We start from the raw sequence: 55,206 nt of genomic DNA on the forward strand, positions 1-55,206 counted from the left end.
CGCGAGCGTTATGGCTACAAGGGCGAGATCCGCGCGATCGGCGACGTGCTGCGCGACCAGCTGCGCTTCTATGAGCGCTGCGGCTTCGACGCCTACGCGCTGCGCGCCGACAAGGACATCCACGACGCGCTGAAGGCGTTCACGGAATTCACGGTGCAGTACCAGGGCGCGTTCGACGAACCGTCGCCGCTGTTCCGCCGCCGTGCGGCACAAGCGGCACAAGCGGCACAAACGGGTTCGGCAGCATGAGCACCGCCTCTACCGCAGCCAGCGAAGTCACGGCTGACCTGCAGGCGAAGATCGAGCGGCTCGATGCGCTGCTCGACTCGATCGCCGCGCGTCACGCCGACGTCAAGCTAGCCAGCAGCCTCGCCGCCGAAGACATGCTGCTCACCCACGCGATCCTGTCGCGCGGCGTGAAGATCGGCATCTTCTCGCTGAACACGGGCCGCCTGCACGCCGAAACGCTCGGCATGCTCGACACGGTGCGCGAGCGCTACGGCTACGCGATCGAACAGTTCCTTCCGCAGCAGGACGCGGTGGACGAATACGTCGCGCAGCACGGCCTGAACGCGTTCTACGAGAGCGTCAATCTGCGCAAGCGCTGCTGCGAGATCCGCAAGGTCGAGCCGCTCAACCGCGCGCTGTCGGGCGTGTCGGCGTGGGTCACGGGCCAGCGCCGCGAGCAGTCGGTCACGCGCGCGGAGCTGCACGAGGAAGAACGCGACGAAGCGCGCAACATCGACAAGTTCAATCCGCTCGCGGACTGGACCGAAGCCGATGTGTGGAACTATCTGCGCGCCTTCGACGTGCCGGTGAACCCGCTGCATGCGCGCGGCTATCCGAGCATCGGCTGCGAACCCTGCACGCGTGCGATCCGTCCCGGCGAAGACAGCCGCGCGGGCCGCTGGTGGTGGGAGTCGCGCGACACGAAGGAATGCGGACTGCACATCACGTCGGTGTCCGCGATTCCGGTGGTGGCGGTGTCGCCGATCGGCCAGGCGAGCTAAGATTGAAGTTTTCGCGCCGCTTTCGATGTTTTAACGAACGTCGAACGGCAGCGAAGTCGAATACAGAGTAACGCGCCCGACGCAAAGGGCGCGATCAGACGAAGGATTCCGAACATGAGCACGACGCTCGATTCCGCAGTGAACGCCCCGCTTCAGGTGACGGCGAACCGCATGGACCATCTCGACTGGCTCGAAGCCGAGTCGATCCACATCCTGCGCGAACTGGTCGCCGAATGCAGCAAGCCGGCGCTGCTGTTCTCGGGCGGCAAGGACTCGGTCGTCGTGCTGGCGCTCGCCCTCAAGGCGTTCGGTCTCGGCGCGAACCGCAAGACCTCGCTGCCGTTCCCGCTCGTTCACATCGACACGGGCCACAACTACGAGGAAGTGATCGACTTCCGCGATCGCCGCGCGGCTGAAATCGGCGCGGAACTCGTGGTCGGTCACGTCGAAGATTCGATCAAGAAGGGCACGGTGCGCCTGCGCCGCGAAACCGATTCGCGCAACGCCGCGCAAGCGGTCACGCTGCTCGAAACCATCGAGCAATACGGCTACACCGCGATGATCGGCGGCGCGCGCCGCGACGAAGAGAAGGCCCGCGCGAAGGAGCGCATCTTCTCGTTCCGCGACGAATTCGGCCAGTGGGACCCGAAGGCGCAGCGCCCGGAACTCTGGAGCCTGTACAACGCGCGTCTGCACAACGGCGAACACCTGCGCGTGTTCCCGATCTCGAACTGGACCGAACTCGACGTGTGGCAATACATCGAGCGCGAAAAGCTCGAACTGCCGTCGATCTACTACGCGCACCAGCGCGAGATCGTGCGCCGCAACGGCCTGCTCGTGCCGGTCACGCCGCTCACGCCGATGAAGGAAGGCGAAGTCAGCGAAATGGCGCAGGTGCGTTTCCGCACCGTGGGCGACATCAGCTGCACCTGCCCGGTGGCGAGCGATGCCGACAACGTCGAGAAGATCATCGCCGAAACGGCCGTGACCGAAATCACGGAACGCGGTGCCACGCGCATGGACGACCAGGCGTCGGAAGCCGCGATGGAACAGCGCAAGAAGCAAGGTTATTTCTAAAGAGCACGCAGAGGAAGAATTGAACATGGTTACGACGCATCAACCTGAAGACCTCGGCGTGCTGCGCTTCATCACGGCCGGCAGCGTGGACGACGGCAAGAGCACGCTGATCGGCCGCCTGCTGTACGACAGCAAGGCAGTCCTTTCGGATCAACTTTCGGCGCTTTCGCGCGCGAAGAACAAGCGCACGGTCGGCGACGAAATCGACCTGTCGCTGCTCACGGACGGCCTCGAAGCCGAGCGCGAGCAAGGCATCACGATCGACGTGGCGTATCGCTACTTCGCCACGGCCAAGCGCAAGTTCATCATCGCCGACACGCCGGGCCACGAGCAGTACACGCGCAACATGGTCACGGGCGCCTCGACGGCGCACGCCGCGATCATCCTGATCGACCCCACGCGCGTGACGGTCGAGAACGGCGTGACGCAACTGCTGCCGCAAACGAAGCGCCATAGCGCGATCGTCAAGCTGCTCGGTCTGCAGCACGTGATCGTCGCGATCAACAAGATGGATCTGGTCGATTACAGCGAAGCGACCTTCAACCTGATCCGCGAAGCCTACGTCGAACTCGCGCGCCAGCTCGGTCTGGAAAACGTGCGCTTCGTGCCGGTGTCGGCGCTCAAGGGCGACAACATCGTCGGCCTGAGCGAGCGTATGCCGTGGTACGCGGGTGAGCCGCTGCTCGATCTGCTGGAGCAACTGCCGGTCGCCCAGGCGACGGGCGACGCGCTGCGCTTCCCGGTGCAGTGGGTTGCGCGCCAGGACGGTTCGAGCGCCGACGACTTCCGCGGCTACATGGGCCGTGTCGAAGCGGGCGAAGTGAAGGTCGGTGACGCCATCACGGTGCTGCCGGCGGGCCGCGCAGCAACGGTCGCGGAAATCATCGCGCCGGTGCCGGGCGGCACGGCGCAGGTCGATCGCGCGTTCGCGGGCCAGACCGTCACGATCCGTCTCGCGGAAGACGTCGACGTCTCGCGCGGCGACACCTTCGTGCCGGCCGGCGACGACACGCAACCGGCCAAAAAGCTCGAAGCGGACCTCTGCTGGTTCGACGAGGAGCCGCTCTCGCCGCAGCGCAAGTACCTGCTCAAGCAGACCACGAGCACGGTGTTCGCGAAGATCGGTGCGATCAAGGAAGTGCTCGACGTGCATACGCTCTCGCACGCCGTCGACCGCCACAACCTGGCGATGAACGACATCGGCCGCGTCTCGCTCACGCTGCAAAAGCCGCTCGTCGCGGACCTGTATGATGTGCATCCGGGCACCGGCGCGTTCGTCCTCATCGACGAAGCCACGCACCACACGGTGGCCGCGGGCATGATCCGCGCGGTCGCCGCCTGACGCCGCTGCGCGTCGCGCCCGCGCCGGTTCACGATACGTGGCGGCGCGCGGCGCAGCGCGTGGCTTGCGCGTCCAGCGCGTGCGGTTTTGGAGTCTTCTAGCAAATGGGCAAGGTCTATCTGATCGGCGCCGGACCGGGCGCCGCGGATCTCATCACGGTGCGCGGCGCGCGTCTGCTCGGGCAGGCGCAGGTCGTCCTGCACGACGCGCTCGTCGAGCCGGCGATGCTCGAGTACGCGCCGCGCGACGCGAAGTTCATCGCGGTCGGCAAGCGCTGCGGGCAACGCTCGACGGCGCAGCACTTCATCAACAAGCAACTCGTCGATGCCGCGCTGGAGCACGACGTGGTCGTGCGCCTGAAGGGCGGCGACCCGATGCTGTTCGGCCGCGCCGACGAAGAAATGCGCGCGCTCGAAGCGGCGGGCATCGAGTATGAAATCGTGCCGGGCATCACGGCGGCGCTTGCGAGCGCGGCGACGCTGCAACGCTCGCTGACGCTGCGTGGCGTGTCGCGCAGCGTGGCGCTCGCCACGTATTCGCGCGCGGCGGGCAGCGAGGAAATCCGCGAGCACGTGAACGCCGATTCGCTGGTGTTCTACATGGGCCGCGACAGCGCGCCCGAGATCGCGCGCCAGCTGATCGAAGCGGGCCGCGCGGGCGAGACGCCGGTGGCGATCGTCGAGGCGTGCAGCACCGCGCGCGAGCGCTCGCTCACGCTGACGCTGGCGGGCCTGCAGGCGGGCGAGGCGCAGGATTGGCTCGACGCGGCGCAGCCGAGCCTGCTGATGATCGGCGAGGCGTTTCGCGCGCGCGCCGCGCAGCAGGAAGGCGAGGCCGCTGGTTCGCACGACACGATGCAGGACGAACAGGATCCGCGCCGCGCAGCCGCGTAAAGCATAAAAAACGGGGGTTGTGCGTAGGGCTAGCACGAAAGCAGAAGGGAACAGGGCCGCTCAAAGCGGCCCTTTTCTTTTGCGCTGTTAGACGCAGACGCGCCGTAGCGCGACGGACTCAGTCGTCGCCGGGCGACGCGTGCGTGAGGCAATAGCCGACGATCGCGTCGAGCACGCCATCGTCCTCGCCAACGGCGGTGGCGCAGCGGATCTGCACGCCCGGATGCGCGACCTGGCATTGCGCGACGAGCGCGGGCAGATCGCGGCGGATATGGCCGCCCTGGCCGAAGAACACCGGCACCACGGTGATGACCGTGCAGCCTTGTGCGGCCTGCGCGGCGATGGCGTCGGGCAGGCTGGGTTCCATGAGTTCGAGGAAGGCGAGGGCGACGGGGCCGCTCTCGTGATCGGCGCCGTCAGCGCCGCGCGCCGCCGCGAGCTTCGCGGCGAGGCGCGTGAACGGCTCTTTCCAGCGCGCGTCGCGCGCGCCGTGGCCGAAGAGAATCATGCCGTGCGTGCCCATCGTCGATTCTCCCTGATCTACGTGCACCGCTAGTGCCGGTCGACCCACTTCAGCCCGATCAGGCCGAGCGCGAGATAGATCAGCGCGGGCGTGGCCGCCGTGAGCGGCGCGGGCCAACTGCTCAGGTTGCCGATGTGCGAGAACAGCGTGTTGACGAGCTGGAAGCTCATGCCGAGCATGATGCCGCCGAACACCTTCATGCCGACCACGCCCGCGCGCGTATGCAGATACGCGAACGGCAGCGAGAGCACCAGCATCACGAACACCGCGAACGGGTAGAGCAGCTTGCGCCACAGCGCGATTTCATAGCGCTGCGTGTCCTGATGGTTTTCCTGCAAATGCTGGATGTAGCGGAACAGGTTGAACATCGACATGCGGTCCGGCGACACCAGCAGCACCGAGAGAATCTGCGGTGTCAGTTCCGAGCGCAGCGAGTATTCGGGCAGCGCCGTCTGACTCGCGCGATAGACGGGCGCGAGCGCGTCGGTCGGCGTGTTCGGCGGCGGCGGCACGCTCGTCAGTTCGGTGTCGGTCACGTCCTTGAGCAGCCAGTGGCCCGGCGGCTGATAGGTGCCGGTCTTCGCGATGCGCACGTTCGAGAGCTTGAACTGCTTGTCGAATTCGTAGATGCGCACGTCGGTGATGGTCGCGTCCGGCTGCAGCTTGCCGACGTTCACGAAACGCGTGACCTGCTCGCCGTCGACGCGCGCCGTGAGCGTGTCCTTCACCCACACGCCCGACTGGAAGTTGCTCGACACGGCCGAGCCCAGCGCTTCGAGACGCACGCGCTCCGAAAGCTGGTCGGTGTACGGACCCACGACTTCGCCGATCAGATAGGTGAGCAGCACGAGCGGCACGCCAATCTTGAGCAGCGAGCGCAGCGCCTGGCCGGTCGCGAGACCCGAGACGCGGAAAATCGTGAATTCCGAGCTGGCCGCCATCTGCGCGAACACGTAGATCGCGCTGATCAGCGCCGCGACGGGAATGATTTCATAGAGCCGCGACGGCGCCTGCAAGCCCACGCGCAGCACCGCGTAGGCGAACTTGTAATTGCCGTGGCCGACCGAGTTCAGTTCGTTGATCAGGTCGAAGAAGAAGAACAGACCCGAGAAGGCGAACAGGATGAACACGAACGTCAGGTACACCTGACGCGCGAAGTATTTCTCGTAAATGCGCATCGGTCAGTTCCCCTGCGACGCGCGGCTGAACATCGCGCGTGTAAAGAGCGGCCGGTTGCGCACACGCAGCCAGAAAATGAAGACCACGAGCGCGAGCACGATCACATGCAGCACCGCGATCCCGAGGCCGAACGACATCTTGCCTTGCTCGATCTGCGACTGGACGACGTTAAGCAGATTCGAGTACGTGAGGTAGATCAACACGGCCATCACGAGGTTGATCGTGCGGCTGCGGCGCGGATTCTGATAGGCAAGCGGGATCGCCAGCAGCATCAGATTGATCGCGATCAGCGGCAGGCCCGCGCGCCAGGCGAATTCGCCGAGATTGTCTTCGGTGGGGTGGCGCAGCAGATCGGGCGTGGAGGTCGAACTGGCCGACGGCGTGTTCACGACCGGCTGGCTCTGGACCTTGACGCCGTAGCGCTGGAATTCGGAAATGCGGAAGTCGGGATGACCCGGCTCGCCGTCGTAGCGGCGGCCGTTTTCGAGCACCACGAAGCGGTCGCCGTTTTTCGTGGTTTCCGTGTGGCCCGTCTTCGAGACGATGACGTTGACCTTGCCGTTCTCCGTGCTCGTGACGAACACGTTTTCCACGCGTCCCTGGTCGGGGCTCATGGACTCGATGAAGAACACGCGGTGCGTGGTGGGCGATTCGCGGAACTGACCCGGCGCAAGCAGCGACACCTCGTCGCGCTGCTGGAAGCGCGCGCGAATGAGCTTGCTCTGCGCGTTCGACCACGGCCAGCCGATGAACGCGAAAAAGACGATCGCCAGGATGATCGGCGTGGAAAACACGGCGATCGGCTTGATCAGGCGCGTGAGGCTCACCCCGGAGGCGAGCCAGACGACCATTTCGGAATCCTTGTACCAGCGCGTGAGGACGAACAGGATCGACACGAAGAGCGTGACGATGAGCATCACGGCGAGATAGCCGATCACGGTCAGGCCGATCAGGACCAGCACGTCGCGCGGGTCGATCTGGCCCGAAGCGGCGAAACCGACGATGCGGATCATCATCGTCGTCAGCATGATCGTGAGCAGAACCATGAACACAGCGCCAGCCGTGTACGCGAGTTCGCGCTGCAGGGAACGTTCGAAGATCATTCTAGATGGGCAGGGCGGGCGGCTCGGACCAGGCGCCGCGCCTTTCGCGCAACCGCCGAGGAGCCGCCGCGGGAAAAATAGCGGATAATTGCGGCTTTCATCCTAAGCCCTGATTTTATCCGAGGACAAGCGCGATGGACTTTAGCATAAAAGCCTGTGATTGGAGCAAAGGCGGGGAAGGCCCCTTCCTGACCGGCAAGTCGGATTGCGTCGTGGTGGGCGTCTTCGAGGCGCAAACCCTCTCGGGCGCGGCATTCGCGCTCAATGCGGCGCTCGGCGGCATGATCGCCCGCGTCGTGAAGGCCGGCGATATCGACGGTAAAGCCGGCTCCACGCTGTTCCTGCCCGAAGTGACGGGCATCGGCGCGTCGCGGGTTCTGCTGGTCGGTCTCGGCAAGCAGGATGCATTCGGCCAGAAAGCCTATAACGATGCCGCCCGTGCGGCATGGCGCGCGATCCTCGGCACGCGCATCGCCCAGGTGACCTTCACGCTCGCGCAGCTGCCTATCAAGGAGCGCACCAGCGAATGGGGCGTGCGCGCCGCCATTCAGGTCCTGCGCACCGAGACCTACCGCTTCACGCAGATGAAGAGCAAGCCCGACGTCACGCAGCGCGCGCTCAAGCGCACGGTGTTCAGCGTCGACGCGGCCGACGAGAAGGTGGCGAAGGTCGCCGCCAAGCAGGCCGTGGCGCTCGCCAACGGCATGGACCTCACGCGCGACCTCGGCAACCTGCCGGGCAACGTCTGCACGCCGACCTATCTGGCCGCCACCGCGAAGAAGCTCGCGCGCGACTGGAAGCTCAAGGTCGAGGTGCTGGGCCAGCGTCAGATCGAAGCGCTCAAGATGGGTTCGTTTCTTTCTGTAACAAAGGGCTCGGTCGAACCGCCGCAATTCATCGTGCTGCATTACCAGGGCGCCAGCGCGAAGTCGGCGCCGGTCGTGCTGGTCGGCAAGGGCGTCACGTTCGACACCGGCGGCATTTCGCTCAAGCCCGGCGAGGGCATGGACGAGATGAAGTACGACATGTGCGGCGCGGGCTCGGTGCTCGGCACGATCCGCGCGGTCGCCGAAATGGGCCTGAAGCTCAATGTGATCGGCATCATCCCGGCGTGCGAAAACATGCCCGCGGGCAACGCCACCAAGCCGGGCGACATCGTCACGACGATGGCGGGCCTCACGGTCGAAGTGCTCAACACCGACGCCGAAGGCCGCCTGATCCTGTGCGACGCGCTCACTTACGCCGAACGCTTCAAGCCGGCCGCCGTGATCGACATCGCCACGCTGACGGGCGCCTGCATCATCGCGCTCGGTCATCACAACAGCGGCCTGTTCTCGAAGGACGACGCGCTCGCGGGCGAGCTGCTCGACGCCTCGCGCGAAGCGAGCGATCCGGCCTGGCGTCTGCCGCTCGACGACGAGTATCAGGATCAGCTGAAGTCGAATTTCGCCGATCTCGCCAATATCGGCGGGCGTCCGGCGGGCAGCGTGACGGCGGCGTGCTTCCTCTCGCGCTTCACCGAAGCGTATCCGTGGGCGCACCTCGACATCGCGGGCACCGCATGGAAGAGTGGCGCGGCGAAGGGCGCGACGGGCCGTCCGGTGCCGCTGCTGGCGCAATTCCTGATCGATCGCGCTTCGCAATGATGCAGGCAGTGCAACGCGGGGCAGGCATGAAAATAGCGGCGGGGCGGGCATGACGCGCATCGACTTTCATACGAATGTCGGCGACTCGCTGCTGTACGCGTGCCGTCTCGTGCGCAAGGCGTATCAGGCGGGCCAGCAGGCAGTGGTGCTGGCCGAGCCTGGACGCCTGCGCGCGTTCGACGAGATGCTGTGGACGTTTTCGCCGCTCGACTTCGTGCCGCATTGCATGGCCGACAGTGCGCACGCGGCCGAGACGCCCATCGTGCTCGCCACGGACCTCGAGCGCGCGCCGCATCATCGCGTGCTGCTCAATCTCGGCGCTGAGGTGCCGCCGCAGTTCGCCCGCTTCGAGCGCCTGCTCGAAGTGATCGGCGACGCGCCCGAGGAACTCGCGTCCGGGCGCGAGCGCTACCGCTTCTATCGCGATCGCGGCTATGCGCTGAACAACTACAAGCAAGGCAGTTGACGCGCCTCGCCTTGCTTGACCGACTTTCGAAGGAGGCGATCATGCCCGATCTCCACGACGTCGAAGAGGCGCCGATTCCCATGCTGGACGAGGTGCTGGTCAACGGCAACCTGCTGCGCGCGCGCTCGCCGTTCGAGCACGTTGCGGCGCCGCAGGCCGATGCGCCCCATGCGGCCGTTCATGCGGACGAAGCCGCCCATGCCGATCATCGGGTTGCCCCCGGCCCTGTCGAGCACGACGATCTGCCCGAACTGGTCGACCGCTTCGAGCCGCACATGTCGTTCGTGCCGCCCGAGCCGGCGTTGCCCGCGGGCGTCGCGGCGTTCGCGGCGGCGCATGCGGCACATGCGGCATCAGAGCCGCAGTTCTCCGCGCCGCCTTCTGCTCAACCTGCCGCGCCATCGTCGGCGGCTTACGAACCCGAAGGTCTTTTCGCTCACGACGCCGACGCGCTCGTCGAGCGTCTGCGCGGACGCGCCTTGAGCTGGCTCACCGGCGAAGGGCGCGGCGTGATCGAGGCGCGTTGCAGCGCCGCGATGCAGGAGCACGCGCACTGGATCGTCGGGCAGGTTTCACGCGAGATCGGTCTCGCGCTCGAAACGGAATTGAAGGGCTGGGTGAAGGCCGCCGTGCGCGAGGAGCTGGCCGCGCGCGCCGGACATACCGGTTCTCACGAAGTCTGAGCGGCGTGATGTGCAGCGCGTCTGCACGCTTCCTGATCTTGCTTCGCTGATCGCTTTCGCTGCGGCGCGTCACGATGTGCGCGCGCCGCACGCGTCTTGATTGCGCGTGCTGTCTTGCGCGTTCCTTTGTACGCGCTTCTTCGTGCGCTGTTCTGCGTGCGCTGTTCTGCGTGTCTTCGTTCGTTATTTCAGCGTGAGAATCCAGCTCGCGAGCGTCGCGGCCTGGCCAGGGCTCAACTGCGTGTTGGCGGGCATGGGCACCATCCCCCAGACGCCGCTGCTGCCTTCCGCGATCTTGTGCGCGAGATAGTTCTGCGCGTCGGGCTTGCCTGCGTATTTCGCGGCCACGTCGCGCAGCGCGGGCCCCATGAACGTGCGCGTGACCGAATGGCAGCTCATGCAGTTCTGCTGCTGGGCCAGGGCGAGTCCGCCGGGCCCGTTCTGCGCCTGCGCGTCCGACGCGGCGAGGCCGAACGTGAGCGTGAGCGCGGCGGCGAGCGTCGCTGTCTTGTTCTTCGCTTGCGACTTCTGTTTCATGCTGGTCTCCGCCAGCGTAGGCGCCGGCTGTGTCGACGCATTATAAGAGCAAAGGGCGCGCGGATTTTCCGTGCGCCCTTTGCGTTGTCACAGCCGCTGTGCCGGGACCGCGTGCCTAGCCCGTGACGGCGCCCTTGTTGGCAGGCCGCGCGAGCGCCGCGAACTTCGCGAGCACGCCGCGCGTGTAACGCGGCGCGGGTTGTTTCCACGCGGCGCGGCGGCGCGCGAGTTCGGCGTCATCGATATTCAGCTGCAGCAGCAGCTTGTGCGCGTCGATGGTGATCGAATCGCCCTCCTGCACGAGCGCGATCGTGCCGCCTTCGAACGCCTCGGGCGCGACGTGCCCGACCACCATGCCCCACGTGCCGCCCGAAAAGCGCCCGTCGGTGATGAGCCCGACCGTTTCGCCGAGCCCCTTGCCGATGATCGCCGAAGTGGGCGCGAGCATCTCCGGCATGCCCGGTCCGCCCTTCGGCCCGAGGTAGCGCAGCACGACCACGTCACCGGCCTGGATCTTGTCGGCGAGGATCGCGTCCATCGCGCTCTGCTCGTCGTCGAACACGCGCGCCGGGCCGGTGATCACCGGATTCTTCAGCCCCGTGATCTTGGCGACCGCGCCGTCGGTCGCGAGGTTGCCCTTGAGAATCGCGAGGTGGCCTTCCTTGTAGAGCGCCTGGTCGATCGGATAGATCACCTTCTGGTCGGCGCGCGGCTTCGACGGCACGTCCTTGAGTTCTTCGGCGATCGTCTTGCCCGTGATGGTCATGCAGTCGCCGTTGAGCAGGCCCGCGTCGAGCAGCAGCTTGAGCACCTGCGGAATGCCGCCCGCCGCGTGCAGATCGGTGGCGACGTACTGGCCCGAGGGCTTCAGGTCGCAAATCACCGGCACCTTCTTGCGCATGCGCTCGAAGTCGTCGATGGTCCAGTCGATTTCGGCGGCGTGCGCGATGGCCAGATAGTGCAGCACCGCATTGGTCGAGCCGCCCGTCGCCATGATCAGCGCCACGGCGTTTTCGATCGACGCCTTCGTGATGATGTCGCGCGGCTTGAGATCCTTCTTCACCGCTTCGACGAGCACGCGCGCCGACTCCGCCGCCGAGTCCACTTTTTCCTGATCGGGGTTCGCCATCGTCGACGAATAGAGCAGCGACATGCCGAGCGCCTCGAACGACGAACTCATCGTGTTGGCCGTGTACATGCCGCCGCACGAGCCCGTCGACGGACACGCGTTCTGCTCGACGCCCTCGAAATCCTCCTCGCTCATGCGGCCCGCCGTGAACTCGCCGACCGCCTCGAACGCCGAGACGATGGTCAGGTCCTTGCCCTTCCAGTGGCCCGGCCGGATCGTGCCGCCGTAGACGTAGATGCCCGGCACGTTGATGCGCGCGAGCGCGATCATGCCGCCCGGCATGTTCTTGTCGCAGCCGCCGATCACGACCGCGCCGTCCATCCACTGGCCCTGCACGCAGGTCTCGATGCAGTCGGCGATCACTTCGCGCGAGACGAGCGAGTACTTCATGCCTTCGGTGCCCATCGACATGCCGTCGGAGATGGTCGGCGTGCCGAAGGTCTGGGCGTTGGCGTCGGCGCGCTTGATTGCGTCCACGGCGGCGTCGGCGAGCCGTTGCAGGCCCGCGTTGCAGGGCGTGATGGTCGAGTGGCCGTTGGCGACGCCGATCATCGGCTTGTCGAAGTCGGCCTTCTCGTAGCCGAGCGCGTAAAACATCGATCGGTTCGGCGAGCGCGCGACGCCTTGCGTGATGTGCTTCGAACGACGGTTGTATGCCATGGGGACGCTCCGTGTCTCGATTGCGATTGTTGTGGGGACGTGCGTGTCAGGATGGTGTGTCGCGAGCGCAATGTCCAATATATTATTCGTGGCTTATTGAGTCGGAAAACATATCAATGGAGCGCGCACGATGAGTCTCGCGAGTCCCGATCTGCGCCAGTTGCGCTACTTCGTGGCGGTGGCCGAGGAGCAGCATTTCGGCCGCGCCGCCGCGCGACTGTCGATGACGCAGCCGCCGCTCTCGCAGGCGATCCGCGCGCTCGAAGACGCGCTGGGCGTGGAACTGTTCGCGCGCACGCGCCGCTCGGTCGAACTGACGGCCGTGGGCGCCGACCTGCTGCCCGAGGTGCGGCGCCTTCTGGCGTCGGCGGAGGCGCTGCGGCCGCTCGCGCAGAGCCTCGCGCGCGGCGAGGCGGGCGTGCTGGCGCTGGCCTTCGTCTCGACCGCCGACTACGGGCTGCTGCCGCTCTTGCTGCGTGACTTCGGCGCGCGTTATCCGCGCGTGCGCCTGCAACTGGCCGAGGCGACCAGCGACGTGCAGGTGGACGAACTGGTGGCGGGGCGCATCGACGCGGGTCTCGTGATCGCGCCCGTGCCGCCGCGCCACGCGGCGCAGCTGGCGTATCTGCCGGTCGCGCGCGAGCCGCTGGTGATCGCGATGCCTGCCGCGCTCTCGGCGCAGATCGGCGGGCCGGAAGCCGTGGCGGATGTCGAGCCGGACGCCGACGACGGCTGGTGCGCCACGCCCGTGAACCTGCACGATCTCGCCGATGTGCCGCTCGTCGTGTTTCCGCGTCATCTGGCCCCCGGATTCCACGACACGATCATGGACTGCTACGGCGCGGCCGGGCTCGCGCCGCGCGTGGGTCAGGAGGCGATCCAGATGCAGACGATCGTGAGCCTCGTCTCAGCGGGCATGGGCGTCGCGCTCGTGCCGCAATCGCTGCGGCATCTGCGGCGCACGGGCGTGGTCTACCGGCCGCTCGCGCAGGCCGTGCCGACGATCGAAACGGGGCTCGTCTGGCGCGCGGAGGAGGTGAGCCCGGTGCTGGCGGCCTTCATCGAGATCGTGCGTGCGCATGCGGCGACGGTGAACGCAAAGCGGGACGCGTGAAGTCTGCGCCGCGGAGGCGTGTGCTCGGCGCCTTCATCACTGTCCCTTAAAATCCCGAGTCAACGCGACATGTGCATTTTGGCTCGCACGCCCCGGCGTCGGCGATAATGTCACCCCTCGGCGCCGCGTAACGTGCAACCCGCGTGGCGTATCTTGCAACCCGCTTTCAAGCTCACCGCCGACAAGAATCCACTTCACGATGCTCATCCACCCGAATTTCGACCCCGTCGCCATCCATCTGGGGCCGCTCGCCGTGCGCTGGTACGGCCTCATGTATCTCGTCGGCTTCATTCTCGCGATCGTGATCGGCCGTCTGCGCCTGCGCTTGCCCTACGTGGCCGCGCAGGGCTGGACCGCCAAGGACATCGACGACATGCTGTTCTACGGCGTGCTCGGCACCATCCTCGGCGGGCGACTCGGCTACGTGCTGTTCTACAAGGCGAGCTGGTACTTCGCGCATCCGCTCGACATCTTCAAGGTGTGGGAAGGCGGCATGTCGTTCCACGGCGGCTTCCTCGGCGTGACCTTCGCGATGGTCCTGTTCGCGTGGCAGCGCGGCCGCACGTGGCTGCAGGTCACCGACTTCGTCGCGCCGATGGTGCCGACGGGTCTCGCCGCCGGGCGTCTGGGCAACTTCATCAACGGCGAACTGTGGGGCCGCGTGACCTCGCCGGATTCGCCGTGGGCGATGATGTTCCCCGGCGCCGCAAACGACGACGCCGCCTGGCTGCAAACGCATCCGGCGCTGGCCGCGAAGTGGCATCTGGGCGAAGTGTTCGCGCAATATCATCTGCTGCCGCGCCATCCGTCCGAGCTGTATGAGATCGCGCTCGAAGGCATTGCGCTGTTCTTCGTGCTGATCCTGTTCTCGCGCAAGCAGCGTCCCGTGGGCGCTATTTCGGCGATGTTCCTGATCGGCTACGGCCTCGCGCGCTTCACGGTGGAATTCGCGCGCGAGCCCGATGACTTCCTCGGCCTGCTCGCGCTCGGTCTGTCGATGGGGCAGTGGCTCTCGCTGCCGATGATCATCGTGGGCGTGCTGCTGATGATCTGGGCGTATCGCCGCGCGAAGCGCACGAATGGTACGCAGCAGACGGCTGCCGCGAAAAGCTGAAGCGAAACGCTGAAGTGTCATGAAAAAAGCCACGGCGTCTGCCGTGGCTTTTTTGTTTTGCGCGAGCGTGTGCCCGTGTGCGAGCGCGTTGCGCTTACTTCATCTGCACCGAGCCCGAGACGTTGACCGTCACCGTGGACGTACCGCCTTCGAGCGGCATGGGTGCCATCTTCGCGTCGGCGCTGGCGGCGCGCGCGCTCATCATCATCATCGGACGCGGCGGCACGCCAGAGTGGCCCACGTTCACGTCGCGGATCGCGTAGCCGCTGTAGCCGAACGCGCGCGCATTCGCGGACGCCTGATCGCGGAACGACGCGATCGCCTCGCTCGACAGCTTCTGCTCGGCGGCGCGCTGCGCTTCGGGCGAGAGCGAGAACGCCACGTTGCCCACCTGCATGACCGACGAGATGTCGCCCGCAAGTTTCGACGCGGCCGCGAAGTTGCGCGATTCGAGCACGACCTCGGTGCGGCCGCGCCATGCGGAGATGCGGCCGTCGCGGTCGGTGGACGGATAGATCGAGAACTGGCCCGAGCGCGCGGTCACGCCGGCGACGCCCTTGGCCTTTTGCAGCGCCGAGTCGGCGCGCTGATTGAGCGTGGCGGTCAGCGACGCGGGATCGCTCGCTTCCTGCTCGTAGAACAAGGTGATCGTGACGACGTCCTGCGGCACCTCGGCGCTCGCCTGGGCCGACAGCGAGAGCACGCCCGAGGGCTGATAGCGCGCGTCGCTCTGCGCGAATGCGGCGCTGGGCGCGAGCGTCAGGGCGAGCGGAATGGCGGCGGAAAGTGCAGCGGCGAGCGTGACGGCGGTTCTTTTCTTCATTGAGGCTCCTTGCAGAACGAGTGCGCCAGCGGCGCGCGGCTGCCCGCTACATCGCGCGGCTGCCTGTGTGTTCACTGTGCAGACGCGCCCCGGCACGAGCGCATGATTGTGCTGAAGTTCGCGCGCGCGTGTCGGCTGCATGTACGGGGCCGCGGCGGGTTGTGTGATGCGGCCGGGCGTGCTGGTTAGGCGATGCGCCGCGTGTGGGGTTCCCTTGCGGGTTCCCGCGCGCGGGCTGTTTTGCAAAGTTTGAAGATTGAGCGCTGGATATCAGGCTACATCGCGGCTACATCAGCCGCTTCGTGATGAAGTCCCACTCGGCGCGCGTGACCGGCGTGATCGAAAGGCGATTGCCCTTGGCGAGCACGCGCATCTCCGCGAGTTCGTCATGCTCGCGCAGCGTGGCGAGTGGAATCAACGCGCACTTCTTCTTGAACACCACGTCGACGAGCATCCAGCGCGGCGTTTCCTGCGTGGATTTCGCGTCGTAGTAAGGGCTCTTGGGATCGAACTGCGTGGGATCGGGATACGCCGTGGACGACACTTGCGCGAGGCCCGCGATGCCCGGTTCGGGACAGCTCGAATGATAGAAGAGGACGCCGTCGCCGATCTGCATGGTGTCGCGCATGAAGTTGCGCGCCTGATAGTTGCGCACGCCGGTCCAGGGCAGCGAGTGCTGCGGCGCGTTGGCGAGATCGTCGATGCTCGCTTCGTCGGGTTCGGACTTCATCAGCCAGTAGCGCATGACGTGAAGATCGATTCGAAGGAGAAGGGGAGAAAGGGGACGACAAAAGGAAAACGGCATCGGACGCGTGTCCGATGCCGTTCGAATAGGTCCCCGCCTTAGCCGCTAGGCCGGCATCCTGAACCTGAGGTTCAGAATTGGTCGCAGTTAGCAGCACTTCGGGTACATCAGACAAGTGACGCGCACACCCGTGCTACAAATTTCCGCAACCGTGCACATGGCATTGGTTCAAGGAATATATGACCTTGGCGAACCAGGCAGGGAAGCTGAACTGATTGCAACTGCCGTTGATGACAACCACAGCTGCTTAAACCTGTTTAGAAACGTATTCACTTCCTACGTTTCGATGAAGACCATTCTAGCGCATTATTCAGCGGCGGTTTTACTGCACGCCATATTGCTGGATCACTGCGCCAAGCTGTTCATTCATTTGGCGCATTGTACGACGGATTTCCTCGGCAGGGAATGCTTCGCCGTGACGCACGCTGGTCTGCAAACGCAGCAGTTCCGAGGCGAGCGAAAGCGCCGCCATGACGGCGATGCGGTCTTGCCCGCGCACGTTGCTGTGATTGCGGATCTTCGACATTTCCGCGTCGACGCGCGCCACCGCTTCGAGCAGCGCCGCTTCGGTTTCAGGCGAACAGGCGAGGCGATAGCTCTGGCCGAGAATGGTCGCTTCGATCTGTTTGGTCGTCATGCATTTTCTCCGTGGCGAGCGGCGTTGTCGTCGTCGGCGCTTTGCTGCGGTTCGAGCAGATCGAGCTGACTGTCACGGTCGGCGCCGGCGCGTGCGCGCGGCAGCTTTTCGAGGATCGCGTTCAGGCGGACCTGGGCGTCGTCGATCTTGGCCGACAGACCATCGCGTTCGGCTTGCAGCGCGTTGCGCTCTTCGCGCACCTGCTCGAGTTCCGTGCGCGTGGCTTCGCATTGCGCTTGAAGTTGTGCGAGTTGCTCTTCGAGCGCCACGCGTGCTTCGTGATGGCGCTGATTGATCTCGATCAGCCGCCCGATGTTTTGTGAGAGTGTTTCGAGTTCGTTGAGCATGTGCTGCGTCCTCTAAAGACAGGCATTCTAGCGCGGATTGCGGCGTATTCCGATAATTGCGTCGTTTCCAGACGTAACAGCCCCGCTTCGTGCCTGCATCTTGCGTTTTTTGAACTTTGACGTGTTGCGCATGGCGCTGCGGGAACATATTTTGCCGAGCAGAGTCCGAAGCGCGCTCACGTTCGATCGCCACGTTTACGGCAATAATCGCGCTTTCTTGACGTTCGCTCGACGCCACTTCCTCATTTTTTTGCGCCTTTTTTCGGCTGCATTTTGTTTGCGCGTGTAGTGCGCCTTGCGAATGAGGGCACGAAGTGCTTCCGAAGTGCTTCCGATGGACGTCCGATTTACATCCGACGTGCATCCGTTTGTGCATCCCGCAGCGTAGGCATCGCGATGCCTGGCCTCGCGATGCCGATGCGAGAATCCGCAGCCAAATGCGCAGCGCGTTATAACATCTCGACATCTCGAATTTGCGACACGCCGCGACGTACTGCACCGACCGCACGAACCGCACGTAAGCGCGCCATTACCCCAGCCACGCCGAACCCAGGATGCGAACCGCCAGTCCCGATGAACCGCGCCACGCGCGCGAGCGCTCGCCGAACGCGCCTGGCGCGCGTGGCGCGCCGCCGCGTCGCGGCATGAACGCGCGTCGCGCGGCGGTCATCTGGTGCGTGCTCGCGCTCGCGGCGCTCGTGGTGTTCGCGGCGTCGCTGCTGATCGGCAGCGTGCCGGTGACGTTCGCGCAGGCGCTGCATGCGCTCGCGCCATCGACGTCGATGCCACTCAGCGGCGCGAGCGACATGACCACCGAAATCGTCCGTACCTTGCGTGTGCCGCGCGCGCTCGGCGGCTTCGCGTGCGGCGCGTTGCTCGCGCTCGCGGGCGCGCTGCTGCAGGTGCTGCTGCGCAATCCGCTCGCGGAGCCGTATGTGCTCGGCGTCTCGGGCGGCGCGGCGGCGTTCGCGTTGTGCGCGATGATCGCGGGCCTCGCGACGTGGGCCGTGCAGGCGAGCGCCTGTGCGGGCGCGTTCGTGTCGATCCTGCTCGTGCTCGGTCTCGCGCGCCGCGAGTTGTGGCGCGGCGAACCGCAGGACAGCGCGCCGCGTCTGCTGCTCACGGGTGCCGTCACGGCGGCCGGGTGGGGCGCGCTGATCACCTTGCTGCTGACGCTCGCGCCCGATGCGCGTCTGCGCGGCATGCTGTTCTGGCTGACCGGCGATCTCAACGGCGTGGCCGCGCCGTGGCCCGCTTTCGCGGCGCTTGCCGTCGTGCTCGCGTTCGCCGTGCGCGCCGCGCCGCGTCTGAACGTGCTGTTGCGCGGCGATGCCGCCGCGCAGGCGCTCGGCGTGCCGGTGCTGCGACTGCGCGTAGGCGTTTATCTCGCGGCCTCGCTCGCGGCCGCCGCGGCGGTGACGACGGGCGGCACCATCGGCTTCGTCGGGCTCGTCGTGCCGCATATGCTGCGGCTCGCGTTCGGCAACGACCAGCGCATGCTCGTGCCTGCCGCCGCGCTCGCGGGCGGGCTCGCCGTGATGGGCGCCGATCTCGTCGCGCGCACCGTGGCCGCGCCGACGCAATTGCCGGTCGGCGTGGTGACCGCGCTCGCGGGCGTGCCCGTATTTCTGTGGATGCTGTTGCGGAGACGCACGCGATGAGCGCCGCTCTCATGACGTCCGTGCCGATCGCATCGCCCCTGCTCGCGACGCACGCGCTCACGTTGCGTGCGGGCTCGCGCACGCTCGTGGATGGCCTCACGCTCGACATCGGCGCGGGCGAAATCTGGTGCGTGGCGGGCGCGAACGGCGCGGGCAAAACCACCTTGATTTGCGCGCTCGCGGGCTTGCGCGAAGCGGCGTCGGGCCATGTCGAAGTCGATGGCGTGACGCTGCGCGACTGGCCGCCGGTGCAACTCGCGCAACGCCGCGCGCTGATGCCGCAAGACGTGCGCGACGCGTTCAGCGCGAGCGTGCTCGATACCGTGCTGCTCAACCGCTATCCGCATCTCGCGGGCTGGGGCTGGGAAAGCGACGACGACCGCGCCGCCGCGCACACGGCGCTCGCCGCGCTCGGCCTCGAAGCCTTTGCCGAACGCGACGTGCTTTCGCTCTCGGGGGGCGAGCGTCAGCGCGTCGCGCTCGCGGCGGTGCTGTGTCAGGATGCGCCGCTGCTGCTGCTCGACGAACCGCTCGCGCATCTCGATCTGCATCGTCAGATCGCGTGCCTCGACGCGCTCACGCAGTGGGTCCGCATGGATTCGCGCGCCGTCGTGCTCTCGTGTCACGATCTCAATCTCGCGCGGCGTTTCGCAACGCACGCGCTGCTGCTCGACGGACGCGGCGGCTTTCACGCGGGCCCCGTGCGCGAGGTGCTGACGGCCGAGCGCGCGAGCGACGCGTTCGGCCATGCGCTCGTGCTGATCCGCGACGGTCCGCACGAAGCGCTGGTGCCTGCGCTTGGATCTGCGAACGGGGCCGCGAACGGCTCCACGAACGAATCATCACCGACGCCGCGCTGATCGAACGCCAACTCAATTCCGATGCCTATTCAGTCGCGCGCGGCGACACACACCAACGCGCGCGATCCGAACCCAAACGACCGACCTATGACCACGACGCTTTCCGACCTGCTGACCATCGAACCGCTCGACGCTTCGCTGCGCGACACGCTGCAACATCTGATCGACACCAAGACCAAACCGCCGGGCAGCCTCGGCCGCCTCGAAACGCTTGCGCGTCAGCTCGGCATGATCCAGCGCAGCACGCAACCGCGCGTGACGCGTCCCGCGATGATCGTGTTCGCGGGCGATCACGGCATCGCGCACGAAGGCGTGAGCCCGTATCCGCAGGCCGTCACCGCGCAGATGGTCGCGAACTTCCTCGCGGGCGGCGCGGCGATCAACGCGTTCAGCGGCGTGGGCGGCCTCGAACTCGAAATCGTCGATGCAGGCGTGGCCGCGCCGCTGCCCGACTCGGTGCAGCTCGTCAGCGTGCCGATCGCACGCGGCACGCACAACTTCGCACACGAACCGGCGATGACGCGCGACGAAGCGATCCGCGCGCTCGCGGCGGGCGCGGCGCGCGTGCGCCATCACGCGGCGCTCGGCACCAACGTGATCGGCTTCGGCGAGATGGGGATTGCGAACACGTCGGCGGCGGCGTGTCTGATGAGCCGCCTGTGCAACGTGCCCATCGACGAATGCGTGGGGCGCGGCACCGGTCTCGACAACGCGGGCCTCGCGAAGAAGCGCAACGTGCTGGCGGCGGCGCTCGCGAAGCACGCTGACGTGCGCGAGCCGCTCGACGTGCTCGCCACCTTCGGCGGCTTCGAAATCGCGATGATGACGGGCGCGTTTCTCGAAGCGGCGCGTCAGCGCATGGCGATTCTCGTCGATGGTTTCATCGCGACGTCGGCGCTGCTGGTCGCCGATTCGCTCGCGCCGAACGTGCGCGATTACTGCGTGTTCGCGCATGCGTCGAACGAAGCGGGACATCGACGCATGCTCGATCATTTCGGCGGGCGCGAACTGCTCGCGCTCGATCTGCGCCTCGGCGAAGGCACGGGCGCGGCGCTCGCGGTGCCGCTGCTGCGCGCGGCCGTGGCCTTCCTCAACGAGATGGCGAGCTTCGAGTCGGCGGGCGTGGACGATCGCGCGGACAATGGTGCGGACCACGGCGCGCATAACAGCGGCGCAGGCCACTGAGCCCGCGATGAATCCGCTCGCGGAACTGCGTTACTTCTTCACGGCGCTCGGCTATTTCACGCGCGTGCCGGTGCCGCGCTGGGTCGGCTTCGAGCCGCAATGGCTCAATGCGGCGGCGCGTTATTTTCCGCTCGTCGGCGCGTTGATCGGCGCGCTCGCGGCGCTTGTCTATCTGGCGGCACTGCGCGTGTTTCCGCCCGGCGTGGCTGTGCTGCTGTCGATGGCGGCGACGCTGCTCGCGACCGGCGCGTTCCATGAAGACGGTCTCGCCGATTGCCTCGATGCGTTCGGCGGCGGCTACACGCGCGAGGACGTGCTGCGCATCATGCACGACTCGCGCGTTGGCGCATTCGGCGCGATCGGCGCGGTGATCGCGCTGCTGCTCAAGTGGCAGACGCTCGCGGCGCTGCCGCCGCTGCGCGCGGCCACGCTGATGATCGCGGGCCACGCGGCGAGCCGTGCGTTCGCGATCAGCTATCTCGTGACGCACGAATACGTGCGGCCCGAGGGCAAGGCCAAGCCGGTCGCGCAGCGCATGGGCGCGGCGGCGCTCGGCTGTGCGCTGCTGTTTGGCTTGCCGTGGCTGCTGTGGCCCGCGTGGCCGGACTGGCGCGCGGCCCTCGTCACGGTCGTCGTGCTGATGGCGCTGCGTTACGTGCTCGGCCGCTATTTCGTGCGGCGCATCGGCGGCTATACCGGCGATTGCCTCGGCTTCGCGCAGCAGGTCTTCGAACTGGCGATCTATCTCGTGGGGCTCGCATGGATCTCGTACTGATCCGCCATCCGGCCGTCGCGGTCGAGGCGGGCGTCTGCTACGGCAGTACCGATGTGCCGCTCGCGGCGTCCATCGAAGCGGGCGCGTCGTCGATTGCCGCGCGGCTCGCGGCGCTCGGCGTGCGCGCGCCGCACCGTATCGAGTCGAGTCCGCTTTCGCGTTGCGCGGGCGTCGCCGATGCGCTCGCGCAGCGTCATGAGGCGATGACGCCGCAGCACGATGTGCGTCTCGCGGAAATGGATTTCGGCGCGTGGGAGATGCAGCGCTGGGACGCCATCGAGCGCGCGCAGATCGATGCCTGGGCCGCCGATTTCGAGCACGCGCGCACGCATGGCGGCGAGAGCGTCGCGCAGTTCGACGCGCGCGTGACGGCGTGGTTCGAAGGGCTCGGCGCGTTGAGTCTGGCGCCGCGCGCCTGCGTGTGGACGGTCGCGCATGCGGGCGTGATCCGCGCGATTACGGCGCGTGCGCTCGGGCTACCGCTTGCGCGTTGTTCGAAATGGCCGCTGGAAATGGCCGCGATCGTGTGGCTGCGCCGTGATCTGCACAGCGGCGAGTGGCAACTGGCGCGCTGGAACGCGTGATTGATTCGGATGGCGAATTAATTCGCCTTGCTGGCCGCGTCGCGCGTACGCGCCTGATCGAGATCCTTGCATAACTGCTCGGTGCCCTGCGCGAGACGCGGACCCGCGCGCGAGAGCAGGTCGCCGTCGATGGCGAACAGATTGCCGTGCGCAACGGCGGAAAGTTGCGGCCACGCGCGCCAGCGATCGAGCGCGGGCAGCGGCTGGTCCGGTGCCGTGGCGCCCGGCGAGGCGGTCACGATGGCATCGGGATTCGCGGCGAGCACCGCTTCGGTCGAGAGCGTCGGCACCTGCGGGCGCAGCGCGGCGAACACATTGCGGCCGCCGCAGAGCGTGATGGCGTCGCTGATCGTGTGCTCGCCGTTGATCGTCATGAGCGGCTGATCCCAGACTTCGTAGAACACACGCACGGGCGCGCGTTGCGCATAGCGCGTGCGTAGTTGCGCGATGTCGTGTCGATACGTGTTGGCGGCGGCCTGCGCGGTGGCGTCGGTGCCGAATAGCGCGCCGAGCCGTGTGAGCGAGGTCGCCACATCGTCGAGACGATGCGGCTCGCTGAAGAACAGCGGGATATGCAGATCGCGCAGGCGGTCGATCTGCTGCTGCGCGTTGCCGTGCCGCCAGACCACGATCAGGTCGGGCTTGAGCGCGGCGATGCGTTCGAGATCGAGCGCGCGGTTATCGCCGATACGCGGGACTTTCAGCGCGGCGGGCGGGTAATCGCTATAGCTCACGGTGCCGACCAGTTTTGCGCCGCCGCCCGCCGCGTAGATCAGTTCGGTGGCGTGCGGCGCGAGGCTGATCACGCGCTGCGCAGGCGCGGCGAGCGTGATGGTGTTGCCCGCGTCGTCGACGGCGCTGACGCTGGCGTGCGCCGTGCTCGCCGTGAATGCAGCGCAAGCGATGGACGCGGCGAAGCGGTGCATCAGCGCGACGCCTTCAGCGCGGCCACGGCCAGGCCGAGCGCGGTCTCGAAGCGCTGCCATTCTTCCTCCGATGCGGGCAGGCCGAAGCGCAGGCTCGCGGGCGTGTCGAAGCGGCGCGTCCACACTGCGTGCGCGGCCAGCGCGTCCTGCAATTGCGCGGCGCGCGTGTCTTCGATCCACGCGAATAGCGGCGTGGCGCGCGGCGCGAAGCCGTGCGCGCGCAGCAGCGCCGCGAGCCGTTCGCCTTCGCGCGCGAGTTGCTTGCGCATCGCGGTTTGCCACGCGGTATCGGCGAAGGCGTGCATGACGGCGTGACGCGCGGGGCCGTTCACCGTCCACGCGCCGAGGCGTTCGCGCAAGGCCGCGAGCAGCGCGGGCTGGGCGAGCGCGAAGCCGCAGCGCGCGCCCGCGAGGCCGAAGAACTTGCCGGGCGAGCGCAGTACCACGAGGCCCGCGCGATCGGTCGAGTCGGCGAGCGAGCGCGCGGAGGTATCCACGAATGCATCGGCGAAGGTTTCGTCGACGATCAGCGTGCCGCCGCGCGCCGCGAGTTGCGCGTGCCAGCGCAGCAGCGTCTCGCGCTCGATCAGCGTGGCGGTGGGATTGTTAGGATTCACGACGATGGCGTGCGTTGCATCGTCCGGCAGATCGGGATGCGTCACGTCGAGCGGCACGACCGTGTGACCGGCCTGCGCGAAGGCGGGCGCGTACTCGCCGTAAGTGAGCGGCGCGATGGCTACGCGCGCGCGCGGCAGCAGGGCGGGCAGCGCGCGGATGGCGGCCTGGCTGCCCGCGACAGGCAGCACGTGCGCGGCGTCGGGCGCGCCGTAATAGCGCGCGGCGCAGTCGGCGAGACCGTCGCCGTCCTCGGGCAGACGACGCCACGCCGACGCGGGCACCGGCGGCACCGGATAGCCGTGCGGGTTGATGCCCGTCGAGAGATCGATCCACGTTTCCCACGCGATGCCGTAGCGGCGCGCCGCCTCGTGCAGATTGCCGCCATGCGCGATCGTGCGCGGCGCGTTGCCGGTCGTCGTCGATGAGATGGCGCGCTCAGACATGGGTCGCCACGCTCACGAAAGCCAGCGCGACGATCACGGCGAGCCACAACAGCGTCGTGCGTTCGACGAGACGCAATGCGGCGTCGACGTCCTGCGCGCGCGGCGGCGAACCCGCGCCGAGCGCCGGGCGCTCCTCGACCGCGCCGTGATAGACGGCCGCGCCGCCGAGCAGCACGTTCAGGCTGCCCGCGCCCGCCGCCATCACCGGACCGGCGTTCGGGCTGTCCCAGCGCGGCGCCTGCTCGCGCCAGCAGCGCAGCGCCACGCGCGTGTCGCCGAGCAGCGCGTAGCTCAGGGCGGTGAGGCGCGCGGGCGCGAAGTTGAGCACGTCGTCGATGCGCGCGGCGGCCCAGCCGAAGCGCAGGAAACGCGGCGTGCGGTAGCCCCACATCGCGTCGAGCGTGTTGGCGAGGCGGAACGCCAGCGCGCCCGGGCCGCCCGCGAGCGCGAACCAGAACAGCGCGCCGAAGATCGCGTCGTTGCCGTTTTCGAGCGCCGATTCGCAGGCGGCGCGCGAGAGCGCGGTGGCGTCGGCGTGGGCGGTGTCGCGCGAGACGATGCGCGCGGTCAGCTCGCGCGCGGCGGCGAGATCGCGCTGCGCGAGCGCGCGGGCGATGGGCGCGATGTGTTCTTCGAGGCTGCGCGCGCCAAGCGCGAACCACAGCAGCGCCACGTGCAGCGCCCACGCGAGCGGCCAGGGCAGCAGCGCGCACATCAGCATGGCGATCAGGACCGGCGGCGCGACGGCGGCAAGCCACGCGACGAGGCCGAGCGGACGACCGCGCCGCCCCGTGTTGAAGCGTTTTTCGATGCGCTGGGCGTAGTTGCCGAAGGCGATCAGCGGATGCGCGCGGCGCGGCTCGCCGAACCAGCGGTCGACGGCGACACCGGCGACGGCGAGCGCGGCGGTGACGGGCAGGCTCAGCATCGTCCTGCTCCCGGCGCCTTGAGCACGAGCGGCAGGCCGGCGGCGACGAGCGTCGCGCGGTCGGCGAGCGCGGCGACGCGCTGGTTCAGGCGGCCCAGTTCGTCGACGTAGAGGCGCGTGGCCGCGCCCATCGGCACGACGCCCATGCCGATCTCGTTGCTGACCACCAGCACCGTGCCTCGCGCGCGCTCGCAGGCGGCGGCGAAGGCGTCGAGGCGCGCTTGCCAGTCGGCGCGCGGCGTTTCGGAATCGGGCGGGCAGAGCAGATTGACGAGCCAGAGCGTGAGGCAGTCGATCAGCACGCAGCGGCCCGGCGCTGCGTGCGCGTCGAGCGCCTGGGCGAGATCCAGCGGCGCGGCGGCGAAACCCCAGTGCGCGGGGCGGCGCGCGCGGTGGTGGGCGATGCGCTCGGCGAATTCGGCGTCGGCGTGCGCGCCCGAGGGCGTGGCCGCCGTGGCGATGTAGGTGACCGGCAGGCCGCTGTCGGCCGCGAGGCGTTCGGCGTGCGCGCTCTTGCCCGAGCGCGCGCCGCCGACGATGAAGGTGAGGTCGCGCGAAATCATCGCGTGATTGTAGCGGCTCGGTGTGCCGTCCTTGCGCTGAGTCTGGCGCGGCGTTCGGCGCTGGCGGGCCTGGCCGGACGGCCGATCGGCCATCCGGCTAGCCGATTGCGGGCGCATGCGATGGGATAATGCGCATTCGCTTCATAGCCGCTTCATCGGCCTTGCGCCGCAACCGCACTCCGTATCGACCATGTCCGCTTCGAAATCCGCCGTGCCCGCCGTCCCTGTCGTGCCGCAGGGCACGCTCATGATCCAGGGCACCACGTCCGACGCCGGCAAGAGCACGCTCGTCGCCGGCCTGTGCCGTCTCGCGCGGCGCGCGGGCGTGCGGGTCGCGCCGTTCAAGCCGCAGAACATGGCGCTCAACAGCGCGGTGACCGCCGACGGCGGCGAGATCGGCCGCGCCCAGGCCTTGCAGGCCGTCGCCGCGGGCATCGCCCCGCACACCGACCTCAATCCCGTGCTGCTCAAGCCGAATAGCGACCTCGGCTCGCAGGTCATCATCCACGGCAAGGCGCGCATGAATCTGAACGCGCGCGCGTATCAGGACTACAAGCCGCTCGCGCGCGTGGCCGTGCTCGAATCGTACGGGCGGCTGCGCGCGGGCTATGACGCAGTGTTCGTGGAGGGCGCGGGCAGTCCGGCCGAAATCAATCTGCGCGCCAACGACATCGCCAACATGGGCTTTGCCGAAGCCGTCGATTGCCCGGTCGTGCTGGTCGCCGATATCGACCGCGGCGGCGTGTTCGCGCATCTGATCGGCACGCTCGCCTGTCTTTCGGAGAGCGAGCGCGCGCGCGTGAAGGGTTTCATCATCAACCGGTTTCGCGGCGATCCGGGGCTGCTCAAGCCGGGCCTCGACTGGCTCGAAGCGCAGACGGGCAAGCCCGTGCTCGGCGTGGTGCCGTATCTGCACGGACTGACGCTCGACGCCGAGGACATGCTGCCGGGCGCCGCGCACACGCACGCGCAGGCGGGCGGGCAGACGCTGCGCGTGGTCGTGCCCGCGCTGCCGCACATCAGCAATCACACCGACTTCGACGCGCTGCGCGCACATCCGCAGGTCGAATTCAGTTACGTGCGCACGAACGAAGCGCCGCCGAGCGCCGATCTCGTGATACTGCCGGGTTCCAAAAACGTCCGCGACGACCTCGCGTGGCTGCGCGCGCAGGGCTGGGAACGCGCGCTCGCGCGGCATCTGCGCTATGGCGGGCGCGTGATCGGGATTTGCGGCGGCATGCAGATGCTCGGGCGCGCGATTGCCGATCCGCATGGCGTGGAAGGCGAGCCCGGCGCGACGGCGGGCTTCGGCTGGCTCGACTATGAGACCGAACTGACGCGCGAGAAGGCGCTGCGCAACGTGACCGGGCGGCTTGCGCTGGATTCTGGCGACGGCGGCACAGAAGCCGGTGCACCCGTGCGCGGCTACGAGATTCACATGGGCGTGACGCGCGGCGCGGCGCTGGCGCAGCCGGCGGTGCGGATCGAATCGGTCGAGGGGGAAGCGGAGCAGGCGCAGGCCGAAGCGCGCATGGACGGTGCGCAATCAGCGGACGGCCAGATTCTCGCGACCTACGTGCACGGTCTGTTCGACACGCCCGAAGCGTGCGCTGCGCTGCTGCGCTGGGCGGGTCTCGACGCGGCGCAGAGCGTCGATTACCCGGCGCTGCGCGAGGCGTCGCTGGAGCGGCTCGCCGACACGCTGGCCGCGAGCCTCGACCTCGATCGCCTGTACGGCGCGATGCGCTGAACGCGGCGAGCGAGGCGGCGCCCGGTCAGGCGCCGCTCAGTACAACACCATCTGCGTGCAGCGGAACAGCGCGGTGGTCTTGCCGTCGGGGCCGGTGACGGTGGCGTCCCAGATCTGCGTGCTGCGGCCCAGATGCACGCCCGTCGCGACCACGCTCAGCGTGCCTTCGCGCGCGGTGCCGACGAAATTGCTCTTGAGCTCGACGGTCGTGAAGTTTTTCGCCGTGGGCGGCAGATGCGCGTAGCAGCCGTAGCCGCAGGCCGTATCGGCGAGACAGATCACGGTGGCGGCGTGCAGGAAGCCGTTGGGCGCGAGCAGATTGCTGCGGATGTCGAGCTCGGCGCGCAGAATGCCTTGCTCGAGCGCCACCGCGCGAAACCCGAGCAGTTCGGGCAGCCGGCCTTGCTGGCGCTCGTGCAGGGAGGCGAGGGTGATGTCGGGGCGCAGCGTGCTCATGAGGGGAAGTCTCCTTGGATTTTGGGAATTGAAGCGAGGTTAGGCGCGCGGAAAGGCATCGGCTACGCGGGTCGCTGCGGGTGGCGGCTGCGCCACCCTGACGCCGTCGGGGGCTTCGACGCCACGGCATTTGCCGATATTATCGGACGGTTGCGTCGGCGCGCCGTCAGCTTCGCAGGCGATCGGCGCACACAGCAGCAGAATCGGCAAACCGGCTGGCCCGTGTGCCAGCCTTCCTGACGGGAGCATTCATGACGGTGATCGTGGTGGCGAACCCCAAGGGCGGCGTCGGCAAAAGCACGCTGTCCACCAATCTGGCCGGCTATTTCGCGGCGCAAGGCGAGTGGGTCGCGCTCGCCGACCTCGACCGGCAGCAGTCGTCGCACGCGTGGCTCGATCTGCGAGCCCCGACGCTGCCCGCCATCGAAAGCTGGCAGGTCGATCTGGACCATCCGCAGAAGCCGCCCAAGGGCCTCGAACACGCAGTCATCGACACGCCCGCGGGCCTGCACGGCAACCGGCTCGCGACGATCATCGAACTGGCCGACAAGGTGATCGTGCCGCTGCAGCCGTCCATGTTCGACATTCTCGCCACCAAGGACTTTCTCGACCGGCTGTCGAAGGAAAAGGCGGTGCGCAAGGGCAACATTCAGGTGGGCGTGGTGGGCATGCGGGTGGACGCACGCACGCGCTCGGCGGAGCAGTTGCAGCGCTTCGTCGAAGGGCTCGACCTGCCGGTGCTCGGCTATCTGCGCGATACGCAGAACTACGTGCAACTCGCCGCGCACGGGCTCACGCTCTGGGACGTCGCGAAAAGCCGCGTCGAGAAGGATCTGGACCAGTGGCAGCCGATCATCTCCTGGCTCAACGGGAAATAAGCGCGTGGGAGATAAGCGCGAGATTGGCGGGAAATGAACGCGAGATGAACGCGAAATCAGCGCGTGATGAGCGCTAAATGAGCACCAGATGAGCGCGAAGGCCGCGCTCGGCGGGCGGCAAGCCGCGTCGCGCCGCCAGAAATGCAAACGGCGCGCATGACGCGCGCCGTGTGTAGCAGTCCAGCCAGCCAGCCAGCCAGTTAATCCACTAGCCAGCCAGTCATCGGGCGGGAGCAACCCGCCGCCGCTCAGCTCCAGGCCTGGGTCGGCACGTGGTCGCGGCTGCCCTTGATGCGGTTGTTTTCGTCGACGAACACGAGGTCCGGCTTCCAGCCCGCCTTCAGTTCTGCTTCCTCGACGTTCGCGAAAGCCGCGATGATCACGAGGTCGCCCAGTTGCGCGCGGCGCGCGGCCGAACCGTTCAGCGAGATCATGCCGCTACCGCGTTCGCCCTTGATCGCGTAGGTCGTGAAGCGTTCGCCGTTGTTGATGTTCCAGATGTCGATGCGCTCGTTTTCGACGATGTTCGCCGCTTCGAGCAGATCTTCGTCGATCGCGCACGAACCTTCGTAGTGCAGTTCGCAGTGCGTGACCGCGACGCGGTGGATCTTCGACTTGAGCATGTGGCGTTGCATGGTGCGTCTCCTCAGGCGGACGGGCAGGCGGCCCGCCGCACGGCATTCGATGGTAAGAGCCGGAGCCAATGTCCGGCGGACGGTAGTCTGGGCGGCCGGTGCGGCGCTCAGATCTCCAGGTTGTCGATCAGGCGCGTCGCGCCGAGCTTGGCCGCAGCCAGCACGACGAGCGGCGCATCGGTCTCGCCCGGTGCGGGCGGCAGCAGGTTCGCGCGCTTGCGGATCGCGATGTAGTCGGGCTTCCAGCCGCGCGCGGCCAGCGTGGCCATGGCGTCGAGTTCGAGCTGCTTGTAGTCGTGGCGGCCCGACAGCACCGACTCGCGGATCGCGCGCAGCACGCCCGCCAGTTGCGGCGCCTCGGCGCGCTCGGGCGGCGTGAGATAGCGGTTGCGCGAGCTGAGCGCGAGACCGTCTTCGTCGCGCACGGTTTCGGCGGCGATCACCTCGATCGGCAGCGCGAACTGCTCGCACATCGCGCGCACGATCATCAGCTGCTGGTAATCCTTCTTGCCGAACACGGCCACGCGCGGCTGCACGCACGACATCAGCTTCATCACGACCGTGCAGACGCCCTCGAAGAAACCGGGGCGGAATTCGCCTTCCAGAATGTCGCCGAGGTTATGCGGCGGCTGCACGCGGTATTCCTGCGGCTGCGGGTACATGTCGCGCTCGGTGGGCGCGAACAGCACGTAGACGTTTTCCTTCTGCAGCTTCTCGATGTCGTCCTGCAGCGTGCGCGGGTATTTGTCGAAATCCTCGTTCGGGCCGAATTGCAGGCGGTTGACGAAGATGCTCGTCACGACCGGATCGCCGTGCTGGCGCGCGAGGCGCATCAGCGAGAGGTGGCCTTCGTGGAGGTTGCCCATGGTCGGCACGAACGCGGTGCGGTTTTGGCCGCGCAGCTGGTCGCGCAGTTCCTGAATCGAGCTGATGACTTTCATGATCGGATGCGTTATGCCTCGCGCGGGGCAAGACGTAGGTTGCGGCAACCGGCGCTCGCGCGGGCGAGCCGGCCGGATGGCGTGCCGACCCCTGTCAGGAGCAGGCGCGGGCGATTGTAGAGGATTTGACCGGCCCGCGCAGCGCCTTCGGCTACGGGATTATCCTGGCCTGGCCTGCGTCGATCTCGATGGGGACGGAACGTCTGGAGGTCCCGGATGCACCAGCCGGGTGCGCCGCGCAGCGTGTTTCCGGCCGATGTCCCGCGGGCTTTTCGCTTGCCGCGCGGATCAGACCGGCAGGTAGGCGAGGCGCACGTAGATGGGCGCGAACGGCTCGGGCTGGGTGATTTCGATCAGCGATTCGCGCGACAGTTCGAGCATCGCGATGAAGTTCACGATCACGACCGGCACGCCGCGCGTGACGTCGAACAGTTCCGAGAATTCCATGAAGCGCGCGCCCTGGAGCTTGCGCAGGATCGTGCTCATATGCTCGCGCACGGACAGTTCCTCGCGCGAGATCTTGTGATGCTGCACGAGCTTCGCGCGCTTGATGACGTCGGCCCACGCGGCGCGCAGGTCGACGGCGTCGACGTCCGGGAAGCGCGGCGTGATGCTCTGCTCGATATAGACCTCGGCGCGCATGAAGTCGCGGCCGAGCTGCGGCAGCTTGTCGATGCGCTGCGCGGCGAGCTTCATCTGCTCGTATTCGAGCAGGCGGCGCACGAGTTCGGCGCGCGGATCTTCGGCTTCCTCGCCGGTGTCGGCCTTCTTGACCGGCAGTAGCATGCGCGACTTGATCTCAATCAGCATCGCCGCCATCAGCAGATATTCGGCGGCCAGTTCCAGATTGGTCTTGCGCAGTTGCTCGACGTAGCCGAGGTACTGCGTGGTCACGTCCGCCATCGGAATGTCGAGGACGTTGAAGTTCTGCTTGCGGATCAGGTAGAGCAGCAGGTCGAGCGGACCTTCGAACGTTTCGAGGAAAACCTCGAGCGCGTCGGGCGGGATGTAGAGATCCTGCGGCAGCTTGAACAGCGGCTCGCCGTACAGACGAGCGAACGCCACGCCGTCGACCGTGTTGGGCGTCGAGTCGGTGGCGGGGGCGGAAAGCGCTTCCGGGTTCGCGGGCACGGCCGCATGGCCGGCCGCGTGCGCCGCGGAATGCGCCGCCTCGGCGCCGGGTGGAGGCGTCAAGGCCTCCTTGGCGCCTTCGGCCCCGTCGGCTTCAGCCATCAGAAGTTCTGGTAGTAGACGTAGGGCGTCTGCTTGACGCGCGATGCCTGCTGGCGCTCGCGTTCGTCGAGGTCGATCGGCTGCTTGTCCCACAGCAGCGAGCGGCCCTTGCGCTGCTGTTCTTCGAGCTGGGGCTTTTGCTGCTTGAGCTGGGTCAGGAACTGGGTGATGTCCGACTGATACATGGCTGACGTCCGTCGAGTGAGGCAGCTGTTTCTGACAGCCGCCGATGTTCGTGTCGGCGGCAATTTTACCGCAAGCGGCGGGCGCGGAACATCCGGGCAGGCGGCGCGTCGAAGGCACGCGATGCGCGCGGGCAGGGCGCGCGGCTGCGCGGGCCTCGCGGTGCGGGGTTGCGCTGTGTGGCCTTGCGCACGGCTTGCGGCCCTCTTTGCGCCTCGTCCTGGGGTTTTCGAGCGCTGATGTGGTGAAATAGCGCGTTTGGGTAAGCGCTGCGTCCGCCGGATGCGCGGGCGGCGCGAAAGCGAACCGAAGCTGGCCTGAAGCAAACCGAAGCGAACCGAAGTGAACAAAATGACGTCTGGAGGTCTTGTTTGGCGGGATGGCTGATCGAAGCGTTGCGCGCATGGCGGCGTCCCGAACGGGCGGCGCGGCCGTGGCACGCCGGGCGCCGCGCGGTGGGCCGTGTGTTGGGCCGTGTGTTGGCCAGCATGTTAGGCCATGTGTTGGGCCGTGAGGCGGGGCTTGTGACCCATCGCGCCGTGGCCCTCACCGCAAACCGCTCAACGAATGCCGTCGCGCACGCTATCGCGAAAATCTCCGCGCATGTTTCCCCGGATCGTGCGCAGCCCAATCTGGCGCATCGCTTCGTTACCTTTGCGGCCCTCGGCCTCGCCCTGAGCGCGCTCACCGCCACGCCCGCGCACGCCGACCTCGCGAGCCTGCTGCCGTGGATGCACGCGCGCACCTATTACGACGTCCAGATCGACGCCTCGCCGCGCGAGCTGCGCAAGCTGCTCGAAGCGCATCTCGACATCGCGCGCTTCGCCACGCGCGCCGACATCAGCGAAGACCAGTTCGAATTTCTCGTGACGGCCACGCCGCAGCAGGTGCGCGATCTCGCGTCCACCGACGGCTATTTCACGCCGGTCGTGCGCACGGATGTGAGCAGCGACGAAAACGGCCGCCGCCGCGTGACGGTGAGCGTCGATCCGGGCCCGCGCACGACGATTTCGGCGGTCACGCTGACGTTTCGCGGCCCCGTGCTGACCGAGGACAAGGCGCAGGAAAACGCCACGCGCTTCGCGTTCTCGCTGCACACGGGCGACGCCTTCACGCAGTCCGGCTGGGACGACGCCAAGAACGCCGCGCTGCGCGCGTTGCAGGCGCGGCGCTATCTGGGCGCGAAGATCGCCCGGTCGGAGGCGCGCGTCGATCCGATCAAGCACGACGCGCAATTGTCCGTCACCTTCGACAGCGGCCCGACCTTCACGATGGGCGCGCTCGACGTTTCCGGGCCGCGCCGCTACCCCGAAAAGATCGTGACCGACGTCAATCCGCTTTCGCCGGGCGAGATCTACGACGTGAACCGCGTGACCGAACTGCAACGCCAGCTCCAGAACGCGCCGTACTACGCGAGCGTGGCCATCGACGTCGACGACAACACGCAAAAGCCGCTCAACACGCCGCTGCACGTGAAGGTGAGCGAGTATCCGTACAACAATTTCCGCGGCGGCGTCGGTTATTCGACCGACACGGGCGCGCACGTGCAGGGCTCGTACTCGTATCTCGATACCTTCGGCAAGGCCTGGCCGTTCCAGGTGCAGGGGCGTCTGGACCAGATCCAGCAATATGGCCAGGTGCAACTGTCGATGCCGCCGGGCCCGCGCGCGTGGACCAATAGCGCGCTCGCGTCCTACACCACGACGGATGTCTCCGACACGCGGATTTACAGCCTGCGCGCGGGCGTGCAGCGCACGCGCACCTCGCAGAACATCGACTACTCGTACTCGCTGCTCTACTACCAGGACCGCCTCGACCAGAACGCCGGGCCGCCCACCACGAGCCGCGCGCTGGTGCCGCAATGGTCGTGGACGCGCCGCAACGTCGACGATCAGCTGTTCCCGCGCTCGGGCAACCTGATCCGCGTGGAGGCGGGCTTCGCCGTGAAGGGCGTGCTCTCCGACGCCACGTTCTTCCGCGGCTACATGCGCGGCCAGCAATATCTGCCGATCGGCCAGAGCGACATCGTGCTGTTCCGCGCGGAACTCGGCGGCGTGTTCACGTCGAGCAGTTCGTCGGACGTGCCCGCGTCGCTGCTGTTCCGCGCGGGCGGCTCGAACTCGGTGCGCGGCTATGGCTTTCAGAGCATCGGTAACAACGTCGACGGCTCGATCCTGCCCACCAAATATCTCGTGACCGGCTCGGCCGAATATCAGCACTGGTTCACGCACGACTGGGGCGGCGCGGCGTTCTTCGACGTCGGCACCGCCACCGACACCTGGGGCGAGAAAGTGTTCTATCCGGGCGCGGGCCTCGGCGCGCGCTGGCGCAGCCCCGTCGGCCCGGTCAACCTCGACCTCGCCTACGGCTTCCGCGAACGCCGCGTGCGGCCGTATCTGACGCTGGGGATCGCCTTCTGATGACGATGCGCGCGATCCTCTCCCTGCTGTCCTCACTCTGCTCGCCGATGGCCGCGCCGCCGGGCGGCGGTGCGCCGTCGTCCGATGCGCCGGGCGAGCACGAACGAAGCGGCGATGAAGGCCGCGAAGGCCGCGAAGGCACCGAAGGCGGCGCAGGTCAAACGCCGCCGCCGCGCCGTTCGCGCCGGCTCTGGAAGGCGCTCGCGTGGGCGATCTGCGTGCCGGTGCTGCTGGTCGGCCTCGTCGCGGGACTGCTCTATGGCGTGCTCACGACCGAGCGCGGCACGGCCTACGCATGGCGCGCGGCCGTGAAGATTCTCGACGGCAAGCTCTCGGGCAAGCTCGAAGGCGGCACGCTCGCGAGCGGCGTGCGCTTGTCCAACGTCGCGTGGCACGGCGGCGACGGCACCACGGCGAGCATCGACCGCGTCGGCGGCCAGTGGGTGCTGGAGATGCCGCACGACAAGCCGTGGCGTTTCGTCATCGACTATCTGCATGTGGGCGACGTCGATCTGCGCATCGTGCCGTCAAGCGAGCCGTCGTCGGGGCCGATGTCGCTGCCCGACACGCTGCGCCTGCCGCTCGCCATCGATATCCGCGACGTGCAGTTGGACAAGCTCACGCTGCATGAGGGCGCGTCGGCGACCGAATTCTCGCGCTTCCAGTTTCATGGCCGCAGCGACGGACGCCATCACGAAGCCGCCGTCGAGCGCCTCGATACGCCGTTCGGCGCGGTGAGCGCCAGCGCGAAGCTCGATGGCGACAAACCATTCGCGCTGTCGGGCAACGCGGGCTATTCGGGCAAGGTCAACGGCGAGGACGTGCAGGTGAACGCGAGCCTCGGCGGCTCGCTCGAAGCGCTCACGGCCGAGATCCAGGCGACCGGGATGAAGCTCACGGGCCACGCGCACGTGGAAGCGACGCCGTTTGGCGCGGTTCCGCTACAGCGCGCGACGCTGGCGTTCGATCACGTCAATCCGCAGGCTTTCGCGCCGGGCGCGCCGTTCGCCGATCTCGCGCTGCGTGCGCAGTTGCAGCCGGTGCAGACGGCGCAGGGCGGGGCGGCGGCGAGTCCGCAGGCGGTGGCGTCGGCGTTGTCGGCGGCTTCGGCTTCGGTGGCCTCGGCGGCTTCGGTGCCGGCGGTTGTCGCGGCAGCTTCGGCTTCCTCGGCTTCGGTGGTCGCCGCGGCTTCATCGCCAGGTGCGGCCTCGGCGGCATCCACCGCCACGGCGCACAGCAACGCGGCGGGCTTCACGGTCGCGGGCCGCGTCTCGATCGTCAACGCGAAGCCGGGCGCCATCGACCAGCAACTGCTGCCGCTGATCGACGCGCATACCGACGTCGTGCTCGACGCCAAGGCGCAGCGCCTCTCGAATCTGAACGTGCGGCTCGTCAAGAGCGCGACGATCACGGGCGGCGGCGCGCTGGCGGGCGGCAAAGGCCGCTTCGATCTGAAGGTGGCGGGGCTCGACCTCAACGCGATCCAGGCGAGCGTACGTCCGACGCAGCTGGCGGGCCCGATCGGCGTGCGCCTGAACGGCGACACGCAGAGCGTCACGCTCGATCTCGCCGATCCGAAGGCCGCGCTGCGTCTGCAAGGCAAGATCACGCAGGACCCGGCGCGGCTCTCGTTCAACGACGTGCGGCTGACCTCGGGCGCGGGTCACATCGATCTGTCGGGCGCGCTCAAGCACGACGCGAATTCCAGCTACACGCTGAAGGCCGCGCTGACGAATTTCGATCCGCTGTCGCTCGCGCCGCCCACGCCGGTGAAGGCCGCCAAGTCCACACATGCCGCGCCGAAGGCGAAACAGGGCGCGCCCGCGCGCGCTCAGACGCAACCGGCCACGTCAGGCGACGCGCTGAATCCGAAGCGCAATCTCGCGCTCAATCCGTCGCTGAATCCGGCCTTGAATCCCGCGCAGATCGGCAGCGAGCAGGCGCAGGCGCAAAAGCGCGTCGAGAACGCGAAGCAGACCGAACAGTCTGGCGCGGCACCCGCCGCGAGCGGCGCACAGAACAGCGCACAGCACACCGAAGCGAAACCGAAAACCCCGCCGCGCGCCCCCAACCGCCGCATCGAGGCGCGCGTGAACGGCACCTTGACGGCCACCGGCATGCTCGCGCCCACGCTCACGACCAAGGCCGAATTCAAGCTCGGGCCGAGCGTCTACGACGACCTGCCGCTCACGGGCCAGGGGCTGATCCAGCTCGCGGGCACGCGCATCCTGCCGAGCCGCGCGAATCTGTCCGTGGCGGGCAATACCGTCGATCTGCAAGGCAGCTTCGGCGCGCGCGGCGACCGTCTGCGCTTCAAGGTGGATGCGCCGCAGCTCGACCGGCTCGGCTTCGGCGTCGCGGGCCAGGTCGCGGCGAACGGCGACCTGACCGGCACGTTCGCGCATCCCGACGTCGCGCTCGACTACAAGCTCGACAACGTCGCGTTCGGCGACAACCGCGTCGGCCACGCGCAAGGCCATGCCGAAGCGCGCGACGGCGCGAACGGCGCGCTCGCGTTCAACGCCGACGCCAGCAACGTCGCCGTGGCGGGCGTCGATATCGCCAGCCTCAGCGCGCGCCTCTCGGGCACGCGCGCGAAGCACACGCTCACGGCCAACGCGAAGGGCAAGCTGCAAGGCCAGCCGATCGACCTCGCGGTGGCCGCCAACGGCAAGCTCACCGACACGCGCGAGGGCTCGCGCTGGGACGGCACCGTGACGCAGCTGCAGAACCGCGGCGTGCCCGATGTCACGATGCAGTCGCCGCTCACGGTCAGCGCGGGCGCGGGCAAGATCACGCTGGGCGCGACGCGCATCGTCGCCGAAGGCGCCTCGCTCGACCTCAAGGGCTTCGACTTCGATCACGGCAAGATCCGCTCGGCGGGCTCGCTGACCAATGTTTCCGTGGCGCGCATGATGGCGCTGCGCCAGCAGTTCACGGGCGTGCCGTCCACGCTCAAGACCGACCTCGTCTTCGACGGCGGCTGGGACTTCTCGATCGGGCCGACGGCCACGGGCTACGTGCAGCTCAAGCGCCGCAGCGGCGACGTCACGGTGGAAATCGGCCGCGGTCTCGCCTCGCTCGGTCTCGGCGACATCAACGCGCGCGCGGCCTTCAGCGGCGGCAACCGGCTGACGCTCACGGCGCACGCGCAGGCGAGCCGCATCGGCGTGATCGACATCGACGCGAACACGACGCTCGCGCCGCGCGACGGCGTGCTCACGGTCGTGGACGAAGCGCCGCTCGGCGGCACCGTCAAGGCGAACGTGCCGTCGCTCAAGACCACGGGCGGGCTGCTCGGCCCGAGCTATCTGCTCGACGGCCACCTCGCGCTGCAACTCGCGCTGGGCGGCACGGTCGCGAAGCCCGACCTGACCGGCTCGCTGATGGGCGACGGGCTCTCCGCCACGGTGGTCGATCAGGGCGTGCAGTTGAAGGACGGCGTGATCCATATCGCGCTGTCGCACAATCTCGTCGACTTCCAGCAGGTCGAGTTTCACGGCGCGAGCGGCACGCTGCGCGCCACGGGCCGCGTGCGTCTCGACAACGAAGACCCCGATCTGACCGCGAACATCGTCGCCGACAAGCTCGAACTGTTCGCTGCGCCGGACCGGCGCCTGTCGCTCTCGGGCAGCGCGAGCGTCGCCAACGGCGGGCATCTGGGCGGCATGCAGATCGACGGCAAGTTCACCGTCGATCACGCGCTGTTCGACCTGCCCGAGTCGGCGGCGCCCTCGCTCGGCGACGACGTCGTGCTCGTGCGCCCCGACGGCACCACGCGCGGCGGCACGCCGCCGATCGACGAAACGGCCTCGACGAAACCCGCGCCGCGTTTCGCGCCGCGCGCGAACATCGACATCAACCTGGGCCGCAATTTCCGCTTCCGCGGCCAGGGCGCGGATCTCGGCCTCGCCGGCACCATCACGGCGATGAGCGCGCCGGGCGTGCCGCTGCGCGCGGTCGGCAACGTGCGCGTGACCGAGGGCAGCAGCTATACGGCGTTCGGCCGCAAGCTCAACATCGAGAACGGCTTCTTCACGTTCAACGGGCCGGTCAGCAATCCGGGCATCAACATTCTGGCGATGCGGCGCAACCAGCAGGTGGAGGCGGGCGTGTCCGTCACGGGCACGGTGCAGGCGCCGGTCGCGAAGCTGGTGTCCGAGCCGAACGTGACCGACAACGAAAAGCTCTCGTGGCTGCTGTTCGGCCACGGCACCGATCAGGGCAACAACGTCGGCCAGCAGAGCGCGATGACCACGGCGCTGGCGCTGCTCGGCAGCGCGCAGGGCAAGCGCATCGCGCAGAGCATCGGGCTCGACGAGTTCTCGATCGGCCGCTCGGAAGTGGGCCTGACCGACCCGCAGGTGGTGATGCTCTCGAAGGCGATCAACGAGCGGCTCGTGATCGGCTACGAACAGGGTTTGCAGACGGCCTCTAACGCGATCAAGGCGACCATCAACTTCTCGCGCTACTGGTCGGTGTCGGCGTATGGCGGCACGTTCAACGGCGCCGACATCAACTACACGCGGCGCTTCGACCGGATTCGCTGGTAGGCGCGCGGCGCGGCAATTTTTCAGGCGAAAAAAAAGCACACCCGAGGGTGTGCTTTTTTGCTTGCGCGAGAGGCGTGCGAAATGTGAGAAGCGTGAGAAGCCGCGCGAGTTAGCGCACGCGCATGCCCGGCTTCGCGCCGCTGTGCGGTTCGAGGATGTACAGACCCGGTTCGGCCTTCTCGTCCTTCGCCGACGCCGCGAGCACCATGCCTTCCGACAGGCCGAACTTCATCTTGCGCGGCGCGAGGTTCGCGACCATCACCGTGAGCTTGCCCTTGAGGTCTTCCGGCTTGTAGGCCGAACGGATGCCCGAGAACACGTTACGCGTCTTCTCTTCGCCGACGTCGAGCGTGAGTTGCAGCAGTTTGTCCGAGCCTTCGACGATATTGCAGTCGACGATCAGCGCCACGCGCAGATCAATCTTCGCGAAGTCGTCGATGGAGATCACGTCCGGCGTTTCCGGCTCGGCCTTCTTCGCTTCCTTCGCGGCCTTCGACTTCTTGTTCGCATCGGCGGCGGCAGCGGCGGGCGCGGCGTCGGTCGCCTGCAGCGAGTCGCGGTTCGCGGCCAGCAGCGCTTCGACCTGCTTCGGATCGACGCGCGTCATCAGATGCTTGTACGCGTTGATCGGCTGCTGCGACGACAGCGCGGTGCCCGCGTCGGCCCACGTGAGCGGCGCGATCGAGAGGAATTCCTCGACGCCCTGCGCGAGCTGCGGCAGCACCGGCTTGAGCGCGAGCGACAGCAGGCGGAACGCTTCGAGGCTCACGCTGCACGTTTCATGCAGCGCGACCGCGTTGGCCGGGTCCTTCGCCTGTTCCCAAGGCTTGGCCGTGTCGACGTAACCGTTGACCGCGTCGGCGAGTTCCATCGTCTGACGCAGCGCGCGGTTGTACTCGCGCGCTTCGTAGTTCGCGGCGATCTGCGGAATCGCGGCGCGCAGTTGCTGGAGCAGCGGATGATGCATCGCGCTGTCCTGCACGCGGCCGTCGAAACGCTTGATCAGGAAGCCCGCCGCGCGGCTCGCGATGTTGATGTACTTGCCGACGAGGTCGCTGTTCACGCGCGCCTGGAAGTCCTCGAGGTTCAGGTCGAGATCTTCCATCGTGCTGTTGAGCTTCGCGGCGAAGTAGTAGCGCAGCCACTCGGGGTTCAGGCCCGTCGTGACGTAGCTCTCGGCCGTGATGAAGGTGCCGCGCGACTTCGACATCTTCGCGCCGTCCACCGTCAGGAAGCCGTGCGCGAACACGTTCGTGGGCGTGCGATGGCCCGAGAACTCCAGCATCGCCGGCCAGAACAGCGTGTGGAAATACAGGATGTCCTTGCCGATGAAGTGGTACTGCTCGGTCTTCGAACCGGGCTTCACCCACGCGTCGAAGTCGAGCCCGCGCTGCTCGCACAGGTTCTTGAAGCTCGCGTAGTAGCCGACCGGTGCGTCGAGCCACACGTAGAAGTACTTGCCCGGCGCGCCCGGAATTTCGAAGCCGAAGTAGGGCGCGTCGCGCGAGATGTCCCAGTCGGCGAGCTTCGATTCGCCCGCGTCGCCGAGCCATTCGCGCATCTTGTTGGTCGCTTCCGGCTGCGCGAGGCCCGCCACCCAGCCGCGCAGGAATTCTTCGCAGCGCGGGTCGGAAAGACGGAAGAAGTAGTGCGTCGAGGTCTTGCGGATCGGCGTAGCGCCCGACACGACCGAGTAGGGATTCTTCAGATCGGTCGGCGCGTAGGTCGAGCCGCAGACTTCGCAGCTGTCACCGTACTGGTCCTTCGCGCCGCACTTCGGGCACTCGCCCTTGATGAAGCGGTCCGGCAGGAACATGTTCTTGACCGGATCGTAGGCCTGCTCGATGTCGCGCGTTTCGATGAAACCGGCTTCCTTGAGCGCCAGATAGACGGACTCGGACAGCACGCGGTTCTCGTCCGAATCGGTCGAGTAGTAGTTGTCGAACGACACGCCGAAGCTGTCGAAATCGCGCTTGTGCTCTTGCCAGACGCGCGCGATCAGCTGCTGCGGCGTGAGGCCTTCCTTCTCGGCGCGCAGCATGACGGGCGTGCCGTGGGTGTCGTCGGCACCGACGTAATAGACCTCGTGGCCGTGCATTCGCAGCGCGCGGACCCAGATGTCCGTCTGGATGTACTCGACCAGGTGGCCGATGTGGATCTGGCCGTTGGCGTAAGGCAGAGCAGACGTGACGAGGATCTGGCGGCGGCCCTGAACGGCAGGCGCGCCGGCGGCGAAGTCGGTGGCGGGTGCTGACATAGGTGGATGGAAGTCCGATGTTGCGGGGGAAAGGGCGATTTTAGCAGGGCGGCCGGTTCGCGCGGTCGGGCGCGGTTCCGGCGCGGCCGAGGCGCACGCGAGGCGCGGGCGGCGGGAGCAACGAACGGCCGCGGGATGCTGCGGGATGCAACGGGACGCATTGCGATGCGCGGCGCATTGGCATGACGAAATCGATGGGCAAAAAAAACCGGGGCAGGATGGCCCCGGAGCAACAACGACAAGAGGAGAATGGTGACGCGGCGGCGTCGCCGCACACGTACCGTAAAGACAGACAGCGCCTTTGAAAGAGAGTTCGAAAAATTTTTGACTTTCCCGCCAGGCTTTGCGGCGCGATCGCCGGAATCGCCCGGCGGGCGGGGGGCGGCGTGATCGGCGTTCATCTCCGGAAATAAAAACGGGACGGCGAAATGGCCGTCCCGTTTTTGTGCCACGTTGTTGTGGCGCTCATTTGCGGCGCATGCGCCGCGCGAGCTTAGCCGCCCTGATGCTGCGCCGTCGCGCGCAGATAGACTTCCACGCGGCGGTTCGCGGCGCGGCCGGTTTCGGTGCTGTTGTCGGCGACCGGTTGCGTGTCGCCGCGGCCTTCGGCGGCCATGCGCTGCATCGGAATACCACGCGAGGCGAGGTAGTTCACGACGCTCTGCGCGCGGTTGACCGACAGCGTCTGGTTGTACGCCGGCTGGCCGGTGTTATCCGTATGGCCGACGACCGAGGCGACCACTTCCGGGTTCTGCTGCAGCGTCTGCGCGACCTGGTCGAGCACCGGCGCGAACGACGGCTTGATCGCGTAGCTGTTCGTGTCGAACGTCACGTTGCTCGGGATGTTGAGCTTGAGCGAGCCGTCCGGCTGCTCGGTGATCTGCGTGCCCGTGCCCTTGGTTGCGCCCGAGAGCTTGTTCTTGATGTTCTGCCAGTTGTAGCCGGTGACGCCACCGACCAGCGCGCCTGCACCCGCGCCGATTGCTGCACCCTTGCCGCCGCCGAAGATCGCGCCGATCGCGGCGCCCGTTCCCGCGCCGACGCCGGTGCCGAGCGCCGTGTCGGTGCCCTGCTGGGTCGCGCAGCCGGCGACGAGCGCGCCGGCGACAGCGAAGACGGACAGGCGGGTCAAGATTCTTGTGTTCATTTTCAATCCTTCCTCTCTTGAGTGGAACGTGACGGCTGCGTGCGCCTCGCGTGGTCCCCGATTGCAGTCAGGGTCTTCAAACGACGCAGGGCGGCAGCTACTACAATGACGGCTTGAGGGCTTGCTTGCGTCGTGTCGCATCGGGTACACCCGTTGCTCGACGGCCGCTCGACAAACGCTTGCGCGGATCAGGATGACCGTTGCCGCGAAGCGTGCCTTGTCGCAGACAATTGCGCAATCCAGCTTAACAATTTCTTTCGATTTTCGGCGCCAGAGCGGCTCGATGCCGCTTGCGCCGGCGCATTCCCCACGGAGTTTCAATGAGCATAGATCGGGCATTGGTCGACGCCGCGCTTGCGGCCCTCGCGGACCCCAACACGGGCAAGCCGTACACGGTTGCCAAGGGCGTGCGCAACGTCACGATCGACGGCGGCACGGTGGGCGTCGAGATCGTGCTCGGCTACCCGGCGAAGAGTCAGTACGACGCGGTGCGCGCGCAGGTGGAAGCCGCGCTGGCCGCGGTGCCGGGCGTCGCGTCGAGCCGCGTGAGCGTGCGTCACGAAGTGGCCGCGCACACGGTGCAGCGCGGCGTGAAGCTGCTGCCGAACGTGAAGAACATCGTGGCCGTCGCGTCGGGCAAGGGCGGCGTGGGCAAGAGCACGACCGCCGTGAATCTCGCGCTCGCGCTGGCGGCCGAGGGCGCGTCGGTCGGCGTGCTCGACGCGGACATCTACGGCCCGTCGCTGCCGATGATGCTCGGCATCGAAGGCCGCCCCGAGTCGCCGGACGGCCAGTCGATGAACCCGCTCGAAGGCCACGGCGTGCAGGCCAACTCGATCGGCTTCCTCGTCGATCAGGACAATCCGATGGTCTGGCGCGGGCCGATGGCGACGTCGGCGCTCGAACAGCTGCTGCGTCAGACGAACTGGCGCGACCTCGACTATCTGGTGGTCGACATGCCGCCGGGCACGGGCGACATCCAGCTCACGCTCTCGCAGCGCGTGCCGGTCACGGGCGCCGTGATCGTGACGACGCCGCAGGACATCGCGCTGCTCGACGCCAAGAAGGGCCTCAAGATGTTCGAGAAAGTGGGCATTCCGATTCTCGGCATCGTCGAGAACATGGCCGTGCACGTGTGCTCGAACTGCGGTCACGCCGAGCACATCTTCGGCGCGGGCGGCGGCGAGCGCATGGCGAAGGAGTATGGCGTCGAGGTGCTCGGCAGCCTGCCGCTCGATATCTCGATCCGCGAGCAGGCCGATTCGGGCCATCCGACCGTGGTCGCCAACCCGGACGGACAGGTCGCGTCGACCTACAAGGCAATCGCCCGCCGTGTCGCGATCCAGATTGCCGAACGCGCCCGCGACATGACTTCGAAGTTCCCGACCATCGTCGTGCAGAACACCTGAACGGCGGCGTCATCCGCGCGCAGCGGCCCATCCCTTGCCGGGCAAGGCTTGCGGCGGCGCGCGCGGTGCGCCTCGCCGCGCGTGTGGAAGGCGCGGGGAAGGCGCGCGCAAGCCACGCGGGAGCGCGTGCGCGCGGTATCATGTGGAATTCACGGGTCCAGATCGACGGCCGCAGGGGCGGACGCGAGACGGCAAGAGGATCGCATGGTTAAAGGGAACGACAGGAACGCGGGAAACGCAGTCGTGCTGGCCGTGGTTGCGTGTGTGCTGCTGGGCGGCTGCACGAGCTTCATGGGGCAGCAGGACAAGCGCGCAGGCGCGCAGGTGCTGCCCACGGTCGGCAGCCAGGTGCGCGGCACCGTGTCCTTCGTCGAGCGTTCGGACGGTGTGCAGGTGAGCTATAACCTCGCCGGGTTGCCGCCCGACAGCGACCATGCGCTGCAGGTCCACGAACGCGGCGACTGCAACGCCGCCGACGCCTCCAGCGCAGGCGCCGTGTTCGCGCCCGCCGCCGACCGGCTCAAGCCCGGCGCGCGCGTGGAAGGCGACCTCGGCAATATCCATGCGGATTCGAACGGCGTGGCCATCGGCTTCATCGTCGCGCCCGACGTCTCGCTCGACGGCGTGCGCTCGGTGCTCCAGCGCGCCGTGCTCGTCCATCACGACGCCATCGACCCGTATGCGTATCCGCAGCACGGCACCGGTCCGGCGCTCGCGTGCGGTGTCATCAAGGTGCAATAAGAGGGGCAATCAGAGGTGCAATAAGCCCGGCGATCTCGCGCGAGCGGACGCCCAGCCCGGCCCGGTTTTCGCCGATTGCCACGGATTCCCGCCGATTCGCGCCCGTCCGAAGCGGTCCTCGCAAACAACGCTTGCATTGCAGCGCCCGAGCGCGCATGATGCGCCGCGGCAAAGCCCTGGCGCCCATGCAGTTCGCGTCGGACGCGCCCGGCGGCCGATCGAGAGGCGCACCGCGGAGAGGCGCACCGCGATGCACACCGCGAGACGCACTTCGCGTCGCACTTCGCGGCACGCCGACTCACATCGCGTAAAATAGGCGCCTTTCGCGAATGGGCCGCCCGGCGGCCCGTTCGCGCGGCTTTCCCCCGGGTCGCGGCCCGGGGTTACCTCCCCGTTTTTTCTGGACCGTAGCGAAACATGGCAATCAAATCCGACAAGTGGATCCGGCGCATGGCCGAAGAGCAGAACATGATCGAGCCGTTCGTGCGCGACCAGGTCCGCATGTCGGAAGACGGCCGCAAGATCGTGAGCTACGGCACCTCGAGCTACGGCTACGACATCCGCTGCGCCGACGAATTCAAGATCTTCACGAACATCAATTCGACCATCGTCGATCCGAAGAACTTCGACGAGAAGTCGTTCGTGGACTTCAAGGGCGACGTCTGCATCATCCCGCCGAATTCGTTCGCGCTGGCGCGCACGGTCGAGTATTTCCGCATTCCGCGCAACGTGCTCACGGTCTGCCTCGGCAAGTCGACCTATGCGCGCTGCGGCATCATCGTGAACGTCACGCCGTTCGAGCCCGAGTGGGAAGGCTACGTGACGCTCGAATTCTCGAATACGACACCTTTGCCTGCGAAAATCTACGCGAACGAAGGCGTGGCTCAAGTGCTCTTTTTCGAGAGCGACGAGATCTGCGAGGTGTCCTACGCCGATCGCGGCGGCAAGTATCAAGGTCAGCACGGCGTCACGCTGCCGAAGACCTGAGTTCGAGCGCAAACCCACTCCGGCTTCAACGACATACGGGGACCGCTGCGCGTCTAAAGCAGCGGTCGTTTCTTTTGGAGATTCGCCCATGAAGTTTCGCTTTCCCGTCGTCATCATCGACGAAGACTTTCGCTCCGAGAACATCTCGGGTTCCGGCATCCGCGCACTCGCCGAAGCCATCGAGAAAGAGGGCGCCGAAGTCCTCGGGCTGACGAGTTACGGCGACCTGACGTCGTTCGCGCAGCAGTCGAGCCGCGCGGCCTGCTTCATCCTGTCGATCGACGACGACGAACTGCTGCCCTACGTGGAAGGCACCGACGGCGAAGCGCCCGAGCACGCGCCCGCGATCGTCGCGCTGCGCGCGTTCATGGAAGCGGTGCGCAAGCGCAACGCCGACATCCCGATCTTCCTGTACGGCGAAACGCGCACCTCGCGCCATCTGCCCAACGACATCCTGCGCGAGCTGCACGGCTTCATCCACATGTTCGAGGACACGCCGGAGTTCGTGGCGCGCCACGTCATCCGCGAAGCGAAGGTGTATCTCGACGCGCTGTCGCCGCCGTTCTTCAAGGAACTCGTCAAGTACGCCGACGAAGGCTCGTACTCGTGGCACTGCCCGGGTCACTCGGGCGGCGTGGCGTTCCTGAAGAACCCGCTTGGCCAGATGTTCCACCAGTTCTTCGGCGAGAACATGCTGCGCGCCGACGTCTGCAACGCCGTCGAAGAACTCGGCCAGCTGCTCGATCACACCGGCCCGGTCGCGGCTTCGGAGCGCAACGCGGCGCGCATTTTCAGCGCGGACCACGTGTTCTTCGTGACCAACGGCACGTCGACTTCGAACAAGATCGTCTGGCACGCGACGGTTGCGCCGGGCGACATCGTGCTGGTCGACCGCAACTGCCACAAGTCGATCCTGCACGCGATCACGATGACGGGCGCGATCCCCGTGTTCCTCACGCCGACGCGCAACAACTTCGGCATCATCGGCCCGATTCCGCGCGACGAGTTCAAGCCGGAAAACATCCGCAAGAAGATCGAGGCGAATCCGTTCGCCCGTGAAGCGCTTGCGAAGAACCCGAACGTCAAGCCGCGCATTCTCACGATCACGCAGAGCACCTACGACGGCGTGGTCTACAACGTCGAGATGATCAAGGATCTGCTCGGCGACATGCTCGACACGCTGCACTTCGACGAAGCCTGGCTGCCGCACGCCGAATTCCACGAGTTCTACCAGGACATGCACGCGATCGGCGCGGGCCGTCCGCGCACCAAGGCGCTCGTGTTCGCGACGCACTCGACGCACAAGCTGCTGGCCGGCATCTCGCAGGCTTCGCAGATCGTCGTGCAGGACTCGGAAGACAGCGCGTTCGACCGCCATCGTTTCAACGAGGCGTATCTGATGCACACGTCGACCTCGCCGCAGTACGCGATCATCGCGTCGTGCGACGTGGCCGCCGCGATGATGGAAGCGCCGGGCGGCCCGGCGCTCGTGGAAGAATCGATCGCCGAGGCGCTCGACTTCCGCCGCGCGATGCGCAAGGTCGACGCCGAATACGGCGACGACTGGTTCTTCCAGGTCTGGGGCCCGGAAGAACTGGCCGAGGAAGGCATCGGCTCGCGCGAGGACTGGATCCTGCGCCCGAACGACCACTGGCACGGCTTCGGCGCGCTGGCGGAAGGCTTCAACATGCTCGACCCGATCAAGGCGACCATCGTCACGCCGGGTCTGGACGTGGACGGCGAGTTCGGCGAGTCGGGCATTCCGGCCGCGATCGTCACGAAGTACCTGGCCGAGCACGGCATCATCGTCGAGAAGACCGGCCTGTACTCGTTCTTCATCATGTTCACGATCGGCATCACGAAGGGCCGCTGGAACTCGATGGTCACCGAACTCCAGCAGTTCAAGGACGACTACGACAACAACCAGCCGCTGTGGCGCGTGCTGCCTGAATTCGTGGCGCAGCATCCGATGTACGAGCGCATGGGCCTGCGCGATCTGTGCCAGCAGATCCACAGCGTCTACCGCGCCAACGACATCGCGCGTCTGACGACCGAGATGTATCTGTCGACGATGGAACCGGCGATGAAGCCGTCCGACGCGTTCGCCAAGCTCGCGCACCGCGAGATCGACCGCGTGCCCATCGACGAACTCGAAGGCCGCGTGACGTCGATCCTGCTCACGCCGTACCCGCCGGGCATTCCGCTGCTGATTCCGGGCGAGCGCTTCAACAAGACGATCGTGAACTACCTCAAGTTCGCGCGCGAATTCAACGAGCGCTTCCCGGGTTTCCACACCGATATCCACGGACTCGTGGGCGAGACCATCAACGGCCGCATCGAGTATTTCGTGGATTGCGTGCGCGCCTGAGCGCGGAGGCGGGCGGCATGACGGTGCGGATGACGGTGCGAACTTCGCGAACCCTGCGGGCGCTGACGGCTTCGCTGGCGCTGGCGGCGACGATGTTCGCCGCCGCGCCCGCGCGCGCCGAGGTGGCGGCCGCCGATCCGATCGATACGGCCATGCGCGCGTGTCTTGCGCGCGCGGACCGCTCGACGACGGCGGGGCAGATCCAGTGCATGGAGGAGGCGCGCGGCGCATGGCGCGCCGCCGCCGAAACCGCGCTCGTGCAACTGAACGCGAAGCTCAAACCGGCGGATCAAAAGCGCTGGAAGTTGAGCCAGCAGAAGTGGGTGGCGTGGCGCGATGCCGAGGACACCATGCTCGGCGCGGCGTTCGCCACCACGAGCGGCAGCACGTATCAGCTCTACGAGGCGGACATGCGTTTGCAGCCGGTGCGCGACCGCGCGCTCGCGCTGCGCAACGAAGCCGCGAGCTGGGACGGCCAGCCGCCGCGCGCCCGCGCCTGTAGCGCCGACGCGCGCTGCGAGCACGTGAGCTACGACCTCAATCGTTACTACCGCCAGCTTTACGCGCGTATGCCGAAGCACGCGCGGCCCGCCGTGTCGCGCGCGCAGAGCGCGTGGCGCGCGTACCGCGACGTGACCACGCCGCTGATCGACGAGCGCTCGCGGCTCGATCTGCTCGGCGCGCGGCTCGCCACGTTGAAGCGTTTGTCGGAGACGGTGAACAACCGCTGAGCGTCTGAACGCTTTGACGATCGCATGAAAAAACCGGCGTGAATCCTTGTGATTCACGCCGGTTTTGTTTTGTGCGCGATGCTTCGCTGCGTCAGTCGAGAATGAATTGCTCGGGCGGATGCGACGGCGTGTGCGTCGGGTCGCCGAGCAGATCGTGCAGCGCGGACTCGATGCCCGTCGACATCGCGTTGAGCGCGAGATCGTTGTCTTCGGTGCCGAACGGGTCTTCGATCTGCGAGGCGATCGCTTCGTGCGCCATGAACGCGTAGGCCACGAACACGGCGAAGATCGGCGTGAGCGCGCCGATGCTGTCCACGAGCCCGAACGGCAGCAGCGCGCAGAAGAAGTAGACGGTGCGATGAATCATCACCGTGTAGGCGAACGGCAGCGGCGTGGAAGCGATGCGCTCGCAGCCGCCGATCACGTCGGAGAGGCCGTTCAGATTGCGCTCGAACGCGAGCACCGCATAGCCGTCCAGCCGGCCCGCGCGCACTTCGCCGCGCATCCATTCGGACGCGCTGAGCAGCAGCGTGGCGGGACGGAATTGCGAGGCCATCGCGCGTTCGACCAGCGCGGGCGGCAGACGCGATTCGAGATCGGCGCGCGGGTCGGTATGACGCAGCTGATGGCGCAGCGCGTGCGGCATCGCGCAGAGAATCTCGACGAACGGACGCGCGTGCGCGCGCGCATCCTCGCCGTCGGCGGGCTTCACGAGCGTGAGCGCCTGGCGCGTAAGCGAGCGCGATTCGTTGAGCAGTTGCCCCCAGAGCTTGCGGCCTTCCCAGTAGCGGTCGTAGCTCGCGTTGTTGCGAAAGCCGAGAAACACGGCGAGCGCGATGCCGATCAGCGAAAACGGCACCGTGCTCAGGTTCACGGTCACGCGCAGGATGTGATCGTGCGCGGCGACGGCCACGATCGACAGGCACAAGACGATAAAGAGCCGCGGCAGCAGTTGCGGCAGGACGGAACCGCGCCACGCGAGCAGCATGCGGAACCAGTTGAGGCGAGGGCGGACGATCATCGGGACGGACTCGGAGCAGATTCGGGCAGGAACGCTACAGGGATGATGTCGATTCTAGGTCATGGGGCGCGATCGTCAGGCGTACAACTCGGGCCATTCGAAGCGGGTACAGCCGCGCCGCCTGTGTGCGCGCAAAAAACAAAACGGGCGCGCGACGTTGTCCGTCGCGCGCCCGTTTCGTGTTCATGGCCAGGCGGGCCGCTGCGCGTTGGCGCTTGTTCTGCGCTTGTTCCGCGCGTGCGCTTACTTCGCCGCGCCGAGCGCCGCGCGTGCCGCCACGACGGCCGCGCGCACCTGCTCGGGCGCGGTGCCGCCCGGATGGTTGCGCGACGACACCGAGCCTTCGAGCGTCAGCACTTCGAACACGTCTTCGGCCAGCAGATGCGCGACGGCCGGCAGTTCGCGGCGCATTTCGTCGAGCGTCAGGTCGGCGAGATCGCAGTTGCGATCCACGCAGATGCGCACCGCGTGCGCCACGGCTTCGTGCGCGTCGCGGAACGGCAGGCCCTTCTTCACGAGGTAGTCGGCGAGGTCGGTGGCCGTCGAGAAGCCTTGCAGCGCGGCGGCGCGCATCGCGTCGGCCTTGACCGTGATGCCGGCGACCATTTCCGCGAAGATGCGCAGCGTGTCCGCGACCGTATCGACGGTATCGAACAGCGGCTCCTTGTCTTCCTGGTTGTCCTTGTTGTACGCGAGCGGCTGGCCCTTCATCAGCGTGAGCAGGCCCATCAGATGGCCGTTCACGCGGCCGGTCTTGCCGCGCGCCAGTTCGGGCACGTCGGGGTTCTTCTTCTGCGGCATGATCGACGAGCCGGTGCAGAAGCGGTCGGCGATATCGATGAAGCCGACGCGCGGGCTCATCCACAGCACCAGTTCTTCCGAGAAGCGCGAGACGTGCGTCATGACGAGCGCCGAAGCGGCCGTGAATTCGATCGCGAAGTCGCGGTCGGAGACGGCGTCGAGCGAGTTCGCGCAGATGCCGTCGAAGCCCAGCGTCTTCGCCACGGCGAAGCGGTCGATCGGATAGCTCGTGCCCGCGAGCGCGGCCGCGCCGAGCGGCAGGCGGTTCACGCGCTTGCGGCAGTCGACCATGCGCTCGGCGTCGCGCGTGAACATTTCCACGTAGGCGAGCAGGTGATGGCCGAACGTGACCGGCTGCGCGACCTGAAGGTGCGTGAAGCCCGGCATGATCGTGCCCGCGTGCTGTTCCGCGAGGTCGAGCAGCGCGCCGCGCAGGTCGCCGATCAGGCCGCCGATGCGGTCGATCTCGCCGCGCAGCCACAGACGGATGTCGGTCGCGACCTGGTCGTTACGCGAACGGCCCGTGTGCAGGCGCTTGCCCGCGTCGCCGATCAGCGCCGTGAGACGCGCTTCGATGTTCAGGTGCACGTCTTCGAGATCGAGCTTCCACTCGAATTCGCCGCGCTCGATCTCGCCCTTGATCTGCGCCATGCCGCCCTGGATGGCGGCGAGGTCGTCGGCGGAAATGATCTTCTGCGCGGCCAGCATCGACGCGTGCGCGAGCGAGCCCTCGATGTCCACGAGCGCGAGTCGCTTGTCGAAGAAGACCGACGACGTGTAGCGCTTGACCAGCTCCGACATGGGTTCGGAGAAGCGAGCCGACCAGGCTTCGCCTTTTTTGTGCAGTTGGGACGTCATGATGATGAGCGGTGAGCGATAGGAAAGCGGGCCGCGCGCTGAGTGCCTCGCAGGGCGCCGGGTGCGGCGGGAAAGTGGATGATTTTACCACCCGCGCAGGCGCGCACCGGTGGCGCGGCGCGCTCAGAGGCGCACCAGCACCACCAGCTTGAGATCCTCGCGGTGCGCGGGCTTGAATGTGATCTGGTCGTAGGCGATGCGGCCGTGGCGCGGATGATGGAATTCGCGCCGTCCGCCTTCGCGCTCGAACACGTCCTGCGAGCCCCAGAAGCGGCCGAATTCGTCGCTCGCGGCGATCAGCGAATCGATCAGCGCGCGCGTGGGCGCATCGTTCAGATGGCGGATCGAATCGGCGCGGAACTCGGCGGCCAGACGGCGCGCACGCGTTTCCCAGTCGACGATCAGCTCGCGCCCGAGCGGCTCCGTGAAGGTGAAGCGCAGCAGATTGCGGTCGTGCTCGCCGTCGAGCCAGCCCGTGAACAGGTCCGCCGCCTGGGCGTTCCAGGCGAGCGCGGTCCACTGGCGGTCGAGCACGTAAGCGGGCGCGTCGATCAGGCCGACGGTCTGCAGCAGCGTGGCGGGGGCGTCGGCGGCGCTCGCGGTGTCGGGCTCGGCGGGGTCGCGCTGCGCGGCCAGTTCGAACAGATAGGCGCGTTCGGCGCGCGAGAGCCGCAGCGCCACGGCGATGCGCGCGAGCGCGTCCGCCGACGCCGAGACCGGGCGGCCCTGCTCGATCCACGTGTACCAGGTCGGGCTCACGCCGCACAGCTGCGCGACTTCCTCGCGGCGCAGGCCGGGCGTGCGGCGGCGCGGGCCGGGCGGCAGGCCGACTTCCTGCGGCGAGAGCCGCTCGCGATGGGCGCGGATGAACTCGCCGAGCGCGCGCGCGGGCGTGGCGTCGAGCGTTTTAGCGGGGCCGGAATCAGCGGTGATGGGGGTGTCGAGGCTCATGGAAGGCTGGCGGGTGCTGGCGATACCAGAATAATCGCTCAACTTGTACTGGTACAAAACGGGCTCTATTGTAACGGCTGACGCGGCGCCGGGCCGCCGCGGCAACCCGCCCGGGGGACAGAAGCTACAAGATCGACGCGAGGCCGCAGCCGCAGAGGTGGCGGGACTCGCGCCCCACACAATCGGGAAACCGGAGCGCGCGCACGAGCGTCGGCGCGCCGGACCCGCACCAGGAGCATGCCATGAAGCATCACGATCAGGTCGCCGACGCCTTCGGCTCGACCGCCGCCGCCTATCTCACCAGCCAGGTCCACGCAACCGGGGCCGATCTCGAGAACCTGGCCGCGACCTTCGCGGCGACCTGCGGCAATGCGCTGGTGCTCGACATGGGCTGCGGCGCGGGTCACGCGAGCTTCGCCGTCGCGCCGCACGTGCGCGAAGTCGTGGCCTACGACATCGCGCCGCCGATGCTCGCGACCGTCGAGGCCGCCGCGAAGGAACGCGGCTTGAGCACGGTCCGCACGCAGCAGGGCGCCGCCGAGACGTTGCCGTTCGCCGACGCGAGCTTCAACTGGGCGATCAGCCGCATGAGCGCGCACCACTGGCGCGACGTACCGCGCGCGCTCGCCGAAGTGCATCGCGTGCTCAAGCCGGGCGGACGTTTGAAGTTCATCGATATCGCGGGCATCGACGATCCGCTTTACGACACGCATATTCAGGCGGTGGAATTGCTGCGCGACGCGTCGCATATCCGCGATTACCGCGCCGACGAGTGGGTGAGCATGCTCGACGCGGCGGGATTCGACGCGAAGGTGACGGAGCGCTGGCGCATCGCGCTCGACTTCGATACGTGGGTCGCGCGCATGCGCACGCCGCCCGAACGCGTGACGGCGATCCGCTCGATGTGGGACAACGCGCCCGATGAAGTGCGCAACTACTTCGATGTGCAGAACGATCGCTCGTTCAAGCTCGATGCGTTGATGATCGAGGCGACGCGGCGGGATTGAGGGGCAGCCCTGTCATGGAAAAACGGCGTCGTGCCCGAAGGCATGACGCCGTTTGTTTTTTGTGCTTTCTGACAGGGCATGGCACGTGCGGCGTCAGTGACGCTGAATCAGGATGGCGGGTTACGACTTGCGCTGATGCATCGCAAGCATCAATCTTCCCGTGCGTGCTACTCATACCGTTCTCACCTATCCGCAAAAGGCTTGCGATGTTCCTGGCATGGAATGAGCGATGGTATTGATTGCCCCGACCCGGCTGTTTTCGTGCCAGGCGAAGTGAGAGCGCCGCCATGCCTGTCCAGTGCACGTTTCGCCTCAACAACATGCCCATGTCGGTGCTGCATTGCGATGGCATCGGTGACTTCGCGGCATTTTCCGGGCGCGATGACGTGAAGAACAATCCCGCTTCTGTAGCGCTTTCCGGAGCCGGTCCGCTGCCGCCGGGACGATACTTCATTGTCGATCGTGGGTCAGGAGGATTGTTTTCCCAAATCCGCGATCTTTTCGTCGATATCTTCAACGATACCGATCGAGAAAAGTGGTTCGCGCTCTATCGGGACGACGGTCAGGTCGACGATTGGACCTTTATCAACGGTGTCCGTCGCGGGCACTTTCGGCTTCATCCTCGTGGCCGCGCCAATATCAGCGAAGGCTGCATCACACTTTCGGACCCGCCCGCTTTCTATCGCCTTCGGGACCTGCTATTGCGCTCGCCGACGATCGCGTTGCCGGGTGGCAGAGGCTTCGCCTATGGGACGGTCGACGTTCGATGAAAGCCGTACTGCTCAATGCCGCCGCTGTGATCGGGCTCTTTCTTGTGCTCGTGTTCCCGATAGGCTATTTCGCTTTCACGGAGCCATTGATAGGCATGGTTTCGCGAGCGGCCTGGTGGCTCGGTCTGGATCGCAATGCGGAACCCGGCGACGCCATGGTCGATTCGGTGTTGCTGCTTTCTTTCTTGTTGGCGACAGCGTGTGTTTGCCTTGTGAACGCAGTTGCCAGACGGCGCAGACGGAGGGCCGCCCATGTCGAATGATGTTTTCTTGAAGATTGATGGTATTGCGGGTGAGTCGCAGGATGCCGCGCACCCTGGAGAAATTCAGGTGACGAACTGGATATGGAGGATGTCGCAGCCATCGGCCATGATGTCCGGGTCGGGTGGTGGCGCGGCAAAGGCCACGGTTGAGGACCTTGTGTTCTTTCACGAGGTGGACCGGGCGAGCCCTAACCTGATGTCGTTCTGCCTCACCGGCAAGCACGTACCCACGGCCGTACTGACGATGCGTAAAGCGGGAGGCCTGCCACTCGATTTCCTCCGTATCACGATGACCGACGTCATCGTGACCGGCGTGGAAATGTCCGCGAGCTACGAACAGGTTCGGCTGTCGTTTGCTCGCGTCAAGCAGGAATACATGGTTCAGAATGCCGTGGGCGGCAGTCGGGGCGTCGTGACAGGGACGTTCGATATCAAGGCCAACGCGCTGGCGTAGATGCACAAGCAGCGGCTGACGCAACGCCATTCAGCGAGCCTCTAGCGTTACGGCACAATCGAGTGGCCGACATGAAGAAAAACGGCGTCGTGCCCGAAGGCACGACGCCGTTTTTTATCGGATCAGCGGTTGAAGCAAGCTCAACCCGCGCCTTTAACCCGTATTCCGCAGCCCCGCCGCGATCCCGTTGATCGTCAGATGAATCCCGCGTCGCACGCGCGGGCTCGGATCGCCGGCGCGATAGCGCTTGATCAGCTCGACCTGCAAGTGATTGAGCGGATCCAGATACGGGAAGCGGTTCTTGATCGAGCGCGCGAGCAGCGGGTTGTCGGCGAGTCGGCCGTTCGAGCCGGTGATCTCGTCGAGCACCTTCGTCGTGCGCTCCCACTCGGCGACGATGCGTTCGAACACGTGCTTGCGCAGCTTCTTGTCGGCGACCAGTTGCGCGTAGCGCGACGCCACCGCGAGATCGGTCTTCGCGAGCGTCATGTCCATGTTCGAGAGCAGGTTCGCGAAGAACGGCCAGGTCTTGTACATCTTCTTGAACAGCGCGAGACGGCGCGTGCGTTCGGCGTCGCTGCCCGCGTCGTCGAGATACGACGACACCGCGCTGCCGAAGCCATACCAGCCCGTCAGCAGCAGACGGCACTGGCCCCACGAAAAGCCCCACGGAATCGCGCGCAGGTCGTCGATCTTGCGGTTCTTCGGATCCTGCAGCTTGCGCGAGGCCGGCCGGCTGCCGATGTTCAGCTCCGCGATTT

Annotated in this window: 52 protein-coding genes and 1 other RNA gene (2 of these 53 running past the window's edge); 28 read left to right on the forward strand and 25 right to left on the reverse strand. The window is 67.0% G+C overall.

From position 1 onward, the window contains the following. The 5 genes from U4Y88_RS09970 to cobA form a co-directional block, all read left to right on the forward strand. A protein-coding gene (locus tag U4Y88_RS09970) for a DUF934 domain-containing protein (RefSeq protein ID WP_321783691.1) crosses the window boundary here: on the forward strand, positions 1-249 show its 3' portion. Its footprint begins 303 nt before the window's first position; only the last 249 of its 552 coding nucleotides appear in the window; its start codon lies off the left edge, out of view; the stop codon is at positions 247-249. Next, positions 246-1,010, forward strand: coding sequence for a phosphoadenylyl-sulfate reductase (locus U4Y88_RS09975; protein WP_321783693.1), 765 nt, complete (start codon positions 246-248; stop codon positions 1,008-1,010). The genes U4Y88_RS09970 and U4Y88_RS09975 overlap by 4 nt, the downstream gene beginning before the upstream one ends. Positions 1,011-1,124: 114 nt before the next feature. Continuing rightward, positions 1,125-2,087 (forward strand): sulfate adenylyltransferase subunit CysD, encoded by a 963-nt coding sequence (gene cysD / locus U4Y88_RS09980; RefSeq protein WP_065057314.1) that lies wholly within the window; start codon positions 1,125-1,127, stop codon positions 2,085-2,087. A gap of 25 nt (positions 2,088-2,112) precedes the next feature. Continuing rightward, the gene (locus U4Y88_RS09985) at positions 2,113-3,429 is read left to right on the forward strand and encodes a sulfate adenylyltransferase subunit 1 (protein ID WP_321783695.1); all 1,317 of its coding nucleotides are present in this window, start codon (positions 2,113-2,115) and stop codon (positions 3,427-3,429) included. Positions 3,430-3,533: 104 nt separating this feature from the next. After that, positions 3,534-4,322, forward strand: coding sequence for a uroporphyrinogen-III C-methyltransferase (gene cobA / locus U4Y88_RS09990; protein WP_321783697.1), 789 nt, complete (start codon positions 3,534-3,536; stop codon positions 4,320-4,322). 118 nt (positions 4,323-4,440) lie between these two features. Here cobA and U4Y88_RS09995 read toward each other — a convergent pair whose 3' ends face one another. From U4Y88_RS09995 to lptF, 3 genes are read right to left on the reverse strand one after another with little or no spacing between them, the layout of a single operon-like run. Further along, complete coding sequence (locus U4Y88_RS09995; protein WP_321783699.1) at positions 4,441-4,845, reverse strand: CbiX/SirB N-terminal domain-containing protein; 405 nt, start codon at positions 4,843-4,845, stop codon at positions 4,441-4,443. Positions 4,846-4,874: 29 nt separating this feature from the next. Next, positions 4,875-6,023, reverse strand: coding sequence for an LPS export ABC transporter permease LptG (gene lptG, locus U4Y88_RS10000; RefSeq protein ID WP_224013941.1), 1,149 nt, complete (start codon positions 6,021-6,023; stop codon positions 4,875-4,877). Between the two features lie 3 nt (positions 6,024-6,026). Next, a complete protein-coding gene (gene lptF, locus U4Y88_RS10005) occupies positions 6,027-7,127 on the reverse strand; it encodes an LPS export ABC transporter permease LptF (protein WP_224013939.1) in 1,101 nt (366 codons plus the stop codon). A 134-nt stretch (positions 7,128-7,261) separates the two neighbouring features. On the opposite strand from lptF, the gene U4Y88_RS10010 reads away from it, so the two are divergent. The 3 genes from U4Y88_RS10010 to U4Y88_RS10020 are packed head-to-tail and all read left to right on the forward strand — an operon-like array spanning position 7,262 to position 9,922. Beyond that, positions 7,262-8,773 carry a leucyl aminopeptidase gene (locus tag U4Y88_RS10010; protein ID WP_224013937.1) on the forward strand — a complete coding sequence of 504 codons (1,512 nt, stop codon included), beginning with the start codon at positions 7,262-7,264 and terminating at the stop codon, positions 8,771-8,773. Between the two features lie 49 nt (positions 8,774-8,822). After that, positions 8,823-9,239 (forward strand): DNA polymerase III subunit chi, encoded by a 417-nt coding sequence (locus U4Y88_RS10015; RefSeq protein WP_065057321.1) that lies wholly within the window; start codon positions 8,823-8,825, stop codon positions 9,237-9,239. A gap of 41 nt (positions 9,240-9,280) precedes the next feature. Next, a complete protein-coding gene (locus U4Y88_RS10020) occupies positions 9,281-9,922 on the forward strand; it encodes a DUF2486 family protein (RefSeq protein ID WP_310633999.1) in 642 nt (213 codons plus the stop codon). A 183-nt stretch (positions 9,923-10,105) separates the two neighbouring features. Here the strand turns inward: U4Y88_RS10020 and U4Y88_RS10025 are convergent, their stop codons facing one another. After that, the gene (locus U4Y88_RS10025; RefSeq protein WP_224013933.1) at positions 10,106-10,459 is read right to left on the reverse strand and encodes a c-type cytochrome; all 354 of its coding nucleotides are present in this window, start codon (positions 10,457-10,459) and stop codon (positions 10,106-10,108) included. Positions 10,460-10,574: 115 nt separating this feature from the next. Next, complete coding sequence (ilvD, locus tag U4Y88_RS10030; protein ID WP_310633678.1) at positions 10,575-12,248, reverse strand: dihydroxy-acid dehydratase; 1,674 nt, start codon at positions 12,246-12,248, stop codon at positions 10,575-10,577. A 130-nt stretch (positions 12,249-12,378) separates the two neighbouring features. Here ilvD and U4Y88_RS10035 point away from each other — a divergent pair, with 130 nt between their 5' ends. Together U4Y88_RS10035 and lgt are read left to right on the forward strand one after the other, a co-directional pair. Beyond that, entirely contained in the window at positions 12,379-13,362 is a 984-nt protein-coding gene (locus tag U4Y88_RS10035; protein ID WP_321783701.1) for a LysR family transcriptional regulator, read from the forward strand. A gap of 199 nt (positions 13,363-13,561) precedes the next feature. After that, positions 13,562-14,476 (forward strand): prolipoprotein diacylglyceryl transferase, encoded by a 915-nt coding sequence (gene lgt / locus U4Y88_RS10040; RefSeq protein WP_321783703.1) that lies wholly within the window; start codon positions 13,562-13,564, stop codon positions 14,474-14,476. Positions 14,477-14,570: 94 nt separating this feature from the next. Here lgt and U4Y88_RS10045 read toward each other — a convergent pair whose 3' ends face one another. The 5 genes from U4Y88_RS10045 to U4Y88_RS10065 all read right to left on the reverse strand — a co-directional run bounded on the left by U4Y88_RS10045 (position 14,571) and on the right by U4Y88_RS10065 (position 17,088). Next, entirely contained in the window at positions 14,571-15,299 is a 729-nt protein-coding gene (locus U4Y88_RS10045) for an SIMPL domain-containing protein (RefSeq protein WP_224013925.1), read from the reverse strand. A 286-nt stretch (positions 15,300-15,585) separates the two neighbouring features. Continuing rightward, positions 15,586-16,044 carry an EVE domain-containing protein gene (locus U4Y88_RS10050; RefSeq protein ID WP_065057379.1) on the reverse strand — a complete coding sequence of 153 codons (459 nt, stop codon included), beginning with the start codon at positions 16,042-16,044 and terminating at the stop codon, positions 15,586-15,588. 86 nt (positions 16,045-16,130) lie between these two features. Further along, positions 16,131-16,311, reverse strand: a non-coding RNA gene (ssrS, locus tag U4Y88_RS10055) — 6S RNA. Positions 16,312-16,426: 115 nt separating this feature from the next. Beyond that, positions 16,427-16,741: a cell division protein ZapA gene (locus U4Y88_RS10060; protein WP_027816635.1), complete on the reverse strand. Its 315-nt coding sequence runs from the start codon at positions 16,739-16,741 to the stop codon at positions 16,427-16,429. Next, a complete protein-coding gene (locus U4Y88_RS10065) occupies positions 16,738-17,088 on the reverse strand; it encodes an ATPase (RefSeq protein WP_176080467.1) in 351 nt (116 codons plus the stop codon). Before U4Y88_RS10065 ends, U4Y88_RS10060 begins: the two co-directional genes overlap by 4 nt. 644 nt (positions 17,089-17,732) lie before the next feature. Here U4Y88_RS10065 and U4Y88_RS10070 point away from each other — a divergent pair. From U4Y88_RS10070 to cobC, 5 genes are all read left to right on the forward strand, one after another. Beyond that, on the forward strand, positions 17,733-18,749 hold the full coding sequence (locus U4Y88_RS10070) for an iron ABC transporter permease (RefSeq protein WP_321783895.1): 1,017 nt from the start codon (positions 17,733-17,735) through the stop codon (positions 18,747-18,749). Next, a complete protein-coding gene (locus tag U4Y88_RS10075; protein WP_321783705.1) occupies positions 18,746-19,609 on the forward strand; it encodes an ABC transporter ATP-binding protein in 864 nt (287 codons plus the stop codon). Before U4Y88_RS10070 ends, U4Y88_RS10075 begins: the two co-directional genes overlap by 4 nt. Before the next feature lie 87 nt (positions 19,610-19,696). Next, complete coding sequence (cobT, locus tag U4Y88_RS10080) at positions 19,697-20,794, forward strand: nicotinate-nucleotide--dimethylbenzimidazole phosphoribosyltransferase (protein ID WP_321783707.1); 1,098 nt, start codon at positions 19,697-19,699, stop codon at positions 20,792-20,794. Positions 20,795-20,801: 7 nt separating this feature from the next. Next, positions 20,802-21,569, forward strand: coding sequence for an adenosylcobinamide-GDP ribazoletransferase (locus U4Y88_RS10085; protein ID WP_321783709.1), 768 nt, complete (start codon positions 20,802-20,804; stop codon positions 21,567-21,569). After that, positions 21,554-22,153, forward strand: a complete 600-nt coding sequence (cobC, locus tag U4Y88_RS10090) for an alpha-ribazole phosphatase (RefSeq protein WP_321783711.1) — start codon at positions 21,554-21,556, stop codon at positions 22,151-22,153. The genes U4Y88_RS10085 and cobC overlap by 16 nt, the downstream gene beginning before the upstream one ends. Before the next feature lie 17 nt (positions 22,154-22,170). Here cobC and U4Y88_RS10095 read toward each other — a convergent pair whose 3' ends face one another. The 4 genes from U4Y88_RS10095 to cobU are packed head-to-tail and all read right to left on the reverse strand — an operon-like array spanning position 22,171 to position 25,631. Continuing rightward, positions 22,171-23,079 carry a cobalamin-binding protein gene (locus U4Y88_RS10095; RefSeq protein WP_321783713.1) on the reverse strand — a complete coding sequence of 303 codons (909 nt, stop codon included), beginning with the start codon at positions 23,077-23,079 and terminating at the stop codon, positions 22,171-22,173. After that, a complete protein-coding gene (gene cobD / locus U4Y88_RS10100; RefSeq protein ID WP_321783715.1) occupies positions 23,079-24,140 on the reverse strand; it encodes a threonine-phosphate decarboxylase CobD in 1,062 nt (353 codons plus the stop codon). Before cobD ends, U4Y88_RS10095 begins: the two co-directional genes overlap by 1 nt. Further along, positions 24,133-25,068 (reverse strand): CobD/CbiB family cobalamin biosynthesis protein, encoded by a 936-nt coding sequence (locus tag U4Y88_RS10105; protein WP_321783717.1) that lies wholly within the window; start codon positions 25,066-25,068, stop codon positions 24,133-24,135. The genes cobD and U4Y88_RS10105 overlap by 8 nt, the downstream gene beginning before the upstream one ends. Next, entirely contained in the window at positions 25,062-25,631 is a 570-nt protein-coding gene (cobU, locus tag U4Y88_RS10110) for a bifunctional adenosylcobinamide kinase/adenosylcobinamide-phosphate guanylyltransferase (RefSeq protein WP_321783719.1), read from the reverse strand. Before cobU ends, U4Y88_RS10105 begins: the two co-directional genes overlap by 7 nt. Before the next feature lie 190 nt (positions 25,632-25,821). On the opposite strand from cobU, the gene U4Y88_RS10115 reads away from it, so the two are divergent. After that, positions 25,822-27,381, forward strand: a complete 1,560-nt coding sequence (locus U4Y88_RS10115) for a cobyric acid synthase (protein ID WP_321783721.1) — start codon at positions 25,822-25,824, stop codon at positions 27,379-27,381. A gap of 36 nt (positions 27,382-27,417) precedes the next feature. Here U4Y88_RS10115 and U4Y88_RS10120 read toward each other — a convergent pair whose 3' ends face one another. After that, positions 27,418-27,837, reverse strand: a complete 420-nt coding sequence (locus U4Y88_RS10120; protein ID WP_310634274.1) for a PaaI family thioesterase — start codon at positions 27,835-27,837, stop codon at positions 27,418-27,420. A gap of 251 nt (positions 27,838-28,088) precedes the next feature. Here U4Y88_RS10120 and U4Y88_RS10125 point away from each other — a divergent pair, with 251 nt between their 5' ends. Continuing rightward, positions 28,089-28,715 carry a ParA family protein gene (locus tag U4Y88_RS10125; RefSeq protein ID WP_224017965.1) on the forward strand — a complete coding sequence of 209 codons (627 nt, stop codon included), beginning with the start codon at positions 28,089-28,091 and terminating at the stop codon, positions 28,713-28,715. A gap of 248 nt (positions 28,716-28,963) precedes the next feature. Here U4Y88_RS10125 and panD read toward each other — a convergent pair whose 3' ends face one another. The 4 genes from panD to U4Y88_RS10145 all read right to left on the reverse strand — a co-directional run bounded on the left by panD (position 28,964) and on the right by U4Y88_RS10145 (position 31,709). Further along, positions 28,964-29,350 carry an aspartate 1-decarboxylase gene (panD, locus tag U4Y88_RS10130; RefSeq protein WP_224017967.1) on the reverse strand — a complete coding sequence of 129 codons (387 nt, stop codon included), beginning with the start codon at positions 29,348-29,350 and terminating at the stop codon, positions 28,964-28,966. A gap of 107 nt (positions 29,351-29,457) precedes the next feature. Further along, positions 29,458-30,291, reverse strand: coding sequence for a pantoate--beta-alanine ligase (panC, locus tag U4Y88_RS10135; protein WP_224017969.1), 834 nt, complete (start codon positions 30,289-30,291; stop codon positions 29,458-29,460). 288 nt (positions 30,292-30,579) lie between these two features. Then, a complete protein-coding gene (locus U4Y88_RS10140) occupies positions 30,580-31,524 on the reverse strand; it encodes a segregation and condensation protein A (protein ID WP_224017971.1) in 945 nt (314 codons plus the stop codon). Next, the gene (locus U4Y88_RS10145) at positions 31,524-31,709 is read right to left on the reverse strand and encodes a DUF3460 family protein (RefSeq protein ID WP_065057339.1); all 186 of its coding nucleotides are present in this window, start codon (positions 31,707-31,709) and stop codon (positions 31,524-31,526) included. The genes U4Y88_RS10140 and U4Y88_RS10145 overlap by 1 nt, the downstream gene beginning before the upstream one ends. 729 nt (positions 31,710-32,438) lie before the next feature. Between U4Y88_RS10145 and U4Y88_RS10150 the strand changes: the two genes are divergently transcribed. Further along, the gene (locus tag U4Y88_RS10150; RefSeq protein ID WP_224018004.1) at positions 32,439-34,127 is read left to right on the forward strand and encodes an autotransporter assembly complex protein TamA; all 1,689 of its coding nucleotides are present in this window, start codon (positions 32,439-32,441) and stop codon (positions 34,125-34,127) included. After that, on the forward strand, positions 34,127-38,680 hold the full coding sequence (locus tag U4Y88_RS10155) for a translocation/assembly module TamB domain-containing protein (protein WP_321783723.1): 4,554 nt from the start codon (positions 34,127-34,129) through the stop codon (positions 38,678-38,680). The genes U4Y88_RS10150 and U4Y88_RS10155 overlap by 1 nt, the downstream gene beginning before the upstream one ends. Before the next feature lie 109 nt (positions 38,681-38,789). On the opposite strand, the gene metG is transcribed toward U4Y88_RS10155, so the two are convergent. Next, complete coding sequence (metG, locus tag U4Y88_RS10160) at positions 38,790-40,937, reverse strand: methionine--tRNA ligase (RefSeq protein ID WP_321783725.1); 2,148 nt, start codon at positions 40,935-40,937, stop codon at positions 38,790-38,792. A 493-nt stretch (positions 40,938-41,430) separates the two neighbouring features. Continuing rightward, positions 41,431-42,084, reverse strand: a complete 654-nt coding sequence (locus U4Y88_RS10165) for an OmpA family protein (protein WP_224017977.1) — start codon at positions 42,082-42,084, stop codon at positions 41,431-41,433. A 320-nt stretch (positions 42,085-42,404) separates the two neighbouring features. On the opposite strand from U4Y88_RS10165, the gene apbC reads away from it, so the two are divergent. The 5 genes from apbC (at position 42,405) to U4Y88_RS10190 (ending at position 48,320) form a co-directional block, all read left to right on the forward strand. Next, on the forward strand, positions 42,405-43,493 hold the full coding sequence (apbC, locus tag U4Y88_RS10170; RefSeq protein WP_224017979.1) for an iron-sulfur cluster carrier protein ApbC: 1,089 nt from the start codon (positions 42,405-42,407) through the stop codon (positions 43,491-43,493). Between the two features lie 204 nt (positions 43,494-43,697). Next, positions 43,698-44,234 (forward strand): superoxide dismutase family protein, encoded by a 537-nt coding sequence (locus U4Y88_RS10175; RefSeq protein ID WP_310630478.1) that lies wholly within the window; start codon positions 43,698-43,700, stop codon positions 44,232-44,234. Between the two features lie 417 nt (positions 44,235-44,651). After that, entirely contained in the window at positions 44,652-45,221 is a 570-nt protein-coding gene (gene dcd, locus U4Y88_RS10180) for a dCTP deaminase (RefSeq protein WP_224017984.1), read from the forward strand. An 88-nt stretch (positions 45,222-45,309) separates the two neighbouring features. After that, positions 45,310-47,589 (forward strand): arginine/lysine/ornithine decarboxylase, encoded by a 2,280-nt coding sequence (locus tag U4Y88_RS10185; RefSeq protein WP_224017985.1) that lies wholly within the window; start codon positions 45,310-45,312, stop codon positions 47,587-47,589. Between the two features lie 17 nt (positions 47,590-47,606). Further along, complete coding sequence (locus U4Y88_RS10190; protein ID WP_415774416.1) at positions 47,607-48,320, forward strand: lysozyme inhibitor LprI family protein; 714 nt, start codon at positions 47,607-47,609, stop codon at positions 48,318-48,320. A gap of 91 nt (positions 48,321-48,411) precedes the next feature. Here U4Y88_RS10190 and U4Y88_RS10195 read toward each other — a convergent pair whose 3' ends face one another. From U4Y88_RS10195 to U4Y88_RS10205, 3 genes are all read right to left on the reverse strand, one after another. Further along, a complete protein-coding gene (locus tag U4Y88_RS10195) occupies positions 48,412-49,341 on the reverse strand; it encodes a bestrophin family protein (protein WP_321783727.1) in 930 nt (309 codons plus the stop codon). Between the two features lie 243 nt (positions 49,342-49,584). Further along, positions 49,585-51,000, reverse strand: coding sequence for an argininosuccinate lyase (gene argH / locus U4Y88_RS10200; RefSeq protein WP_310630475.1), 1,416 nt, complete (start codon positions 50,998-51,000; stop codon positions 49,585-49,587). A 123-nt stretch (positions 51,001-51,123) separates the two neighbouring features. Further along, positions 51,124-51,951 (reverse strand): helix-turn-helix transcriptional regulator, encoded by an 828-nt coding sequence (locus U4Y88_RS10205; protein WP_224017992.1) that lies wholly within the window; start codon positions 51,949-51,951, stop codon positions 51,124-51,126. A 242-nt stretch (positions 51,952-52,193) separates the two neighbouring features. Between U4Y88_RS10205 and U4Y88_RS10210 the strand changes: the two genes are divergently transcribed. From U4Y88_RS10210 to U4Y88_RS10225, 4 genes are all read left to right on the forward strand, one after another. After that, a complete protein-coding gene (locus tag U4Y88_RS10210; RefSeq protein WP_224017994.1) occupies positions 52,194-52,958 on the forward strand; it encodes a class I SAM-dependent methyltransferase in 765 nt (254 codons plus the stop codon). A gap of 287 nt (positions 52,959-53,245) precedes the next feature. Then, positions 53,246-53,728: a DUF2778 domain-containing protein gene (locus tag U4Y88_RS10215; RefSeq protein WP_415774417.1), complete on the forward strand. Its 483-nt coding sequence runs from the start codon at positions 53,246-53,248 to the stop codon at positions 53,726-53,728. Further along, entirely contained in the window at positions 53,725-53,991 is a 267-nt protein-coding gene (locus U4Y88_RS10220) for a hypothetical protein (RefSeq protein WP_321783730.1), read from the forward strand. Before U4Y88_RS10215 ends, U4Y88_RS10220 begins: the two co-directional genes overlap by 4 nt. Beyond that, positions 53,981-54,445, forward strand: coding sequence for a type VI secretion system tube protein Hcp (locus tag U4Y88_RS10225; protein ID WP_321783732.1), 465 nt, complete (start codon positions 53,981-53,983; stop codon positions 54,443-54,445). The genes U4Y88_RS10220 and U4Y88_RS10225 overlap by 11 nt, the downstream gene beginning before the upstream one ends. 153 nt (positions 54,446-54,598) lie before the next feature. Here U4Y88_RS10225 and ppc read toward each other — a convergent pair whose 3' ends face one another. Further along, positions 54,599-55,206, reverse strand: the 3' portion of a protein-coding gene (gene ppc, locus U4Y88_RS10230; protein ID WP_415774418.1) for a phosphoenolpyruvate carboxylase. 2,422 nt of this gene lie beyond the right edge of the window; 608 of the gene's 3,030 nt are visible here — the last part of the coding sequence; its start codon lies beyond the right edge, outside the window — the gene reads right to left on this strand; its stop codon occupies positions 54,599-54,601.

Source organism: Paraburkholderia sp. J94, from assembly GCF_905220285.1.
In the GTDB taxonomy this organism is placed as follows: domain Bacteria; phylum Pseudomonadota; class Gammaproteobacteria; order Burkholderiales; family Burkholderiaceae; genus Paraburkholderia; species Paraburkholderia tropica_A.

What these genes read in the sequence shown, in the direction of transcription:
- U4Y88_RS09975 (WP_321783693.1), top strand. Translation starts at nt 246, where the DNA reads ATGAGCACCGCCTCTACCGCAGCCAGCGAAGTCACGGCTGACCTGCAG.
- cysD (WP_065057314.1), top strand. Translation starts at nt 1,125, where the DNA reads ATGAGCACGACGCTCGATTCCGCAGTGAACGCCCCGCTTCAGGTGACG.
- U4Y88_RS09985 (WP_321783695.1), top strand. Translation starts at nt 2,113, where the DNA reads ATGGTTACGACGCATCAACCTGAAGACCTCGGCGTGCTGCGCTTCATC.
- cobA (WP_321783697.1), top strand. Translation starts at nt 3,534, where the DNA reads ATGGGCAAGGTCTATCTGATCGGCGCCGGACCGGGCGCCGCGGATCTC.
- U4Y88_RS09995 (WP_321783699.1), bottom strand. Translation starts at nt 4,845, where the DNA reads ATGGGCACGCACGGCATGATTCTCTTCGGCCACGGCGCGCGCGACGCG.
- lptG (WP_224013941.1), bottom strand. Translation starts at nt 6,023, where the DNA reads ATGCGCATTTACGAGAAATACTTCGCGCGTCAGGTGTACCTGACGTTC.
- lptF (WP_224013939.1), bottom strand. Translation starts at nt 7,127, where the DNA reads ATGATCTTCGAACGTTCCCTGCAGCGCGAACTCGCGTACACGGCTGGC.
- U4Y88_RS10010 (WP_224013937.1), top strand. Translation starts at nt 7,262, where the DNA reads ATGGACTTTAGCATAAAAGCCTGTGATTGGAGCAAAGGCGGGGAAGGC.
- U4Y88_RS10015 (WP_065057321.1), top strand. Translation starts at nt 8,823, where the DNA reads ATGACGCGCATCGACTTTCATACGAATGTCGGCGACTCGCTGCTGTAC.
- U4Y88_RS10020 (WP_310633999.1), top strand. Translation starts at nt 9,281, where the DNA reads ATGCCCGATCTCCACGACGTCGAAGAGGCGCCGATTCCCATGCTGGAC.
- U4Y88_RS10025 (WP_224013933.1), bottom strand. Translation starts at nt 10,459, where the DNA reads ATGAAACAGAAGTCGCAAGCGAAGAACAAGACAGCGACGCTCGCCGCC.
- ilvD (WP_310633678.1), bottom strand. Translation starts at nt 12,248, where the DNA reads ATGGCATACAACCGTCGTTCGAAGCACATCACGCAAGGCGTCGCGCGC.
- U4Y88_RS10035 (WP_321783701.1), top strand. Translation starts at nt 12,379, where the DNA reads ATGAGTCTCGCGAGTCCCGATCTGCGCCAGTTGCGCTACTTCGTGGCG.
- lgt (WP_321783703.1), top strand. Translation starts at nt 13,562, where the DNA reads ATGCTCATCCACCCGAATTTCGACCCCGTCGCCATCCATCTGGGGCCG.
- U4Y88_RS10045 (WP_224013925.1), bottom strand. Translation starts at nt 15,299, where the DNA reads ATGAAGAAAAGAACCGCCGTCACGCTCGCCGCTGCACTTTCCGCCGCC.
- U4Y88_RS10050 (WP_065057379.1), bottom strand. Translation starts at nt 16,044, where the DNA reads ATGCGCTACTGGCTGATGAAGTCCGAACCCGACGAAGCGAGCATCGAC.
- U4Y88_RS10060 (WP_027816635.1), bottom strand. Translation starts at nt 16,741, where the DNA reads ATGACGACCAAACAGATCGAAGCGACCATTCTCGGCCAGAGCTATCGC.
- U4Y88_RS10065 (WP_176080467.1), bottom strand. Translation starts at nt 17,088, where the DNA reads ATGCTCAACGAACTCGAAACACTCTCACAAAACATCGGGCGGCTGATC.
- U4Y88_RS10070 (WP_321783895.1), top strand. Translation starts at nt 17,733, where the DNA reads ATGAACGCGCGTCGCGCGGCGGTCATCTGGTGCGTGCTCGCGCTCGCG.
- U4Y88_RS10075 (WP_321783705.1), top strand. Translation starts at nt 18,746, where the DNA reads ATGAGCGCCGCTCTCATGACGTCCGTGCCGATCGCATCGCCCCTGCTC.
- cobT (WP_321783707.1), top strand. Translation starts at nt 19,697, where the DNA reads ATGACCACGACGCTTTCCGACCTGCTGACCATCGAACCGCTCGACGCT.
- U4Y88_RS10085 (WP_321783709.1), top strand. Translation starts at nt 20,802, where the DNA reads ATGAATCCGCTCGCGGAACTGCGTTACTTCTTCACGGCGCTCGGCTAT.
- cobC (WP_321783711.1), top strand. Translation starts at nt 21,554, where the DNA reads ATGGATCTCGTACTGATCCGCCATCCGGCCGTCGCGGTCGAGGCGGGC.
- U4Y88_RS10095 (WP_321783713.1), bottom strand. Translation starts at nt 23,079, where the DNA reads ATGCACCGCTTCGCCGCGTCCATCGCTTGCGCTGCATTCACGGCGAGC.
- cobD (WP_321783715.1), bottom strand. Translation starts at nt 24,140, where the DNA reads ATGTCTGAGCGCGCCATCTCATCGACGACGACCGGCAACGCGCCGCGC.
- U4Y88_RS10105 (WP_321783717.1), bottom strand. Translation starts at nt 25,068, where the DNA reads ATGCTGAGCCTGCCCGTCACCGCCGCGCTCGCCGTCGCCGGTGTCGCC.
- cobU (WP_321783719.1), bottom strand. Translation starts at nt 25,631, where the DNA reads ATGATTTCGCGCGACCTCACCTTCATCGTCGGCGGCGCGCGCTCGGGC.
- U4Y88_RS10115 (WP_321783721.1), top strand. Translation starts at nt 25,822, where the DNA reads ATGTCCGCTTCGAAATCCGCCGTGCCCGCCGTCCCTGTCGTGCCGCAG.
- U4Y88_RS10120 (WP_310634274.1), bottom strand. Translation starts at nt 27,837, where the DNA reads ATGAGCACGCTGCGCCCCGACATCACCCTCGCCTCCCTGCACGAGCGC.
- U4Y88_RS10125 (WP_224017965.1), top strand. Translation starts at nt 28,089, where the DNA reads ATGACGGTGATCGTGGTGGCGAACCCCAAGGGCGGCGTCGGCAAAAGC.
- panD (WP_224017967.1), bottom strand. Translation starts at nt 29,350, where the DNA reads ATGCAACGCCACATGCTCAAGTCGAAGATCCACCGCGTCGCGGTCACG.
- panC (WP_224017969.1), bottom strand. Translation starts at nt 30,291, where the DNA reads ATGAAAGTCATCAGCTCGATTCAGGAACTGCGCGACCAGCTGCGCGGC.
- U4Y88_RS10140 (WP_224017971.1), bottom strand. Translation starts at nt 31,524, where the DNA reads ATGGCTGAAGCCGACGGGGCCGAAGGCGCCAAGGAGGCCTTGACGCCT.
- U4Y88_RS10145 (WP_065057339.1), bottom strand. Translation starts at nt 31,709, where the DNA reads ATGTATCAGTCGGACATCACCCAGTTCCTGACCCAGCTCAAGCAGCAA.
- U4Y88_RS10150 (WP_224018004.1), top strand. Translation starts at nt 32,439, where the DNA reads ATGCACGCGCGCACCTATTACGACGTCCAGATCGACGCCTCGCCGCGC.
- U4Y88_RS10155 (WP_321783723.1), top strand. Translation starts at nt 34,127, where the DNA reads ATGACGATGCGCGCGATCCTCTCCCTGCTGTCCTCACTCTGCTCGCCG.
- metG (WP_321783725.1), bottom strand. Translation starts at nt 40,937, where the DNA reads ATGTCAGCACCCGCCACCGACTTCGCCGCCGGCGCGCCTGCCGTTCAG.
- U4Y88_RS10165 (WP_224017977.1), bottom strand. Translation starts at nt 42,084, where the DNA reads ATGAACACAAGAATCTTGACCCGCCTGTCCGTCTTCGCTGTCGCCGGC.
- apbC (WP_224017979.1), top strand. Translation starts at nt 42,405, where the DNA reads ATGAGCATAGATCGGGCATTGGTCGACGCCGCGCTTGCGGCCCTCGCG.
- U4Y88_RS10175 (WP_310630478.1), top strand. Translation starts at nt 43,698, where the DNA reads ATGGTTAAAGGGAACGACAGGAACGCGGGAAACGCAGTCGTGCTGGCC.
- dcd (WP_224017984.1), top strand. Translation starts at nt 44,652, where the DNA reads ATGGCAATCAAATCCGACAAGTGGATCCGGCGCATGGCCGAAGAGCAG.
- U4Y88_RS10185 (WP_224017985.1), top strand. Translation starts at nt 45,310, where the DNA reads ATGAAGTTTCGCTTTCCCGTCGTCATCATCGACGAAGACTTTCGCTCC.
- U4Y88_RS10190 (WP_415774416.1), top strand. Translation starts at nt 47,607, where the DNA reads ATGACGGTGCGGATGACGGTGCGAACTTCGCGAACCCTGCGGGCGCTG.
- U4Y88_RS10195 (WP_321783727.1), bottom strand. Translation starts at nt 49,341, where the DNA reads ATGATCGTCCGCCCTCGCCTCAACTGGTTCCGCATGCTGCTCGCGTGG.
- argH (WP_310630475.1), bottom strand. Translation starts at nt 51,000, where the DNA reads ATGACGTCCCAACTGCACAAAAAAGGCGAAGCCTGGTCGGCTCGCTTC.
- U4Y88_RS10205 (WP_224017992.1), bottom strand. Translation starts at nt 51,951, where the DNA reads ATGAGCCTCGACACCCCCATCACCGCTGATTCCGGCCCCGCTAAAACG.
- U4Y88_RS10210 (WP_224017994.1), top strand. Translation starts at nt 52,194, where the DNA reads ATGAAGCATCACGATCAGGTCGCCGACGCCTTCGGCTCGACCGCCGCC.
- U4Y88_RS10215 (WP_415774417.1), top strand. Translation starts at nt 53,246, where the DNA reads ATGCCTGTCCAGTGCACGTTTCGCCTCAACAACATGCCCATGTCGGTG.
- U4Y88_RS10220 (WP_321783730.1), top strand. Translation starts at nt 53,725, where the DNA reads ATGAAAGCCGTACTGCTCAATGCCGCCGCTGTGATCGGGCTCTTTCTT.
- U4Y88_RS10225 (WP_321783732.1), top strand. Translation starts at nt 53,981, where the DNA reads ATGTCGAATGATGTTTTCTTGAAGATTGATGGTATTGCGGGTGAGTCG.